The sequence below is a fragment of the Sungkyunkwania multivorans genome, assembly GCF_042675645.1.
GTDB classification, from domain to species: domain Bacteria; phylum Bacteroidota; class Bacteroidia; order Flavobacteriales; family Flavobacteriaceae; genus Sungkyunkwania; species Sungkyunkwania multivorans.
Genome location: NZ_JBHTJH010000017.1, coordinates 980503 through 1038173, shown reverse-complemented (window position 1 = coordinate 1038173; position 57671 = coordinate 980503). Strand labels below are relative to the sequence as shown.

The 57671-nt window shown below is 42.2% G+C and carries 45 protein-coding genes and 3 tRNA genes (1 of these 48 running past the window's edge); 28 read left to right on the top strand and 20 right to left on the bottom strand.

The window, feature by feature from the left end; all coding sequences use genetic code 11:
• The first annotated feature begins 51 nt into the window (after positions 1-51).
• The 3 genes from ACFQ1M_RS15980 (at position 52) to ACFQ1M_RS15970 (ending at position 3085) form a co-directional block, all read left to right on the top strand.
• Positions 52-1707, top strand: coding sequence for a S8 family serine peptidase (locus tag ACFQ1M_RS15980; RefSeq protein WP_386410000.1), 1656 nt, complete (start codon positions 52-54; stop codon positions 1705-1707).
• Between the two features lie 341 nt (positions 1708-2048).
• Entirely contained in the window at positions 2049-2246 is a 198-nt protein-coding gene (locus tag ACFQ1M_RS15975; protein ID WP_386409998.1) for a hypothetical protein, read from the top strand.
• A gap of 308 nt (positions 2247-2554) precedes the next feature.
• Complete coding sequence (locus ACFQ1M_RS15970) at positions 2555-3085, top strand: hypothetical protein (protein ID WP_386409996.1); 531 nt, start codon at positions 2555-2557, stop codon at positions 3083-3085.
• A 174-nt stretch (positions 3086-3259) separates the two neighbouring features.
• Here ACFQ1M_RS15970 and ACFQ1M_RS15965 read toward each other — a convergent pair whose 3' ends face one another.
• The 4 genes from ACFQ1M_RS15965 to ACFQ1M_RS15950 all read right to left on the bottom strand — a co-directional run bounded on the left by ACFQ1M_RS15965 (position 3260) and on the right by ACFQ1M_RS15950 (position 7946).
• Complete coding sequence (locus tag ACFQ1M_RS15965; protein WP_386409994.1) at positions 3260-3649, bottom strand: DUF2750 domain-containing protein; 390 nt, start codon at positions 3647-3649, stop codon at positions 3260-3262.
• Between the two features lie 225 nt (positions 3650-3874).
• A complete protein-coding gene (locus tag ACFQ1M_RS15960; protein WP_386409992.1) occupies positions 3875-4684 on the bottom strand; it encodes a DNA/RNA non-specific endonuclease in 810 nt (269 codons plus the stop codon).
• 6 nt (positions 4685-4690) lie between these two features.
• Complete coding sequence (locus tag ACFQ1M_RS15955; protein WP_386409990.1) at positions 4691-5800, bottom strand: ABC transporter permease; 1110 nt, start codon at positions 5798-5800, stop codon at positions 4691-4693.
• Positions 5801-5807: 7 nt separating this feature from the next.
• Positions 5808-7946 (bottom strand): carboxy terminal-processing peptidase, encoded by a 2139-nt coding sequence (locus tag ACFQ1M_RS15950; protein WP_386409988.1) that lies wholly within the window; start codon positions 7944-7946, stop codon positions 5808-5810.
• A gap of 154 nt (positions 7947-8100) precedes the next feature.
• Here ACFQ1M_RS15950 and surE point away from each other — a divergent pair, with 154 nt between their 5' ends.
• The 6 genes from surE to ACFQ1M_RS15920 all read left to right on the top strand — a co-directional run bounded on the left by surE (position 8101) and on the right by ACFQ1M_RS15920 (position 17158).
• Positions 8101-8877 (top strand): 5'/3'-nucleotidase SurE, encoded by a 777-nt coding sequence (gene surE / locus ACFQ1M_RS15945; RefSeq protein ID WP_386409986.1) that lies wholly within the window; start codon positions 8101-8103, stop codon positions 8875-8877.
• The gene (locus ACFQ1M_RS15940) at positions 8870-9169 is read left to right on the top strand and encodes a hypothetical protein (protein WP_386409984.1); all 300 of its coding nucleotides are present in this window, start codon (positions 8870-8872) and stop codon (positions 9167-9169) included. The genes surE and ACFQ1M_RS15940 overlap by 8 nt, the downstream gene beginning before the upstream one ends.
• Before the next feature lie 87 nt (positions 9170-9256).
• Entirely contained in the window at positions 9257-10372 is a 1116-nt protein-coding gene (gene lpxB, locus ACFQ1M_RS15935; RefSeq protein WP_386409982.1) for a lipid-A-disaccharide synthase, read from the top strand.
• Between the two features lie 111 nt (positions 10373-10483).
• The gene (locus tag ACFQ1M_RS15930) at positions 10484-10996 is read left to right on the top strand and encodes a C40 family peptidase (protein ID WP_386409980.1); all 513 of its coding nucleotides are present in this window, start codon (positions 10484-10486) and stop codon (positions 10994-10996) included.
• Positions 10997-11034: 38 nt separating this feature from the next.
• The gene (locus ACFQ1M_RS15925; RefSeq protein ID WP_386409978.1) at positions 11035-13068 is read left to right on the top strand and encodes a ComEC/Rec2 family competence protein; all 2034 of its coding nucleotides are present in this window, start codon (positions 11035-11037) and stop codon (positions 13066-13068) included.
• A 184-nt stretch (positions 13069-13252) separates the two neighbouring features.
• Entirely contained in the window at positions 13253-17158 is a 3906-nt protein-coding gene (locus tag ACFQ1M_RS15920; protein WP_386409976.1) for a GEVED domain-containing protein, read from the top strand.
• Positions 17159-17226: 68 nt separating this feature from the next.
• On the opposite strand, the gene ACFQ1M_RS15915 is transcribed toward ACFQ1M_RS15920, so the two are convergent.
• A complete protein-coding gene (locus ACFQ1M_RS15915) occupies positions 17227-20313 on the bottom strand; it encodes a CRTAC1 family protein (RefSeq protein ID WP_386409974.1) in 3087 nt (1028 codons plus the stop codon).
• A 210-nt stretch (positions 20314-20523) separates the two neighbouring features.
• Here ACFQ1M_RS15915 and ACFQ1M_RS15910 point away from each other — a divergent pair, with 210 nt between their 5' ends.
• On the top strand, positions 20524-22011 hold the full coding sequence (locus tag ACFQ1M_RS15910; protein ID WP_386409972.1) for a hypothetical protein: 1488 nt from the start codon (positions 20524-20526) through the stop codon (positions 22009-22011).
• Positions 22012-22092: 81 nt separating this feature from the next.
• Here ACFQ1M_RS15910 and ACFQ1M_RS15905 read toward each other — a convergent pair whose 3' ends face one another.
• The 4 genes from ACFQ1M_RS15905 to ACFQ1M_RS15890 all read right to left on the bottom strand — a co-directional run bounded on the left by ACFQ1M_RS15905 (position 22093) and on the right by ACFQ1M_RS15890 (position 28314).
• On the bottom strand, positions 22093-22638 hold the full coding sequence (locus tag ACFQ1M_RS15905; RefSeq protein WP_386409970.1) for a thioredoxin family protein: 546 nt from the start codon (positions 22636-22638) through the stop codon (positions 22093-22095).
• Between the two features lie 101 nt (positions 22639-22739).
• Positions 22740-24524 carry a peptide MFS transporter gene (locus ACFQ1M_RS15900; protein ID WP_386409968.1) on the bottom strand — a complete coding sequence of 595 codons (1785 nt, stop codon included), beginning with the start codon at positions 24522-24524 and terminating at the stop codon, positions 22740-22742.
• An 8-nt stretch (positions 24525-24532) separates the two neighbouring features.
• A complete protein-coding gene (locus tag ACFQ1M_RS15895) occupies positions 24533-26122 on the bottom strand; it encodes a peptide MFS transporter (protein ID WP_386409966.1) in 1590 nt (529 codons plus the stop codon).
• A gap of 26 nt (positions 26123-26148) precedes the next feature.
• Complete coding sequence (locus ACFQ1M_RS15890; RefSeq protein WP_386409964.1) at positions 26149-28314, bottom strand: S9 family peptidase; 2166 nt, start codon at positions 28312-28314, stop codon at positions 26149-26151.
• A 230-nt stretch (positions 28315-28544) separates the two neighbouring features.
• Between ACFQ1M_RS15890 and ACFQ1M_RS15885 the strand changes: the two genes are divergently transcribed.
• Both ACFQ1M_RS15885 and ACFQ1M_RS15880 read left to right on the top strand, forming a co-directional pair.
• Complete coding sequence (locus ACFQ1M_RS15885) at positions 28545-29861, top strand: hydroxymethylglutaryl-CoA reductase, degradative (protein WP_386409962.1); 1317 nt, start codon at positions 28545-28547, stop codon at positions 29859-29861.
• Positions 29862-29869: 8 nt separating this feature from the next.
• Complete coding sequence (locus ACFQ1M_RS15880) at positions 29870-30778, top strand: GYDIA family GHMP kinase (RefSeq protein WP_386409960.1); 909 nt, start codon at positions 29870-29872, stop codon at positions 30776-30778.
• Positions 30779-31023: 245 nt separating this feature from the next.
• Here the strand turns inward: ACFQ1M_RS15880 and ACFQ1M_RS15875 are convergent, their stop codons facing one another.
• The 7 genes from ACFQ1M_RS15875 to ACFQ1M_RS15845 all read right to left on the bottom strand — a co-directional run bounded on the left by ACFQ1M_RS15875 (position 31024) and on the right by ACFQ1M_RS15845 (position 38817).
• On the bottom strand, positions 31024-33135 hold the full coding sequence (locus ACFQ1M_RS15875; RefSeq protein ID WP_386409958.1) for a peptidylprolyl isomerase: 2112 nt from the start codon (positions 33133-33135) through the stop codon (positions 31024-31026).
• 187 nt (positions 33136-33322) lie between these two features.
• A complete protein-coding gene (locus ACFQ1M_RS15870; protein WP_386409956.1) occupies positions 33323-34621 on the bottom strand; it encodes a hemolysin family protein in 1299 nt (432 codons plus the stop codon).
• Positions 34622-34828: a hypothetical protein gene (locus ACFQ1M_RS15865; RefSeq protein WP_386409954.1), complete on the bottom strand. Its 207-nt coding sequence runs from the start codon at positions 34826-34828 to the stop codon at positions 34622-34624.
• An 18-nt stretch (positions 34829-34846) separates the two neighbouring features.
• Complete coding sequence (gene lptC, locus ACFQ1M_RS15860) at positions 34847-35404, bottom strand: LPS export ABC transporter periplasmic protein LptC (RefSeq protein ID WP_386409952.1); 558 nt, start codon at positions 35402-35404, stop codon at positions 34847-34849.
• Positions 35405-35406: 2 nt separating this feature from the next.
• Complete coding sequence (locus tag ACFQ1M_RS15855) at positions 35407-36783, bottom strand: tetratricopeptide repeat protein (RefSeq protein WP_386409950.1); 1377 nt, start codon at positions 36781-36783, stop codon at positions 35407-35409.
• A gap of 19 nt (positions 36784-36802) precedes the next feature.
• The gene (locus tag ACFQ1M_RS15850; RefSeq protein ID WP_386409948.1) at positions 36803-38092 is read right to left on the bottom strand and encodes a hypothetical protein; all 1290 of its coding nucleotides are present in this window, start codon (positions 38090-38092) and stop codon (positions 36803-36805) included.
• The gene (locus ACFQ1M_RS15845; RefSeq protein WP_386409946.1) at positions 38089-38817 is read right to left on the bottom strand and encodes a type III pantothenate kinase; all 729 of its coding nucleotides are present in this window, start codon (positions 38815-38817) and stop codon (positions 38089-38091) included. Before ACFQ1M_RS15845 ends, ACFQ1M_RS15850 begins: the two co-directional genes overlap by 4 nt.
• 152 nt (positions 38818-38969) lie before the next feature.
• Between ACFQ1M_RS15845 and ACFQ1M_RS15840 the strand changes: the two genes are divergently transcribed.
• The 4 genes from ACFQ1M_RS15840 (at position 38970) to ACFQ1M_RS15825 (ending at position 40810) form a co-directional block, all read left to right on the top strand.
• Positions 38970-39042 (top strand) — tRNA-Phe (locus tag ACFQ1M_RS15840).
• A 348-nt stretch (positions 39043-39390) separates the two neighbouring features.
• Positions 39391-39810, top strand: a complete 420-nt coding sequence (locus ACFQ1M_RS15835; protein WP_386409944.1) for a hypothetical protein — start codon at positions 39391-39393, stop codon at positions 39808-39810.
• A gap of 15 nt (positions 39811-39825) precedes the next feature.
• The gene (locus ACFQ1M_RS15830) at positions 39826-40242 is read left to right on the top strand and encodes a hypothetical protein (protein ID WP_386409942.1); all 417 of its coding nucleotides are present in this window, start codon (positions 39826-39828) and stop codon (positions 40240-40242) included.
• A 178-nt stretch (positions 40243-40420) separates the two neighbouring features.
• Entirely contained in the window at positions 40421-40810 is a 390-nt protein-coding gene (locus ACFQ1M_RS15825; RefSeq protein ID WP_386409940.1) for a hypothetical protein, read from the top strand.
• Positions 40811-41137: 327 nt separating this feature from the next.
• Here ACFQ1M_RS15825 and ACFQ1M_RS15820 read toward each other — a convergent pair.
• From ACFQ1M_RS15820 to mutS, 3 genes are all read right to left on the bottom strand, one after another.
• A tRNA-Leu gene (locus ACFQ1M_RS15820) sits at positions 41138-41223 on the bottom strand.
• Between the two features lie 39 nt (positions 41224-41262).
• Positions 41263-41334 (bottom strand) — tRNA-Gly (locus ACFQ1M_RS15815).
• Between the two features lie 306 nt (positions 41335-41640).
• Positions 41641-44211 carry a DNA mismatch repair protein MutS gene (gene mutS / locus ACFQ1M_RS15810; protein ID WP_386410906.1) on the bottom strand — a complete coding sequence of 857 codons (2571 nt, stop codon included), beginning with the start codon at positions 44209-44211 and terminating at the stop codon, positions 41641-41643.
• Between the two features lie 163 nt (positions 44212-44374).
• Here mutS and ACFQ1M_RS15805 point away from each other — a divergent pair, with 163 nt between their 5' ends.
• Entirely contained in the window at positions 44375-44905 is a 531-nt protein-coding gene (locus tag ACFQ1M_RS15805; RefSeq protein ID WP_386409938.1) for an RNA methyltransferase, read from the top strand.
• A 25-nt stretch (positions 44906-44930) separates the two neighbouring features.
• Here the strand turns inward: ACFQ1M_RS15805 and folK are convergent, their stop codons facing one another.
• Complete coding sequence (gene folK, locus ACFQ1M_RS15800) at positions 44931-46067, bottom strand: 2-amino-4-hydroxy-6-hydroxymethyldihydropteridine diphosphokinase (protein WP_386409936.1); 1137 nt, start codon at positions 46065-46067, stop codon at positions 44931-44933.
• Positions 46068-46229: 162 nt separating this feature from the next.
• On the opposite strand from folK, the gene sppA reads away from it, so the two are divergent.
• From sppA to ACFQ1M_RS15745, 11 genes are all read left to right on the top strand, one after another.
• Positions 46230-47990: a signal peptide peptidase SppA gene (sppA, locus tag ACFQ1M_RS15795; RefSeq protein WP_386409934.1), complete on the top strand. Its 1761-nt coding sequence runs from the start codon at positions 46230-46232 to the stop codon at positions 47988-47990.
• 3 nt (positions 47991-47993) lie between these two features.
• On the top strand, positions 47994-48701 hold the full coding sequence (locus ACFQ1M_RS15790) for a queuosine precursor transporter (RefSeq protein WP_386409932.1): 708 nt from the start codon (positions 47994-47996) through the stop codon (positions 48699-48701).
• A gap of 57 nt (positions 48702-48758) precedes the next feature.
• Complete coding sequence (locus ACFQ1M_RS15785) at positions 48759-51392, top strand: AsmA family protein (protein ID WP_386409930.1); 2634 nt, start codon at positions 48759-48761, stop codon at positions 51390-51392.
• 50 nt (positions 51393-51442) lie between these two features.
• Complete coding sequence (locus ACFQ1M_RS15780) at positions 51443-52069, top strand: LysE family transporter (RefSeq protein WP_386409928.1); 627 nt, start codon at positions 51443-51445, stop codon at positions 52067-52069.
• A gap of 105 nt (positions 52070-52174) precedes the next feature.
• Positions 52175-52771: an N-acetylmuramoyl-L-alanine amidase gene (locus ACFQ1M_RS15775; RefSeq protein ID WP_386409926.1), complete on the top strand. Its 597-nt coding sequence runs from the start codon at positions 52175-52177 to the stop codon at positions 52769-52771.
• A 1-nt stretch (position 52772) separates the two neighbouring features.
• Positions 52773-54509 carry a patatin-like phospholipase family protein gene (locus ACFQ1M_RS15770; protein WP_386409924.1) on the top strand — a complete coding sequence of 579 codons (1737 nt, stop codon included), beginning with the start codon at positions 52773-52775 and terminating at the stop codon, positions 54507-54509.
• A gap of 87 nt (positions 54510-54596) precedes the next feature.
• Positions 54597-55769: a molybdopterin molybdotransferase MoeA gene (locus ACFQ1M_RS15765; RefSeq protein WP_386409922.1), complete on the top strand. Its 1173-nt coding sequence runs from the start codon at positions 54597-54599 to the stop codon at positions 55767-55769.
• 73 nt (positions 55770-55842) lie between these two features.
• Positions 55843-56181 carry a winged helix-turn-helix domain-containing protein gene (locus ACFQ1M_RS15760; protein ID WP_386409920.1) on the top strand — a complete coding sequence of 113 codons (339 nt, stop codon included), beginning with the start codon at positions 55843-55845 and terminating at the stop codon, positions 56179-56181.
• Positions 56178-56921: a sulfite exporter TauE/SafE family protein gene (locus tag ACFQ1M_RS15755; protein WP_386409918.1), complete on the top strand. Its 744-nt coding sequence runs from the start codon at positions 56178-56180 to the stop codon at positions 56919-56921. The genes ACFQ1M_RS15760 and ACFQ1M_RS15755 overlap by 4 nt, the downstream gene beginning before the upstream one ends.
• Position 56922: 1 nt before the next feature.
• Positions 56923-57519: a molybdenum cofactor guanylyltransferase gene (gene mobA, locus ACFQ1M_RS15750; protein ID WP_386409916.1), complete on the top strand. Its 597-nt coding sequence runs from the start codon at positions 56923-56925 to the stop codon at positions 57517-57519.
• Positions 57510-57671, top strand: partial view of a MoaD/ThiS family protein gene (locus tag ACFQ1M_RS15745; RefSeq protein ID WP_386409914.1) — the 5' portion only. 75 nt of this gene lie beyond the right edge of the window; only the first 162 of its 237 coding nucleotides appear in the window; the start codon lies at positions 57510-57512; the stop codon falls past the right edge of the window. The genes mobA and ACFQ1M_RS15745 overlap by 10 nt, the downstream gene beginning before the upstream one ends.

The window sequence follows — 57671 nt, the reverse complement described above, 5'->3', positions numbered from 1 at the left end:
GAAAGGACGACTGAATCAAAGTAATCCTTCATTTGTAACGTGATTTATAATATGATGAGAAAAATGCATTTTTTCTTAATAATCCTATTTGGATATAGTTGCTCATCTGGCAAATATATTTCGAGAATCAGTTCGAGTTTCAAAAAAAATACTATTGACAGCATAAGTAAAAATAGTTGGTGGAAAAATGACTTGATACAAGACACAATTCCAGGCATTAGTTTGGATAAAGCCGACGCGCAAATTCTAAAGGGGAAAAAAGGAGATGATTTAATTGTTGCTGTGTTAGATACTTCAACTGACATTGAACATCCGGAGTTAAGAAGTAGAATATGGCTTAATCTGGAAGAAATAACCAATAATGGCAAAGATGATGACAAAAATGGATATATAGATGATATAAACGGCTGGAATTTTGTTGGCTTTCACAATGGAAAAAGTTCTGAATATTTAAACTATGAGTACACCCGTATTCTAAGAGAATATGACAGTGTTTTTTTAAGTCAGGATAGTCTCAAAAACAGACATATAAAGACATTACATTATCAAGAATATCTTAGAGCTCAAAATAAATATAATGACAGAAACGTCTATGCTGTGAGGCATAAAAAAGTATCTGAATTCCTTCTCAAGTATTTTGATAAAGCTCAGTTAAAACTTACTGAATTATATGCTTCTGCTTCATCAAACCCTCCATTAGTAGAATTAGAGAATCTTTACAAAAAAGAAGAACTTAATGGGGAATTAAAGAGCATTTACTATGCCATGTATCTGATTAAGCGCCACAGTTTCACCAAGGCTTCATTGCAAAACCGTTACCAAAATTCCTCAGCTCGTTTCGATATAATGCTAAACAAAGAATATAATGATAGGGCTATGATTGGTGACAAACCTAATGATATTACTGATAAAAAATATGGAAATAATATAGTCAATGCAAATCTTGGATTACTTTATCACGGCACCCGAGTTTCAGGTATCATAGCTAGAATAAGTAATAGTATTGAAATAATGCCTCTCTCCATCTCTGCCATCGGCGACGAACACGATAAGGATATTGCCTTGGCCATTCGTTATGCCGCTGACAATGGAGCAAAAATTATCAATATGAGTTCCAGCAAGGAATTTTCCTTACATCAGGATTGGGTACAAGATGCAATTAGGTATGCAGAGCAAAAGGATGTACTGTTTATTACTTCCGCAGGAAATGATGGAAATGACCTAGATCTCCCTGAAAATTTTAATTATCCGAACGATACTGATATAGAAGATGCAGAAATAGTATCAAACTTCATAAAGGTAGGAGCATCCGGTTATGAATTGAACGAAAATATCAAACGGTCCAATAGTAACTATGGAAAACGTGAAGTTGACCTATTTGCTCCCGGGACCGACATTTATACTACATCCACCAATGACGTAGGTTATGAGATGGCGAGTGGAACTTCATTTGCCACCCCAATAGTCTCTGGCATCGCCGCCCTTGTACGGTCTTACTATCCAAACCTTACTGCCCCAGAGGTAAAACAGATTCTCATGGATAGTGGTGTGGAATATGACATTATGGTAAAAGCACCCACTGAGGAAGACCCAGAACGGATGCTCCCGTTCAATCAATTGTCAAAATCCGGCAAGATCGTCAATGCCTATAATGCTCTTTTAATGGCAGAGAAGGTTTCAAAGGCAAAGAAGAGAAAAAAGAAGTAATACCTTCAATAACCTAGGGTTTCAACCCTAGGCATGATAATTAGCTCTGCGAAGTTTCAAACCTTGCACTATCCATCAGTTACTGCCTATTTTCGTGTAGCCTTCGGCAGCTGCAAACTGCCATCATCTGCTGCTTCTTTTAATTTTTTATATAGGACTGCATGAGACACTCTTCGTATCGCTGATGATATAAATTTACGGGAAACCCGTACCATCCATTGTGCAGAACTTCTTATTTTTACTTAGACCTTTGGTCGCAGTGGCGTTTATCCAACCAAATTGGTTGAATATCCTCCATAAATAAGAAATACATAATGTAAAACATTTAGAAAAAATATAATATGAAAAAAAAAGTTCTGAATTTTTTGTCGATAACAACGATGATAATTCTTGTGACAGGTTGCTCAAATGATGACGATTGTCCTGACGAATTAATAGTTGATATAAATGACCCTGAAAGTATAGAAAGAGCCGAAGAATGTGGTCTTAGTCCAGCTGGACCTCTAGGTAAATCGCTTTGGATCTATGAAATCAAATAAAAAAATAAATCGGAAATCGAATTGAGACAATTATAATGGAATTGGAACAGATAGAAATTAATCCCCTATCTCAAATCAAAAACTAAAAATTGTAAAAAGAATACTACTAAACCCGAAATTCACAAACCGAAAATAAAATCGTTTTACAACACCCTATATAATTAATTGCTTGGTCACTACCGACTTACGAAAATTCCGCTGAAATTTTCTATAGGTGATTTGTTTGCTAAGTTCGTTGCTTAACCACGCAACTAACGATACACAAGCACGTTAGCGGCAAGCTAAACAAATATTACGCTGAAAAATAAATGGATAAAGCATATTACGCTGAAAAAGGATTGTTTGTTGGAATTACTGCGATTATATGTGCTTTTTATTTTTTTGCACCAACTCTTTTTACATTTAAAAGTTCATTAATTGAACAAAACGGAACTGTTGGAAACCTTCAAATCTACTATACTCGTGTAGAGAGTTCAAGGGGTTCAAAAAGTATTAAATCTGAACTGAAATTCACTCTGAATTCGACACAGAGTGTTTATGTTCTTATGAAGAATATAGGACAAAGTCGATTTAATGAAAGATTTGAAAATTTAGAGAAAGAATTAAAAGTTTCTGGAAGAGCAACAGTCTGGATAAAGAAAAATCAAAAACATGAATATAAGCCAACTGTTTTTAAAATAGCTGACAGAAATGGAAAGGTGATATATGATTTTGAAGAATCTAAATCTCATTCGAGGTTCGGATTTTTAATTTCTTTTGCAATGGGTATTTTTGGAATTGGACTCTGGTTAAGGCATAAATACTGGAAAAAGTCAGCTCACAACATTGCATCCTATTAAAAGCTGTCAAAGGGAAAGAAGAAGGTGAAAAAGTAATCCCTTCTATAACCTAGACTTTCAACCCTAGGCACGGTAATCCTAATTTCAACTCAGTATTCTTTTTTGGCATTTCCAAAGTTCCCTAGGGTTGAAACCCCAGGCAAGAATCTCGAAACTATAGGCTAGCAAATCTCCTTACTGGTATTGTTCCAATTCGTCATTTAAGTCCCTTATAAACTCGTTTATGTCCACTACAAAACCAGCCTTGCCATTTACTGGGAAAACATTGATCAAGTATTCATTCTCAATGATCAACGGTATAAGCGAATCTTCTAAATTATCCAAACTTAATTTGAACGGAATACAATCCTTCCAGCCTTCTTCTAAGTTGCTTTTTATAAAGGCTTCTGCTGTCCAAAAAGAAATCAAAGTATGATCATCAATATCCGACAGGGCGATATCGCCATTTTTATCCACTAAAGTCCACACTTCCTCAAGATCGGCAACCTTTTTTATTAGATATTGATATCTCTTAAAAGGCTCTAAATTAGAAACGCTTTCGATCTCCTTTGCATTCAGTTTCATCTTAGCCAAATGTTATTCATCTTATTTGAGTACAAGAATCAGTTAAACATCAACCACAATCTAGTATTTAGCAATGCGGCAATTCCAACTGCTGTCTATAACGTCATTGCGATTCGCTGCAGGCGGAGAAGTAATCTGCCTATCATTTCGTGAATGTTTAACCGATTCCTTCCCCCGATATCGGGGTCGGAATGACGTTTTCTAGACAGCATCATAAAACCCGACTCACTGAAAACTCCACTCCTTATAATCACTCTTCGCCTCCAAACGTGCTTCCTTCCCATCTTCCAACTGCGGAAAGAAATCGATGCCCGTACGTTTTTCGATACTGTCTACCGAGACCACAAACTCATACAACGGCCGATCGGATGCCGCATGTGGTAGTAAAAAGGCGATCATCTTGGTCCTTCCTCCCGAATTGTCCAGCAATACCTTATAAAAATACTTGGGGATGGACACTTCTTCCTCCCCGATACTGTGCAATCGGTCTTCGAGAATCCCACCCGTAACCACATAGACGCCATCGTAGCGTTGCGCCCAATACCGCACTTTCTGCTCCAAGCGGTTCCAGATGCCCGAGTTAAAGTCGTGCATCTGTGGGGAAATGTTAGAGGTGATAAAGGTTTCCTCGAAGGCCTCGCGCGAAAAGCTTCGATCCCCGGCCGGACACAAATGTCCACGGTCGTAGCCCGAGTTCTTATAGTTGCGCCAATGCGCTGCCTTGGTCCTTACCGCTTGGTCCACCTCAAAGTAGGGCCGCTTAAAATTATTGTTAGAAAGGTGTTTCTTCTTTAGCTCATAAGCCACCCATTCGGCCTGCTCGTGCGGCTCCGAATAGGAAAGCGAAAAATAGTTGTGATGGATAACCTGTCCGGTGGTAGAACTCGGCAAGAAAAAGGAATTGGTGGTCTCCTTTGGGACCTCGCCTTCCTCTTGCGCCTCCTTCACCGCTGGCGGCTGATAGTAGGTCTCAAAGAGGTAGAATCCCACAGCACAGAGGATCACCAACAGGGTATAGACTTGCTTTCGCTTCATAGGTGGTTAACTTTTTACATCAAAGGCATCCCTGAGGGCGTTTCCAAACAGCATAAAGGCCATGACCAAACTCATGATGGCTACCCCAGGAATCACCGCCAAATAGGGTTTCCCTAGGATAATATAACTGTAATGGTCCTTGATCATTGCGCCCCAACTCGGTGTTGGTGGTTGTGCTCCAATGCCCAAAAAGCTCAATCCGCTTTCGATAAGGATGGCCGAAGCAAAATTGGCGGCAGAGATCACGATCACCGGTGCCATGATATTGGGGAGTATATGATTGCGGATGATCCTAAGATCCGAAAAGCCCAAGGCTCTGGCGGCAGTGACATATTGCACCTGCTTTACGCTGATCACCTGCCCTCTAACGATCCTCGCCACTTCCACCCACATGGTAATTCCAACGGCAATAAATACCTGCCAATAGCCTTTTCCCAATGCCAAAGTAATGGCGATGACCAAGAGTAAGGTGGGAATCGACCAGGTAACATTGATCACCCACATGATCGCCTTGTCGACCTTTCCTCCAAAATATCCGGCAGCAGCACCCATTGCGATACCGATGACCAAAGAGATGAGCACGGCGATAAACCCGATGGAAAATGATATCCTTGATCCTACCAACATTCTACTCAGCATATCGCGCCCGTATTTGTCGGTGCCTAACAAGAATTTTTTGTTGGAGATATATGTTGAAGGGACCCCTTCTATCGAAGACCGTCCAAAGCGATCGGCCTCATAGGTCTTTACCATTCCTTGTACACCATCGGAAGCATATTCTGTGATCTGCAAACTGCCGTCCACGATTTGATAGTTGGAAATGGGAACCTCGGTGGTCGTATTCTTTTTCCCAAAAAAGAAATTCTGAAGCGCTGACTGCTCCGTGGTCTCGGTGGAAGGGATCTTGAGCATCTGCACCTCAAAACCTGGTGGTCTTGAATGGATGGACAAGTGCATCTGATTGGCATTCTTAGAATCGTCTGGGGCCAAGGCATAGCAACACAAGGCCATGAGCCCGCAAAGTACGATAAACACCAAACTACAAACGCCCCAGAAGTTCTTTTTAAACTTTTGGAGCGCTTGGCTTGTTAGCGAACCTGTCTTAAATTCAGCCATACAGGTGCTATCCTTTTACGTTGGCAACTTTTTGCTCTTTTAAGAAATTGCTTTTTAGGTCTTGAAGCACGTTTACGGCTTCGTCCACATAGACATCCTTGGTAAGCGATTCGTACCAGCGTGTTCTTTTCTCTTTTAAGATCGTGTCCTTTTTAAACTGAGCGAGCTCGTATGGCAATGCCGAAAATGAGAGATCACTTTTGTAATCTTTCAAAGCGTCAAAACGCTTGCTGAATTCCTCATCTTCTTCGATATCGCGTTTAAAGGCTTCATAATTGAGCGAAAAAGTGTTCTCGTCGCGCTGTTCTTTGATCCATTTTGCCTGTTCGTCGATCAATTTGATCTGCTCGTTCACTTGCAGGCGTCTCTGGCTGTTACCAACGGTATTCTCAAGGTCGAGATAGTTGTTCCACACCTGATATTTTGCGGGTTCGATCTTATCCCAAGGAAGCGGATTGTCTTGATCTTTCTCTCCGATCTCTATATAGGCATATCTGTCCGGAACCACCACATCGCTCTTCACACCTTCGAGCTGCGTGGAGCCACCATCCACCCTATAGAATTTCTGAGTGGTCACTTTCAGAGCGCCCACATCACCGAAGGAGGTTCCTCTTGCGATCTGATTGAGGTCATATACATTTTGAACGGTTCCTTTTCCGTAGGTTTGCTTGCTACCGATGACTACCGCACGCTTATAATCTTGCATGGCAGCCGCTAGAATTTCTGACGCGGAAGCCGAAAGTTCATTGACCAAGATCACCAACGGACCATCCCAAAGGATCGATGGGTCCTTATCGCTTAGCACTTCTCTGCGCTCGCCGATGGTCTTTACTTGAACGATAGGTCCTTCTTTGATAAAGAGTCCGGCCATATCAACCACGGTTTGAAGCGATCCTCCGCCATTATCACGAAGGTCGATGACCAATCCTTCCATGCCTTGCTTTTTAAGCCTTTCGATCTCTTTCTTGACATCGGAAGCAGCATTGCGTTGTTTATAATCTTTAAAGTCTACATAGAATTGCGGAAGATTGATGAGTCCGAAGTTGCGGTCTCCCTTCTTGATCAATGCTGTTTTGGCATAGGATTCTTCGAGCTCCACCACATCGCGGATGATCGATACCACCTCGATGCTCCCATCAACGCGTTTCAATGTCAGCTTTACCTCCGAACCTTTTGGGCCTTTGATCAAGGCTACGGCATCATCCAAACGTTTTCCAACAACATCCACCGGCTCTTCCTCGCCTTGGGCCACCTTTAGGATCACATCACCAACTTCGATATCTTTTCCTCGCCAAGCGGGTCCCCCAGAAATGATCTCCATCACCTGAATATTGTTCTCTCGCTTTTGAAGTCGCGCGCCAATGCCCTCAAACTTCCCAGAGATGCGCATATCAAAACGATCTTTGTCTTGAGGTGCCATGTAGAAGGTATGTGGGTCGAACTCTTCGACGATGGTGTTCACAAACATATTGAACCAATCTTTGCGCTCTAGATCGTTGAGGATAAAATTGAAATTATCGTCCAGTGACTTTCTGGTCGACTCTCTTGCTTCCTGCTCGATCTCTGCCAAGGTCTTTTGTTCGTAATCTGGATTGTCCTTGTTCTTTTCTAGCTCTCTTATCTTCTCATAGTAGGCGCCAATGGTCGATAATTTAAGCTGCATGCGCCATTTATTGGCCAATTCACTTCTTGTTTCGGCATACGGCTGCGCCTCATAATCGACATTGATAGTTTCATCTTTGGTATAATCGAACGGGCGGTCCAAAACCATTTTGTAAACGGCATCCACCTCTTTCATGCGCTTCATTAACCTGTTATAGGTAAGGTTGAAGAAGGAGATGTCCGGGTCTTCGGCCTTGATATGGTCGTCGATGATATATTTGTAGGGTTCAAACTCCGCGATGTCCGAAGCCAGAAAATAGCGCTTCTGCGGGTCTAATGTTCTAAGATAATCGTTATAGACGTTTTCTGAAAAATTATCATCGATCTCCTTGGGGTCATAATGACCACGTTCGAGCACAAAGGTGATGATCTCTATGAGTAGTTTATCTTTTTCAGGGTTATCGAATGTTGTTTTGGGTCTAAAACTCCAAAAGGCGACCGCTGCTGCGACAACCAACAGTATATACTTATAATTCCTCTTCATAAATAACAGGATTTTCTTCATCAATTTTTCATCTAAGTTAACGAAAAAACCATGCCAGAGTTGCCCTCGCCGCCTAATTTTTTGTTAAACATAGCTTCAACTTCAATTAATATGCAAAATACGTATTTTAGCTTAAAATTAATTTTGGCAAGAAATGAGCGAAAAACCTTTAATATTAGTCACCAATGACGACGGAATCACCGCGCCTGGGTTACGAGCGTTGATCGCTGTGATGAATGAGATCGGAGATGTGATCGTGGTAGCACCAGATAGCCCCCAATCTGCGATGGGACATGCCATCACCATTAATTCCACGCTGTATTGCAGCCCCATTACCATCGATGATGGCCCCCAAATAGAGTATTCCTGTTCGGGTACCCCAGCAGATTGTGTAAAGCTGGGGGTGAATGAAATATTGAACACACGTCCTGCCATCTGTGTTTCTGGCATCAACCATGGATCGAATTCCTCGATCAATGTGATCTATTCTGGCACCATGAGTGCCGCTGTTGAAGCAGGCATCGAAGGGATCCCGGCTATCGGGTTCTCATTGCTCGACTACAATTGGGAGGCGAATTTTGAGGCGGTAAAGGATTTTGTGAAGACCATCACCCTTAACGTCCTTGAGAATGGACTCCCCGACGGTGTCGTACTGAATGTGAACTTTCCGCGATTGAAGCGAGAAGAGATCAAAGGGGTGCGTGTTTGCAGGCAAGCAAAGGCCTATTGGGTAGAGGAATTTGATAAACGCACCAATCCGCAAGGGCGGCATTATTACTGGTTGACCGGAAACTTCATCAATGAGGATCATGGAGAGGATACCGACGAATGGGCGCTCGCCAATGGATACGTATCGGTGGTTCCAGTACAATTTGACCTGACCGCGCACCATGCCATTCAAAAATTAAACACCTGGAAACTGAATGAATAAGAATAAAAACAAAGAGATCGCCATCGGCATCATCACAGGCATCATCGCCACAGGCGTTGGTGTATTGCTGTATCTCACCTATGTTTCGATCGACCAAGACCTTTCGATCGCCACCAGCTTTGATACGATCGTAGCTCAAGAAAGGGTAGGGAGTCTTTTTACGCTTGGCGCCATTCCCAATCTTTTGGCCTTTTTCGGTTTTCTGAAGATCAAAAGAGATATGAGAGCGAAAGGTGTCTTGATCATCACCATCGTTTTGGCGATATTGATGCTTGTCTATAAACTATTGTAGAACGATCCTGAGCATAAACGAAAAGACCGTTGTTTCAATCGTTTCAGTAATTTTGTCTTGTAATCGTATGTCACAAATTATCGCCGAATGAAGTATTATATCATTGCAGGAGAAGCTTCGGGCGACCTACACGCCTCTAACCTGATGAAGGCCTTGAAAAAGATCGATGTCAATGCCGAGTTTCGATTTTGGGGTGGTGATCTGATGGAAGCCGAAGGTGGAGAACAAGTGATCCATTACAAAGATCGATCGTTCATGGGCTTTTTGGAGGTGGTCACCAATCTCGGAACGGCCCTGAAGAATATCAAATTCTGCAAAAAGGATATTGAGGCCTATGCTCCCGATGCGCTGATCTTTATCGATTACTCTGGTTTTAACCTTCGTATCGCCAAATGGGCAAAACCAAAAGGCTACAAGACCCATTATTACATAAGTCCACAAGTCTGGGCTTCACGTGCCGGCCGGGTAAAGACCATCAAAGCGACCATAGATCATATGTATGTGATCCTTCCATTCGTAAAGAAGTTTTATGAAAAAGAGCATGATTATCCTGTACATTTCGTAGGACATCCGTTGATCGATGCTATCGCTGGAAGAACCCAAGTGGATGAGTTCGAATTTAGGAGCATCTATGGCTTGAACGAAAAACTACCGATCATTGCACTGCTTCCTGGAAGTAGAAAACAAGAGATCAAAAAGATGTTGAAGGTGATGCTCAGCGTTGTAGGTGATTTTAAAGGATATCAATTTGTGATCGCCGGTGCGCCGAGTCAAGAGTATAGCTTTTACCAACAGTTCATCAAAGATGCGGCCGTACATTTTATCAGCAATAAGACCTACGACCTGCTCAGTGTCTCCACGGCGGCATTGGTCACCAGCGGAACGGCAACCTTAGAAACGGCACTCTTCAAAGTGCCTCAGGTGGTTTGCTACAAAGGAAGCAATATCAGCTATCAGATCGCTAAGCGGATCATCAACCTAAAGTATATCTCTTTGGTGAATTTGATCATGGACAAGGAGGTGGTGAAGGAACTCATTCAACATGAAATGAACACCAAAAACCTGAAAGCGGAATTACATCGCATCTTGGACGAGGACCAACGCAGAAGATTGTTCTTCGAATACTATGACCTTGAGAAGAAATTAGGTGGAAAAGGTGCCAGCGAAAAGACCGCAAGGCTCATTTTTGAATCTTTGACCTGATTCTTTTTAATTCAAAAATAAGGATGCGGAACATCGTATTTTACTGGTGAAAGATGTTCCTTGAAGTAGCAATTTCAAAAAAATCTTTAAATTGCCTGAAAATAATGCCTCATGAGACAATCTTTTATCCTACTTTTTTCGATTGCTGCCTTGGCCTCGTGCAGCTCTAGCAAGAGCGTTGCTACTTCTTCCAAAACAAGCAATAAAAAGACCGTAAGGACTTCCACCGTAAAAAGCACTGGGAAAACGATCGAAAGTATCGTGATCACGGCCTTGAGCTATGAAGGTACTCCTTACAAATATGCAGGCATCAGCCATAGTGGCATGGATTGTTCTGGATTGATGTATACTTCTTTCAGAAAACATAATATTTTGCTTCCAAGAGTGTCTAGAGAGCAAGCCAAGCAAGGAAAGAAAATTACCTTGGGTACAGTGCAAAAAGGAGACCTTCTTTTCTTTAAGACCAATAAAAATCATAAGCGTATCAATCATGTTGGGCTGGTCGTAGAAACTCGAAAAGGGATAAAATTTATCCATTCTTCCAGCTCTAGAGGAGTGATCGTTTCCTCTCTGGAAGAACGCTATTGGAAAAATGCCTTTGCCGAAGCGAGAAGAGTGCTATAATCGCTTACTTATTTCGATGAAATTCAGTAATTTACAGTATGAAATTATTGAATTTCACCATCATCAAACTAACCCTTTCTCTAATTGTTGGTATCCTTTTGGGCAGCCACTTTAGTATTCCATTTGGCCGTCTCCTTCTAGGCCTTTCAATACTCTTTGCAGCATTGTTATTTCTATTTATTCGCTCACGAAATTCGTATCGGCCATTCTGGCTCTTCGACATGGTAGTGATCGGTATCACCATCATCATCGGTTCGCTCACAGTATATGTACACGAGGCAAAGAACGATCAGCATCATTATTCGCATTTGATCGATGAAAGCAATGAAGTCGTATTCACCGCAAAGGTCCGAGAAGTGTTGAAGCCAAATGCCTTTCAGCAGCGATATGTTCTGAAACTACAAAAGTTAAACGATCATAAGGTCCATGGTAAGGTCATCTTGAATGTGAGCAGGGATAGCACCTACAAACCCCTTCTTGTTGACGAGGTAATTACGACCAAGGCAACATTGGTCCCCATTGGCGGTCCCTTGAATCCACATCAGTTTGATTATAGAACATATTTAAAACGAAGGTATATCTACCATCAGGTGACCTTAGCGCCAAATCAAATCGCATCGGTTCAAAAAAAGCCTTCAACAATTTTTGGCCTATCATTCAGATTGAGGAATCGTATTATGAATTCCTTGAATGCCCACGACGTCGACCCTGATGCCTTGAGTATCATCAATGCATTACTGCTAGGACAACGTCAAGATATCTCCAAAGAGACCTATGGCAACTATGTGGATGCAGGCGCTATTCATATTTTGGCTGTTTCTGGGCTTCATGTGGCCATCGTCATAGGCATTCTCTATTTGCTTTTGACGCCCTTGACCTATTTTAAGAATGGTCGCAAAATTCAGACCTTATTCATTGTCCTTGCGGTATGGTCCTTTGCCGTTATCGCTGGCCTTTCTCCCTCGGTTGTTAGAGCGGCCACGATGTTTTCCTTGCTCACCGTAGCATTGAACTCTAACCGACTTACCAATACGACCAATGTCGTAGCCGCTTCTATGTTTGTACTATTGTTGACCAATCCTAACTACCTGTTCGAAGTTGGTTTTCAAATGAGTTATGCGGCCGTGCTCGCGATCGTCTGGTTCAATCCCGTCTTTAACAAATTGTTGGTCTTTCCAAAGGGTTTGAGATGGGTATGGAACACCTTTACCATTAGCTGCGCAGCACAACTCGGCGTATTACCGATCGGCCTTTTCTATTTTCATCAGTTTCCAGGTTTATTTTTCATCACCAACCTTGTGATCATTCCACTGTTGGGAATGATCATAGGATTGGGAATTCTAGTGATTCTGCTAGCACTCCTTAATGTGTTACCACTATTTGTGGCGAATATCTACGGACTGATCATCGGTTCGATGAATCAATTCATCGCATGGGTTGCGCAGCAGGAGGCCTTTGTGTTCAAGGATATTTCATTTTCGCTGCCAAAGCTGATCATAAGCTATTTGCTCATCTTTTCTTTTCTCGCATTGCTCAAGAGATATCATGTAAAAAGGTTCGCTTTTGTTCTGATTAGTATCTTATTGTTTCAAGGGGTGATCATCTATGAAAAGTTTGAAGTACATGGTAAGCATGAATTGATGATTCTTCATAAGAGTCGCGGAACCATTATCATTGGGCAAAAAGCCCAAAGGCTCGTGGCGTGGAGTACCTTGGACAGTTTGCAACAGGCGACGGACAAAACTATCATCGAGCATGCAGTTGCCAGCACCGCAAGTATGATTCAAACCGACACCCTTAAAAATGTGTACGTTCATAAAAACAAGACCCTTCTCATTGTTGATAGAGCGGGTGTCTATGAGATAGAAGGCCTCCATCCCGACATGGTACTCCTTATAGAATCGCCAAAGATCAACTTAGAGCGTTTGATAAAGATACTTCAGCCAAAAGTGATCATCGCTGATGGAAGTAACTATCGAAGTTTTGCTGCTCGTTGGAAAAACACATGCCGACTCCACAAAGTTCCGTTTCACTATACAGCAGAAAATGGAGGTTTTATAATAGCACCTTAAGCCTTTTTATTCTATTGGTTATAATTCTAAAACGATTCTTTTAACAAGATAAAACTTACACTTAAAGACGTTCGTAAAGAATTCGTTACGCTCACAAAAAACCAATAGGATTATATGAGCTCATTCGCTAGCTTTGCCCGACTTAGCCAATTCCCATATTTTTTTAAAAACCTTTTAAAGCGAAATGATGAAAAAAATTACGTTAGCGATTTTTTGTCTGATCTTAAATTCTGTGTCCATTGCCCAAGTCGGAGTTGGGAATGGCCTGATAAGTCGAGACGATATCCCTTTTGTTCCTAAAGAGCAGTATTCATATGGGCAGAGCATCTATTATGCCTCTGAGGTTGGCAGCTCTGGCATGATCACTGGATTAACTTGGTTTTATAGCGGTAGTAGTCAGCTATACAACAGTAACGTTGTTGACATCTATCTCGGAGAGACCGAGGTTGAGGAATTTGGCGCATGGATCCCACAATCCGAACTTACCAAAGTACTCACATCGGGAACGCTCGTTATTAATGGCGGTTTGATCACAGTTCAATTAGACACCCCTTTCTACTATAATGGTGGTGGTAATTTGGTTGTGGCAGTAGAAGAAACATCGTTTGGAAATGGTGATGTGTTTGATACTTTTTTTACATTCGATGACTATCGATATAGAAGCAGGAGTATTTCTGATGCTTCCTCTCCAATCGATGTCCCTAATTTGACCGCAGGAGGTAATGTAACAGTATATACTCCCAATATTGTTTTTGATGGAATCTCGCCTTGCACAACTCCTAATTTTGAGGTCGACTTCATCTCTCCTTATGCCGCAGAGCTATCATTGGATACATCAACGGCCAGCTCTTGGGAAGTCGTCGTTCAGGAAAGTGGTGGCCCAACCCCGACTTCAGGAACCATCGTCACCAGTTTTCCCTATGTCGCCGACAATCTTATTCCTGGCATTAGCTATGATTTCTATGTTCGTTCTGTATGTGACAATGGCGGTAAAGGAATCTGGAGCTATAATGGCTCCTATGATTTAGAATATTGTGCCACTGGAGCCACCGAAATAATTGGTAATGGCGTATCAAATGTGACGATTGGAGAAGCTAGTTATCCTCATTCCGCTTCCACCTACGGAGACTATACGGGAAATCAAGCATCCATCTATGCAGATGGCCAAACTACCGTAAGTATTACTCATGAAGCAGGTCCGGGATGGGTCATTGAGAATCATATTTGGGTGGACCTGAACCATAATTTTCAATTCGAGAACGACGAGAAGTTATTCTTCGGGTCAACCTCTGGAAGTGTCGCAAGTTCCCAAGAAATATATGACGCCGTTTTTTCTCTTCCCGCAAATACTCCCGCTGGGCTCTACAGGATGCGTATTGTGACCTCTCCGGAAAATGTAGGCTTCGATTCTTGCTTTAGTGGTGATTACGGAGTTAGCTTTGATTTTGACTTGAATGTACTTTCAGGAGCCTGTGACCCACCAGTGCTAACGCAATCCATTCAACCAGATTGCAATAACAATGCATACTATATCGATTTAAATCTAAGTGATCTCGGAAATGGGACGCCAACGGCCTTTGACGGAATCAATTCCTATCCGCTATCATTAGGAAGCAATCTTATTGGGCCTTACGTAAATGGTTCATCACACTCAGTTATAGTGAATCATGGCATTAGCGTGTCCTGTGCCATTGATTTGGGTACAATTGGTTTTATATGTCCTCCTGAAAACGATGAGTTGGCGGGCGCCATCAATTTAACTCCTACTGGAGATCAGCTTTGCCAAGAACAGTCGGTCAGCTTTACGACCAATGGGGCTACAGATAGTGGGCTTAATAGTAGTTGTAATAGCACTATTGGAAGAGATGTTTACTATAAATGGTTTGCCACTTCACCAGAGTTGCTCTGGGTAAGTACAGATTCTAATATAGTGATTCGTGATTGGCAGGGAACTGAGATCGCCTGTTCAGATACAACAAGCACCGACTCCATCTTGAACGGTTGGAACGTCGGCGATGAGCTTATTTTTCAGATCTATATTGATGAAGGGCAAAACCAAGATGCACACTTTTGCTTGGAAAGATATCATTCCTCTTTTGATAATTGCTACGATCCGGGACGTTTAGAAATAAGCAATATCTCCTCAGATGCTGCCAAGTTCAGCTGGTTGGCACCAGACCTGGCTGAGTCTTACAATATCGAATATGGCGTGAGTGGTTTTATCCAAGGAACTGGTACGCTTGTATCAGATCATCCTGACAATATCCTTTACGCATCCAATCTTTTAGCATCCACCAGTTACGATGTATATGTTCAAACAAATTGTGAAGCAAGTTTGGAAAGCAATTGGATTGGTCCGGTGTCCTTTACGACCATTGCTTTACTCCCTGGAGACTTTCTTTGCAACGCAATCCCTCTTGATGTATCGCCTCCAGGAGTTTCTTCTTCTCCCATTCCCGGGGAATATTCCAATGTAGGATATAGCGTACAGAATGATGAACCCGACACCCTCTGTTTTGAAGGTGGCCCTAGCTCAACGGTCTGGTTTTCCTTTGTGGCGCCTGTTAGTGGGCAAGTGTCCATCTCTACAGACGTAGGAGGTACGCTAACTGACTCTGAAATTGCTATTTATGAGGCCCCCAGCAATTGTATAGAACTGAGCACCCTTTTGCCTGCTGTAGCATGTAATCAGGATGGGGGAATCACAAATGAAAGAATGGCTGTATTACAAAATGTTGCCGTGACTCCAGATGCCACCTATTACATCCAGGTAAGTAAATGGTTGGATACTCCCGAAGGCACCTTTGGAATCTCGGTATTCGATACTGGAGACTCCATAATCAGTGTGGTTGGAACCGCACTAAACGGTTGGCCCTCTCCCTCAAATGAACGCCCTGACATTGAAATGTCTTTGATCGGCGAAGGCCAATTTGGATTGTTTGGACAGTATTTCTCTGATGGAGAAGTAAAATTTAGGACCAATTATGATTGGTCACAGCCCAACTGGGGAGGAACTACCTTTCCATCAGGAACCTTCTCCAATGAGAACATCCCAGTATCTGAAGGTTTCTATGATGTGATCATTGACCTTTATAATAACACCTATAGTTTCACACCAGCTTCCGAGACCCCTACGATTGGACTTATCGGATCCGCAGCTAACGGTTGGGTACATCCGGTAGACCCCAATATTCCTACAGACATCATCATGAATACGAATGATGGAGTTCACTATGAATTACGTAATCAAACACTCACCAATGGCTTGGTAAAGTTCCGTGAAAATTATGATTGGCTTGTAAACTGGGGAAGTGCAGATTTTCCAACTGGAACGGGAGTCCAAAATGGAATGGATATTCCGGTCGTTGCCGATACGTATGACATCTTTTTCAACAGGATCACTGGTCAGTATAGTTTCGAAATCAATACCGTGTCAATAGCCCCCAAGATATTTCTCCAAGGGGCGATGTTCACTCCAAATACGGGAGAAGAGCACCTGATGAGAGATGATCTTAGAACAGCAGGAATCATTCCCACATTGAGTCCCTATTCAGATGCCCTGAGCTGCAACGCCTCCGTGTTTACCATGAATGGCGATGATGCCATTGTTGATTGGGTGTGGATAGAACTTAGGGATGGCGCAGACCACAGCATTTTAATCGATGGAAAATCGGCCCTTTTACAACGCGATGGCGATGTTGTCGCCGAAGATGGTGTTTCGCCAGTCCAATTCAATGTTGCTGACGGTTATTACAAGATCATGCTGGCGCATCGCCTACACCTTTCTGTGACCTCAGTTAACAGCTATGAGCTTTCTGACATTGCAGCTATAACGGATCTGTCCTCGTCAACCAATGATATTTTGGGCGGATCCAATGCAGTACAACTGCTTGATAATGGAGCCTATGGCATGATTGTCGGAGATTCGGACGATAATGGGCAAATACAGAACACCGATATTGCTGCACTAAGACCCTTACTGGGAACGGCTGGTTATAATAGCTCTGACCTCGATATGAATGGTCAAACACAACTTTCTGACATCAATAACGGTTTAAGACCTAATCTTGGGAAAGGTGAGCAGAACTAGTAAGGAAATCTTGCTTTATTAAATAAAGGCATGACATTTATTAACTCCCAAGCGAATGCTTGGGAGTTTTACTTTTTTATCAGGAAATTGGGGTATTCAACTATATAGGCGGTATTCGCCTTTAACCCTTTTAGCTTGTGGACTTCGCCGTTGCTCCATCGAATCTCTACATTTGCTTTGGTGTCTTTGCCCAATCCAAAATGCTGCTCCTTCGGATGTACCGAAAGATATCCAGTGGTACTGTGAATCTCTCGCCAAATATTCTTATGGTGTTTGCTTTGAAGCACTAAAGAGGATCCGATAGCATCTTTGTTTATCCTAACTTCTGGATCTCCGATCAACTTTATTTTGATCCAATTGTTCCCTGCTTCACTTTTATTCTCCAATAAGTTAGCACGGTCATGATAGTTGTTGATCACGATATCCAGATCACCATCGTTGTCATAATCAAAATAACTCGCGCTTCGAGCATTGCTATGAATATCCACACCTAAGGCTGATGCCTTGTTAATAAGTTGGCCACCGTCATTCACGAAAAAGACATTTTTCTCTCGGTTGCTCTCTGCATAGCTTATCGACCTTGATTGTTCTTCACGCTCAAAATAGAATGGATTTTCGGAAGAATACACACTAAAGTCGTTCATTCCATTGAGCACATAGAGATCCTCGTCGCCATCGTTGTCATAGTCAAAAAAGTCGGCGTCCCATGACCATCCTGTGGCCGAGTAGCCTCTTCCGACATCGGTAGACAAGGAATATCCTTTTAATGACTTGCCATCCACTTTCGACAGGAAGAGATCATTGGCCTCCACGGTTCGGATAGTCGCCATTTTTTCCGGATCGAATTTCATCTTGGTGTCGGCATTCGGGTTCACATACTTCTCGTCCTTTTGCATCACGACGATGTTGGAGATATAAAAATCTGGAAATAGGTCGCGATTTAAATCCGTAATGCCCACATTCATGGTATAAGATGGCTTATCTGCTCCCAGCTCCTTGCTGACCTCTCTGAAAATACCCTCCTTTGAGTTCAGATAATATTTATTCACCCCGAAGTCATTGCCAACAATGATATCTTGCAACCCGTCTTGATCGATATCGGCATGTCCAACAGCTTGTGTCCATCCAGTATTGGAACCTTCATCATCGGTAAAGAAGACCTCCTCAAATACGAAGTTTCCCTTGTTCTTAAAAAGCTTATTGGGCATACCATTTTGATTGTCTCTTCTGATGGTTGGCAGGGTGCCGTCGATATAGTTTCCGAAGTAACCGATAAAGATATCCAGCAAGCCATCATTATCATGATCGAAGGCGGTCGCAGGACCCGCTACCATATTTTCCCCACCCAAATTGGCTTGGTCACTAACATCCTGAAACTTCATATCACCTAAATTCTTATACAATCTATGTTGATCATTCACATAGGAAATGAAGATGTCTTGAAGACCATCATTATTGAAATCCACGATAATCGGTTGACGTACTTCACCAAACGACTTACGTTGATCGTCCCAATGATTGATTCCGGCTTGTTCAGTAATGTCGGTGAATGTGCCTTCTTTAGAATTTAGGTATAACTTATTGCCAAAGCCTCCCAATAACAACAGATCGACGAATCCATCGCCATTTAGATCTTCACACGCCACACCAGACCCACCAAAAGCGGGGGGAATAGCGAGTTTTATCTTCTTTTCACTATAGGAGGTCGTATAGCTTCGAATATGGCGACTGAGCCAGTCGGACGACCGATGTTCAAAGTCGATTCCTAGCGTTTCGCCAACTTCCTCAAAACCTCCTTTAGCCTCTTCCTTGGAAGTCGAAGAGCTTATTTTGGCGGTATCATTCTCAGATTTGAGTTGATGGTAACCGTCGATCAACTTTTGAATTTTCGCAAAGGCCATATTGACATCTTCAATATCTAAAGTCGCTTTGTCTTTCTCGTGAGAAAACACTCCTGCATAGCGAAGGACCAACACGCCCATTTGCGCAATGCCCTCGACGACCAATTCGGCGGCATTCGGGTCTAAACTTAGCAGACCCTCATTTTGCATATCATCGATGGAATAGTCGAGTATTTGCCAATGAATGCCACTATCCCTAAAAGCATCAAGATCATACGACTCTACGGTCATCTTCTCTGCTTTGTTCTTTGGAAAGAAGGTGACGTCCTCGAACTGATTTGTTTCCTCGGGCAAAAACAATGGAAGTGCTTGCTGCACATGCTCCACCCGAATCAATACCTCTTTATTAGCTCGGGCCTTTTTATCTGATACGTATATCAACTCATTGGAGAATCGTATCAAAGATTCAAGATAATAATTTTTTAAGTCTTTGGAAGCCTCGGCAGCTGTCGGCCACTTTTGACGTGCCAAATAGACCTGAACGTTTCTCAAAAAGACGCTCGATGCTACCTGATTGTATGCCTCATAAGACGCGAGCTTTTGTTTGATCACTTGTTTGATAACCGTATGATCGGTTTTTATTGGAGCATCGCGATCTTTCTTCTTAGGCGTCTTTAAAACCAGCCCTGAATCTTTCTTCGGCGTGGACGAAAGCAACGCGACCCAACTCTTGGAGATCAGTGGTTTGGTGATGGATGGATGATTGTTTTTTCTAGCCGCGCCGTCCGCTAATTTCAAGGTAACGAGCGTAACAAGGTTTACATAATCGTTTACGATCTCAAGGGTTTCTGAATCGAATGGTAAGAGATTCGGGTCAGAGAAAAGCAATAGCTCTTGCTCTACAGACAATAGGGAACGATAGGCATAGGATACGGAAGAATACTGATCGAAATCCAATTTGCGTATACGGATGAGGTCATCACCGAATCGATACAGAAAATCGCCATTCTTGTCTTTCGCAAAGGTCGAAATTTCGTCGATTACAGGTGCGAGGCTACTGAGTGTTATATTTGTTTCGCCACGTTTATTAGCAAGTTGAGAACCTCTTTCTTTAAGATAGGATATCAAGGCCTTCTGAATCTCTAACTTTAAATTTCTGGCTTCCTCATTCAAGGGTGTTCCGTACATAAAATCCTCTAATCTATTTGCCGTAGCATAGCATTTAGGGTCTTTCTTATTTTCTAGCTGGTGTATCCTATTGATGATGCCGGTTATGTTAGATTCTTTTTGGGATCTAGCGATTACAGATGACAAAAAAAAGGTGATAAAAATGATATAGCAATGCTGAAGCTTCATGGTCGTTGTACGAGTAAATCCTTTGATTTACAAAGATACTGTAGAATACCATCGCGAAGTACGGCGGTTCATAGAATTATTGCGGCTTTGAACGAAAACTGGAAAAAAGTACTCCTTCAGGAGATTTTATGGTTACTTTTACAGTGACTAAACAACCTAACCCCTTCAATGAAAAATACAATCCTACCCCTTCTAGTAGGCTTTTCGTCATTTGTAATGGCACAAGAAGATGCAGATGTTCCTTCTCGTCAATTCTTTGGTGAAGACGTATTTGTACAAGGATCTTTGATGGTCGGAAGCGACACGCAGAACAATGCAGCATTTGGTTTTGACACTGTCATTTTGCGCGAAAACAATCTTCGAATGTTATTTGATGACACCTCGGCGAGTGGAAGCTTTCCATCAAACGATTGGCGTTTCACCTTCAACAGTTCAGACAATGGTGGTGATAACTACTTCTCCATCGACGACGCTACTGCCAACGCGGTTCCCTTCAGAATAGATGCAGGAGCAGGCAACAATGCATTTAGAATTAACAATGCCGGAAATGTGGGTATTGGTACTGCGAGTCCCGTAGTAGAATTACACGTAGCCGATGGCGATTCTCCTGCATTAAGACTAGAGCAAAATAATACTAGCGGTTTTACACCACAGATATGGGACCTTGCTGGGAACGAGACCAACTTCTTTGTTAGAGATGTCACCAATGGCAGCGCCTTACCATTTAGGATACAGCCTGGAAACGCTACCGATGATGCCTTGATGATAAAGAACAATGGGTCGGTAGGAATACAAGCGGGTGGTAACTTTAACGCGATCAATGCCAACGCCTCTCTGCATTTGGGCTCCAATAGCAAAGGATTATTGTTGAATAGACTCACCACGGCGCAGCGCACAACACTGGGAGGAAATCTGGGCGCCAATCAAAGCGGAATGATCGTGTATGATCTTGAGGAAACCCAACTTTATATTTGGGATGGTACCCAATGGGTAGTTTCAGATTCGGACGATCAGCAATTGACTTTTGCGAGTCCTTTTTTGAGTATTTCAGAAGGCAATTCTGTAGATCTAACCCCATTGCTCGCCGATCTCGAGTCACGGGTCACGGCCTTGGAAACAGCTACCAGCCCAGGGACCGATCTCACTCCCGAAAAATTCAATTATCAACTCGCAGTACGAGACAACAGCGGTGCAGTACTCGCCGGCCAAAATGTAAGTTTCAGAATAAGCATTCTAGATGATCCTGACTTTCCAACCTTTGCCTACGTAGAAACGCATGCGGTAACCACAAACACCCAAGGTGTTGCAACGATGATGGTTGGAGATGGCGTCGTATTGGCAGGGGTCTTTGCAGATATAGATTGGGCGGCGAGTGCCCACTATCTTATCGTCGAAGTAGATGCCTCTGGAGGATCTAACTATGTGAACGTTGGTAGCACTCAATTGGTAAGTGTACCCTATGCGCTACATGCAAAATCTGCTGAGTCTGTAAGTGGGGTGACAAGAGAGGCTGTACAACGATTGATAGACAGGGAAAGTCAATTGGGCGAAGCCCTAAACAAAATCAGGTCGTTGGAAGCCGAAAACATATCCCTTAGAGATCAGCTTAAGTTGTTATCACAAAAAGTGGATGCTATCCTAAAGCAAGGAAACTAAAAAATAAGACACATATTATAAAAAAGACCGCAAGATAGTTGCGGTCTTTTTTTATTTCTTTTAAGGTGTTTCAACAATAGCTTATTCGCTCTTAAACTCTGACACAAAGCTTTTCTGATATTCTTCGAAAGCCTCTCTTGTCTTGAGTTCCTTATGTTTATCGTCCTTAAATAGTTTCAAGTATAATTCCAATTGATTCGGCTGCAAATAGCCCGTGAGCGGCGCTATCAAATCGGCATTCTCGTCAAAGAACACTAAAGTAGGATATCCTCTCACCTGCAAATAGCTAGTAAATTGATGTGCAGAATTGCGTCTATTGCTTCTTTCGGGATCATAATCTGGATTGGTAAACTCATTCCCTTTGTATGTAACGGCATCCTTTCCTTCACCATTGAATTTTACGGCATAATAATGCTCGCTGATATAGGCGGCAACATCTTTGTTCTGAAGTGTTTTCTTATCGAGCATCTTACAAGGCCCGCACCAATTGGTGTAGACATCCATGATGATCTTTTTGGGTTCTTTTTCCTGCGCGGCAACTGCCTCCTCGAAGCTCATCCACTGCACTTTCTGTGCTTGCATCGCAATCCCTGAGAACAATGCAACTATAAATAGTATTTTCTTCATCATATCAATTTTAGACCAATAGTCGTACCAAAGTGTTTCAAGTTACAAAAAACGCTCCAATTGCCAGCGACAAGGAGTGTTCTTTGATGTGTTCAACTATTTTAGCGCACGCCGTGCATTAGCTTTTTAAGGACGGGATTCAATAAGATCGAGATGGTTCCAACAGCTATGGGCACCAGCGTAAAGATGAGAAAGAAGGTACTCAATGAATACTGTTCTGATATTTTGTCGATCATCCCTCCTGTAGTTCCAGCAGCCTTTTGACCAATAGCAATGGCCAGATACCAAATACCAAACATAAAGCCAATCATTCGGGCGGGTACTAACTTACTCAAATAAGATAATCCTACAGGTGACAGACATAGTTCTCCCATGGTATGTAGCAAGTAAGCGAGGATCAGAAAGATCATGCTTACCGAGGCTGTTTTTGCTCCTTGAGGGATATCAGCAGTTCCAAAGGCCAATACTGCAAATCCTAGACCTAACAAAATGAGGCCTAGACCATACTTCATGGCCGCACTTGGATTGTATTTACTTTCCCACCATTTTGAAAATAAGGGAGCTAGGGTTATAATGAAAAACGAATTAAGGATACCGAACCAGGATGCATCGATCTGTGCGGCGTCTCCGGAAAGTTTGTCGTACAATCTATACATGACCAGTCCCCAAACACCGATGAACGCAATGGCCAGAACAATGTTGGAAATCCCAATTCTTGAATATGTCTTTTTGAATAACAGATATAAGACCCAAGTAATGATAATCAATGGAACTGTTGTGAGTAGCGCATCGACAATTTTAAAGATCACAGCAGAATTCCCTAGCAACTCTCTGTTGGTATAATCTCTAGCAAAAAGAGTCATTGACCCTAGTGATTGTTCAAAGGCTGCAAAGAAAAATACGGTAAATAAACCAAAGATGGCAACTGCTATGATCCGATCTCTGACCACCGGAATGTATCTCGAAACTCTGGTTATCAATAAGATCAAAAATAAAACCAAAGCCCCTAGGACAACAATATTGGATCCACTTAGACTGCCAACTTCAAAAGGAAGCAAATTGATATTCTCAATTTTTTCTAATGGATCATTGAAAAGGTACAATAGCCCCCCTACCGAGGATAAGACGATCAGTATCTTATCGAACATGGTGAAAGGATTCAATTTTTCAGCAGCTTCTTTCTCTTCGACCAATGACGGACTTTCCTCATTGATATTCTGCGGCAATTCTACCTCATATGTCTTTGTAGGCTTTGCGCCAATCGACCCAAACAATGGTCCGGCCAACCAGAATTGAAGCATTCCAAACATCATAAAGATTCCAGCGAGACCAAATCCCCATGACCACCCAAAGTTCTCTGCCAGATAACCACAAAGCATCATTCCAAAGAATGCCCCTGCATTTACGCCCATATAAAAAATAGTATAGGCACCATCCTTCTTGGATTCCTTCCCTTTATACATCTCAGAGATAATAGAAGTAATGTTGGGCTTAAAGAATCCCGTACCGATGATCAAAAGTGCAAGACCTAAGTAAAAGGAAGCAGTGGTCTCTAGCGCCATCGATGCATGACCTAGGGTCATTATAAGACATCCTATGACGACTGCCCAACGATATCCCGTGAATTTATCTGCGATATATCCTCCGATGATCGGTGTTAAATATAGAAGTGATGCATATGTTCCAATCAATGAAAGCGCATGCTCTCTTGGCCAATCCCAACCCGGGTTATCACTTACCAAGGGCGCTGTTAAAAAAAGGACCAGCAAGATGCGCATTCCATAAAATGAAAAACGTTCCCACATTTCGGTAAAGAATAGGACGAACAGTCCAGCGGGGTGTCCCAATACCCGATCTTTGAATAAATTTTCTATATCCGTATTCATAGTTTCTACTAATGCTTTTCTTCCATTACGATATCATCTTCACCTGTATCACTATCAACTCCATGCATCATCTTTTTTAATATTGGAGACAACGCCAAAAGGATCACACCGAAAATAAGTCCTGTATAGAACATCTTACTGAAAAGGTTTCGATAACTAGCTTTGGCGAGCTCAAGATCTTCAACTTTTCCGGCTGAAGTATCTATACTGGCAATATTAGATAATAGCGCCGCTATGTACTCCGACCCTGCCGTTGCCAAGAACCAAACTCCCATCATGAATCCAACAATTTTAGCAGGAGATAACTTTGTTACATATGACAATCCTACGGGCGATAAGCAAAGTTCTCCACAAGTGTGAAGGAAATAAGTAAGCACTAACCACATCATTCCAACTTTCGCCGAGCCCGATGCGTCTAAGCCCAGCACCAAAGCACCAAAACCAAAACCTGCCAAAACTATTCCCAGTCCAAACTTTACCGCTGCATTAGGATTCAGGTTATACTTTGAGAGTTTTATCCATAGCCATGCAAAAACGGGAGCCAGAAGAATGATGAAGATTGCATTGAGAGATAGGAAAGCTCCTGCAGATATTTCACCAAAACTAGACGTATTTCGTTCCATCGCTCTATCTGCAAACAAATTCATCGAAGTATACGCCTGTTCAAATAAGGACCAAAAGATAACTGAGAACAAGATGAGTACTGTTAAAGCTATCAAACGATCTCTTTCTTTCTTAGAGCACTTGGTAGCTGCATACCAAATGATGTAAATCAAGGATATCAAGCCTGCGGCCATTAATAAGATCTCAACCACAGTATGACTCTGCACCATTTGCCAAACCACCAGGGTACCTATAACCGCCAACACATAAATAGTTTTTTCTGTTGACAAACCCATAAAAGATTTCTTTGAAAGAGCTTCAGGATTCTTTGATTCTCCTCGCCCATAAAAGTATTTCTTACCACCGATAAATGTTGCTAATCCAAGAAGCATACCGATACCTGCAGCTCCAAAACCATAGCTCCATCCATAAGTTTCTCCCAACCAACTGCAAATAATGGTTGCCATTGCAGAACCAAGGTTAATACCCATGTAAAAAATAGTAAATCCACTATCCCTTCGCTCGTCACCTTTTCTGTAAAGTTCTCCAACGATAGATGATATGTTTGCTTTCAAAAATCCGACACCCATTATTATCAAAGACAGTGAATAAAAGAAAACTTGAAGAGCTTTCTCATCACGAACTATTTCTCCACTAGCCATTTGTGTAGCTGCATTACCCTCAAAAGCCATTCCTAAATGACCCAAAACCAAAAGAATCCCACCAAAAGTGACAGCCTTTCTAAATCCGAGAAATTTATCTGCTAGGTATCCACCCAGAACGGGCATTGCATAAACGAGAGCCGCATAGCTTCCAACTACCAAATTTCCTGAAGTATCAGAAAACAAATGATACTTGACCAAATAGAAGATCAAAAGGGCCTTCATCCCATAAAATGAGAAACGTTCCCACATTTCTGTAAGAAATAGAATGTACAATCCTACGGGATGTCCAAAAAGCTCTTTCTGTTTTGAAACCTCAACAGTATTTGCCATATAATTATGTATTTATGTTAGTTAGTCTATAGGTTGTCTTTGATGAAATTGGTCATCTTGGTGTACAGTTGCAATCGGGTGTTTCCACCATAGATACCGTGATTTTTATCTGGATAAAGCGCCCAATCAAATTGCTTGTTTGCCTGTACCAAAGCCTCTACCATACGCATCGTATTTTGCACATGCACGTTGTCGTCTCCCGTTCCATGGATTAATAGGTAAGCTCCTTTTAACTTTTCAACGTGGTTAATGGGTGAGTTTTCGTCATAACCACTTGGATTTTCTTGAGGAGTTTGCATATATCTTTCGGTATAGATGGTATCGTAGAATCTCCAGCTTGTGACAGGCGCCACAGCGATGGCCATCTTAAAGACGTCATTTCCTTTCAGCAAACAGTTGCTAGACATGAAACCACCATAACTCCATCCCCAAATTCCAATACGATCGGCATCGATATAATCGCGCTTACCCAATTCCTTGGCCGCATCGATCTGGTCCTCCACTTCGTACTTGCCCAATTCCTTATAGGTCACCTTTTTAAAATCAGCTCCTTTAAATCCTGTTCCTCGACCATCTACACAAGCAACGATATATCCTTGTTCTGCTAGCATATAATACCAATAATCATTGGCCCCATTCCAGCGATTGGAGACTTGCTGCGATCCAGGGCCGCTGTACTGATACATAAATAATGGATATTTCTTTGAAGCGTCAAAGTTGGTAGGCTTTATCATCCAGGCGTTCAGCTTATGGCCTTTCTCAGTGGTCAACTCAAAGAACTCCTTCTGTGGAAGTTTGTAATCTTCAAGTTTTGATGCCAAGTCCTTATTATCTTTAAGCACTTTATAAGTACCATCTTTTATATTGTAAAGCGTGTATTTTGGCGGTGTCGTAGTGTTCGAAAAGTTATTGATAAAGTAGGAGTAATCGGAACTGAATGTCGCATTGTTCGTCCCCACCTCTTGAGTCAATTTTCTGCTATCCTTTACATCCAATCCAATGGAGTAGACCGATCGATTCGTAGACCCTTCTTGGGTAGACTGATAAAATATACGATTCGTTGTTTTATCATAGCCGTAATAATTGGTCACCTCCCAAGGACCACGTGTCACTTGGTCTTTTAGGCTCCCATCGCTGTTATACCAATAAATATGGTTGTAGCCATCCTTCTCGCTGGTCCAAATAAAACTGTTGTCTGCCAAAAAAGTGAGGTTATCTGTGACATCTATATAGGTATCGCTCTTTTCATTGAGCACAACGGTACGCTCGCTGGTCTTGGCGTTATAGAATACCAGATTGAGATCGTTCTGATGGCGATTCATCACCTGAACACTTAGGATGTTAGGGTCATTTGTCCACTTGATACGAGGTACATAAATATCGCTATTGTTGCTCAAATATACGCTGCTGCCTTTCTTGCTTGGTAGATCGAAAACAAAGACTGTGACCTTCGCATTGGCCTCTCCGGCTTTCGGGTATTTAAATACCTGCTGTGTCGGATATAATGCCTTTCCGTAGATATCCATGGAGAATTCTGGCACATTTGTCTCATCAAAACGTAAATAAGCGATCTTGTCGCTAGAAGCGTTCCATTCGAAAGCGCGAACAAAACCAAATTCTTCTTCATAGACCCAATCGGTGATACCATTGATGATCTTATTTTTAGCACCATCTCTGGTTATTTGGATGGTCAGCTCTGTAAACAGGTCCTTTACATATAAATCGTTTCTATAACCAAACGCCACCTTAGTACCATCGGGCGAAAAGGTAGGTTCTTGTATCTTTTCTGGGTGAATGGCCGTCAACGACTTGGTCTTGGTGTCATATACGTAGTATTTTCCTAGTCTTGATCGGCGATATACGGGTTCCACATCTGTTGCAAGGATCAATTTGCTTTCATCGTCACTAAAGGTATAGGAGGAAAATGAATCGATATCTTCGAGCTCATTGGATGAAACGACCGTTTGTACTTTCTGCTGTGAAGCATAATTGTAGATATCGACACTTACTGAATCACCTGTGGTATTCAGAACGGAATATTGTCTCCCGTTGTTCATTGAGTGAAGATCTTGGAGCCCTTCTGTCCTGAAAGCGCCTCCCCATATTTCTTCTAACGTAATTTGTTGATTTTGTGCAGTAACTGCTGAGATCGCAGTTACGAAAAATAGCAGTAACGTGTATTTGCTTTGCATAGTATGTGTGAAAATTCAATAAATCCATCAAGTTTACTAATATTTTATCAAAAAAGACACAGATTTATTGTTAAAGCTAGCAATATACTAAAATTAGCGAAGTTCCTTCTGCCCATGGCCTAAACATGAATCGCTGTCATTTTTCTTTGTCTACAGTGAAAATACCATACGATAAAAATAAGTAGTGGCAACTGAGCATCGAAAAAACTATCTTTGTCTAAAATTACCGCATGCACCAACCTGTAGAGGGGTTTTCAAAACTCAGTAAGGAAGAAAAGATACAGTGGATCGCAGATGCCTACTTCAAAGAGCAACAGGCAGCCGTTGAGATCCTAAAGACCTATTGGAATTCGGATGAGGCCTTGCAGAAGCTTCATGATGAATTTATTGAGAACACCATCACCAACTATTATCTGCCATTGGGTGTGGCTCCCAACTTTAAGATCAATGGTCGTTTGTACACCATCCCCATGGCGATCGAGGAAAGCTCTGTAGTTGCCGCTGCCAGCAAAGCTGCGAAATTTTGGTTGGATAGAGGTGGTTTTAAGGCGGAGGTGATCGATACTCAAAAAGTTGGGCAAGTACATTTTATCTATAACGGTGACCATGATAAACTAAGCGATTTCTTCAGCAGTGTAAAACCAAGATTATACGAAGAGACCAATAGTATCACCAAGAACATGCAAAAGCGTGGTGGTGGCATCTTAGACATCGAACTGAGAGACAGGACAGGTGAGATCGAAGGATACTTTCAATTGCACGCAACCTTTGAAACGGTGGATTCCATGGGCGCCAATTTTATCAATTCTTGCTTAGAGCAATTTGCAAAGACCTTGGAAGAGGAAGCGCAGTACTACGCCCCTTTCACCGAACAAGAAAAGGAGCTTCAGATCGTAATGAGCATCCTTAGCAATTATGTCCCTAATTGTTTGGTCAGAGCTGAGGTACGCTGTGAAGTCTCAGCACTTAGCGAAGATAGCCGCATTTCAGGTGAAGATTTTGCTGAAAAATTTGTTAGAGCGGTCAATATTGCAGAGATAGAACCTTTTAGGGCAGTTACCCATAACAAAGGCATTATGAATGGGATCGACGCCGTGATCCTCGCTACAGGGAATGACTTTAGAGCGGTGGAGGCGGCAGCACATGCCTTCGCGGCCAAAAGCGGGCAGTATAAGAGTTTAACGCACGCCAGTATCGAAAATGGCATCTTTAGGTTTTGGATAGAGATCCCTTTGGCGCTCGGCACGGTAGGCGGACTCACCTCGCTACATCCATTGGTAAAATTAGCCTTGGAAATGCTGGGCAAACCCAGCGCAAAGGAATTGATGCAGATCGTTGCGGTTGCTGGATTGGCTCAGAACTTCGCCGCGTTACGTTCCTTGACGACCACGGGAATTCAGCAAGGACATATGAAAATGCATCTAAAGAACATTCTCAATCAGCTAAATGCTACCGATGAAGAAAGAAACATCATCAGGGCAAAGTTTGAAAAAGAGACCGTTACTCATAGCGCGGTGATCAAAGCGATTGACGAACTTAGAAGCTAATTCACATCTTGAAGAAATTCTATAGCAACGGAAAATTATTACTCACAGGAGAATATGTGGTCCTTGATGGCGCCAAGGCCTTGGCAATTCCCACCAAATATGGGCAATCACTAAGCATTGCCGAAACCGATACCAACCACATCAAATGGCAGAGTTTGGATCACAAAGGAAACGTCTGGTTTAAAAGTGACCTTCTACTTAATACTGACAGATTCCTCGCTACCTCTCAAAAGGACGAAACGACGCAGACCTTGGTCAAACTTTTGTCTGAGGCCAATAAACTGAATCCTTCTTTCTTAGCTGGAACAAAGGGTTTAAAAGTAACCTCTAAACTCGATTTTCCAAGGAACTGGGGACTGGGATCTTCGTCGACCCTTATCAATAACATCGCACAATGGGCAGGGGTTGATGCATATCAATTGTTGTGGAACGCCTTTAGTGGTAGTGGTTATGACATTGCTTGCGCTCAGCACGATCACCCGATCATCTATCAGCTTAAAGACAAAATGCCCCACGTGGAGAAGACCCTTTTTGATCCTACATTTAAAGACCGCCTTTATTTTGTACACCTTAATGAAAAGCAGAACAGCAGAGAAGGTATCGCCCATTATCGCAAAGCTAAAGCACTTCTTGCACCATTCATCCAACAGATAGACGAGGTCACGGAACAGTTCATCAAGAGTCGTTCATTAAATGACTTGAAAATGGCGATCGAGCTTCACGAGCGCCTTATCGCCGATCTCGTGAAACTTCCCACGGTAAAGGAGCGGCTGTTTCCAGATTATTTTGGAAGTATCAAGAGCTTGGGAGCATGGGGCGGCGATTTTGTCTTGGCAACTGGTGATGAGACCACTACTAACTATTTTAAGGAAAAAGGTTTTCACACGGTGATCCCTTATAAGGACATGGTCCTTTGACGGAATTTGCCATCGGTTATATCGGCCTCTAACTTTGGGATTGCCCATCCGTACCCTTCCGACGGGTATCGAGCTCTTTTGTAATCGAAACAATAGAAAGAAATTCCTCTTGACACAAACTCTTGCAGTTGCAAAAGTTCGCTCGAAGCGACATCGGCGTTTTAAAGGAAGCACTATTTATAAAGCAAAAAGGCCTTCCCTAAAAGAGAAGGCCTTTGTTTGTTATAGGATTGCGTTATTCTTTGTTAATAGAACTCCGCTCTGTTATCTTCGATATCCGCTTTTTTCTTTAGCGCATTGAATACCTCACTGTTTACTTTTCCTTCCAGCTCTCCTTTTAGGGTGTTGGCATAGGTTAGGTAGCTATCAAGGTCCACTGCTTTGGTCACATTGGTCACCTCTACCATATAGACCCCATTCTGACCTTCGATCAATCCGGAAGTTTCCCCTTGCTCCAATGCGAAAGCTGCTCCTACCACTTTAGGTTCTCTACCAGCACCTCCGATCGTTGGATTCTTCATGGTCAAGGCCGATGCTGTCTTCACGGAAGTAGCATTTGCCGAAGCTAGTTCGGCTAGCGTCTTGGCGTTGTTCTTCTCCTTGATCATTTTTGCCTTCTTTTGCTTTCTAAGAATCGGCAATACTCTAGACGAGGCATCTTCGACGCTCATCAATCCTTTTTCGGTCTGGCCTGTCAGTTGTACTACGGCATATCCACCGGCATAATTGAACTTTCGCACATTTCCGATCTCAGTTTCTGGATTGAATGCCCAACGGATGATACTTCTTTGATTGGTCAATCCTGGAAGGCCGTCAGCCATATCATCTAACTTATCACCTCTACGCACCGTATAGTTGTTCTCTTGCGCTACGTCGGAAAAAGCTTTCTCACCACCAGTTGCTATTTCGAACTTAGTAGCTTCGTTGAATAGCAAGTTGCTCGTAGTCTCTGAAACCTCAACTTTCTGGGCGATGGTTGCTAACTTTACTGCAACTCTTTTTTCTTCAACTAGAATAACATGAAATCCGAAATCGGTCTCCACGACCCCTAAACTACCTGCATCATTACCAAAGACAAAGTCATTGAAGGCCGGCACCATGGCCCCCGGCGTAAACCATCCAAGATCACCGCCTTTACTTGCTGATGGCCCATCAGATTCCGTTTTTGCCAGTTCGGCAAAGTTACCTTTATCAGCTTTCGCTTTGGCCAGCAGTTCTTGGGCCTTTACTTCTGCTTCTTCCTTCGTTCTTTTGATATCAGGATTGGCTCTCAATGCACCTTCATAGGCGATTAGGATATGGCTCGCTTTCGCCGAACCATTCTCATCTTTTTCTACCATTTTGGTCAACTTGTAGAATTCACCGTCTTTGTAAGGACCATAAATTTGACCAACACTTAGTGCGAAGAGTGTATCAGCAAAGGATGTGGTCATCTCTTCTCTAGCAACAAACTTGTCTTCATAACCAACGTCCGAAAATGAATTCACATATTCTGCCACATCATTGGCGTTGGCAAAACTTGGAACGGTATCGGTTAATTTTGACACATCATTGTAGCTTATCTGTTGTGATAAACGCTCGGTGATCGCCTTTTTGGCTGCCTCCTCATCCTCTTTTGAAGGCTTCTCCTCAAACAAAACAAATTGTACGTCTCTCGAGGCTTCTACCTTGAATTCACTTTCGTGTGCCTCGATATACTTTTTTATTTCACCTTTGGTCACTTCCACCAAGCTGTCGGCTATCGAAGTATATGGTATTTGTACAAAGTTGATATTCACCTTGTCATTCTCTAAGCGGTAATTGAGCTCACCTTCTTTCAAGGTAGCTCCCATGCCAGCCTTGATAAGATTGAAATAGGTCTGCTCCTTAGCATTGTCTCTAATCCCTTGTTCTTGACGCGTCCAAAAGGCGTATTGCTCTGGATCATTCTCTTTTTGCTCGTTCACCCATTCGGCAAACTTTGCCTTATCAAAAAGTCCGGCGGCATTTTGAAATCTAGGGTCCGAAGCATAGCCTTGGTTCTGCGCAAGGATCTCTGCCACTTTATCCGCCCCTACATCAATACCTGCAGCCTCGATCTCCTGTCCTAATATTTCGGAGCGAAGCTTCTGATTCCAGACCATATTCACGACCTGCGTGGTACTTACGTTTCCTCCATATTGTCTTTCGATCGCATCTACTTGTGCTCTAAAATCGCCAGCAGCGATATCCTCTCCATTTACGGTAGCTATACTATCAGAGACACCGTTTTGTCCTTGTGCATCAAAAACACCAGAAATCACAAATGCAAACAATGCCATCCCGATCACCAAGATCAAGAAAATAGAGCGTTGTCTTATTTTTCCCAGAATTGCCATCTATTCTTCTATTTAAATAAATTAATGTGGGCGAAAATACAATTTACATGGCAATAATGAAAGTAGAAAAAGGGAATTTTAGCGTTTTAAAAGTTTCCGTTTATAACAGTCTTAAAACCATGTGCATCTAGGTAGAAAATGACGCGTTACGTGTTGGTAAATGGAGGCTTCGAGTTAAGAAAGATCATCATTCATCTGGGATGATCTGAAGCAGCACTGTGTTGATCTTCGTGTTGGAAACATCTTGCATAACAAAGCGAAACTGATCGATGATCACTTTTTCGCCTTGCTCCGGAATACCTTCGGTATGGTTGACGATGAATCCCCCAAGTGTTTCATAGTTCTCACTCTCTGGAAGTGCCAGCTCATAGGTCTCATTGAGGTAATCCACTTCCAATCGTGCCGAAAAGAGAAATTTATTCTCAGCCAGCTGCTCTTCGAGTAGCGCGATAGAATCGTGCTCGTCCTCGATCTCTCCAAACAGCTCTTCTACAATATCTTCGACCGTCATCATCCCGGAGGTACCACCGTACTCATCCAAAACGATCGCAATGCTCTTCCGGCGTTTGGTCAATACGTTTAAGATATCACTTACTGGCATCGTTTCTGGCACAAATTCTACGGGCATGAGGATGCTTCGCAATGACTTTGGTTTTTTGAACAATTCAAAAGAATGGACATAGCCGATAATATCATCGATGGTCTCTCGGTAGATCAAGATCTTGGAATATCCTGTTTCGGTGAAAAGCTTCCGGAGGTTTTGCGGTGTCTCGTGCAGTTCGACGGCCAAGATCTCTGTTCTTGGGATCATCACCTCCCTTGCCTTCACCGCTGAAAATTCAAGGGCATTTTGAAAGATCTGAATTTCCGAATCTACCTTCTCCTTGTCTTCGACAGATTCCATCTGTTCGGAAATATAGTCTCCCAACTCTAGCTTGCTAAAGGATAATTGCACTTCGTCACCATCTGTCTTGAAGAACTTTCTCAGGACATTGTCTGAGACCCAGATGACGAACCACGATATCGGCCAGAAGAGCAGATAGAAGATATAGGCAGGAAGCGCAAATATCTTCAAAAAATTATTTGCATACACCTGAAAAAACACTTTAGGAAGAAACTCGGCGGTCAACAAAATGATCAAGGTAGAGATCCCCGTCTTTATCAAAAGATTGAAATCGGTGATCACTATGCGAAGCATGTTTCCGAAGAAAGACGCAGATGGGTTCAAAGTGGCAAACCAATCTACCAAGAGGTCGCCCATAAAAAAACCATAGACCACCAATGCGATATTATTGCCTACCAACATGGTGGCGATAAACTTAGAAGGTTTCTTGGTAAGGATCTTCAGCAATGCGGAGAGGAGACCTTCTTGCTTCTTTTCAATCTCGATATGCACCTTATTCGCAGAGACGAAAGCGATCTCCATTCCAGAAAAGAAAGCGGAAAGCACTAATGAAATAACAATGATGGACAGTGCCCAAGCCATTTACTTACCTTCTTCGTTTTTACGATTCTCAAATTTCTTACGAAATCGGCGTCTGAACAATGCCATAAATACCGAAACCACAGCAAAGCCCACGAAAATATAGGCCATGCTCCTATCGGAATTCCAGTCTTTGAAAGCCTTGAAGGTTGATAGCACGGCTATCACCCAATACACTATCTCGGATATTCTGTAAAGTTTTGTATTCAATATACTACGATTAAAAAATTATTGGTCAATGTTCACCTCCCCATCGGTAAGCGGGCCTGTGCTAATGATGCTAAAATCGCGATTCACATCGAGACGGAATGCATTCATTTGCTGCTCGGGTCCATTAAAGGTAAACTTTTTTTCAGTAAATATCCACTCATCGCCTTGGTCCCAGAATAGCTGTTGGGTCTTTAGCACATTCCCGTCGTGGGTATTCAACACCACGTTGCCTTGCAAATCTACGAGATTGGTTTGCGTGTACAGTATCCCATAATCGGCAGTGACCACACTTTTATTGTTGTTTTCATCAAAGAACTCGACCTTGACGCCCTCTGGAAATTCCGAATACCGAAATGGCTGGTTGGAAAAGTCTTTATTCAAAGGACTTGTGAGTATCGCCTTGACCTTGGCGCTATCGGTATAGACCAATTTGACATCTTCTGCAATACCCGCAGGCGCTAGCGAAGTCACATTGATCTTTTGTACTTCTTTAAAATCACTACCACATGAAAAAAGCATTGTCGCAGAAACCACTGCGACAATGCTAAAAGATATATATTTAAAGAGATATTGCATTCTTATAAACTCGGCACCTTGACCGTTCCTCCTATCCAACAGTTGATATTGATGGTCTTGCCTTGCATACCTTGCTGAAAGATATCCGTTTTGCTAGGAGCTCTTTGCATATAGGAATCAACCAGCTTATCGGTCGTGCTTCTAAGTGAAGCGTCTACTCTACCTGCTTTTCTAAACATATCGACCGCTCTCCAGTAGATAGCTCTCTTTTCAAATTGGCTACCCCCGCAATCATTGGCACTACTCGCATACAAATATCCTATTTGCATATAGGCTTTCCCCATCGAAGGCTGAATAGCTACCGCTTGGTTGAAATAACTTCTCGCACCTGCTTTTCTTCCCTTCTTCTTACTGATGAGACCAGCTCTGTAGAGCTTTCTAGCTTTCTTATACGGATCACTTTCTAGATCGATCGACTGCTTCAAATAATCTTCTGATTTAGAGTAGTCTCCTCTGTTGGCATACAAATTTGCCAGATAAAGCTTTGAATCTGACGATGGATTTATTCCGTCCAAACCTTCAACGATCTTTATGAATAGAGGGTCGGTATCACATTCTTTGCTTAACATTCTACTCGCAGCTCTATTTAACCAAATGGCATTCGTCTTATTTTCCTCAAAATTCTTCTCATACAATGGGATCAAGTTCTCACAACTAGCTTCACCAGAGATCAGTGCGTCCATATTTCCTTGAAACAATCCTATGGCCTTAGAATTTGTTTCGTACACTTTCATATTTCGCTGATCTTTCTTCGTCAATGTTCCAGCCTCTTCCTTCTTGAGCATTTTATCGAGTTTCTTCGATAGATTTTCTATCTCATCCTCAAACTTTTCGGTAAGCTCTTCATATCTCTCAAACAGCGACTCCAAGGTCACACTTCCACCTTTGTACTGATCGTAATAAAGTTTAAAGTAGTAGTATAATGCCTTTGGGTCTGAGAAGCTGGCCTTATCCTCGGTATATCCTTTGTTCAATACGGCATAGGCATCGGCATCCGTACCAACATTGTTGTCGATCATCTGTAAAGCCTTCTTTGCATATATCTTTCCAAGCTGGCTCACCCCTTTTTTAGTTGGGAAATACTGCGCCCACTCGTCGTACATCTTGATAAGATCGTTGACCTCTGCTTTTTTATCGGCACCATTCTTAATTCTATCCTTTAGAATTCTTTCGCCATACACAAAGGTAGCCGAACTCTGCTGAGGACAGTTCTTCCGAACCAACATCCAAGGCTCGTAAGCTGCGTCGTAGTTTTTTACTTTTGCGTGTTCAACAAAGATCGATAAGTTAGCCACACAATCCTGTGCATCATACTGGGCTGTAGCAATGCTTGTGGCACCGACCAAAGCCATCATCAATATGGTAAACTTCTGTTTCATCTCTCTAAGGTTTTATTAGTTAATTATATTTTCGCTTTTGGAACCATTTATCATTCAAAGATAAACTTAATCTAAAGTTAACGTAATTTTCCTTTACCAGCCCAGAATTTGTGGTTCCTCGTTTGCCAAATTCAAAGCCAAGATTGACATTTGAAAAATTACGCATCGGTAATCCTACTCCAAAAGACATGCCAAAGTCGTTGACGGCTTCTCCCCTAACGTTGATGCCAGTACCTTCAAAGCGAAGACCAGCGCGGTAAACAACACGTTGCCAATAGCTTGAAAAAGAATTGTATTTTGGAATGTAAAAACCACCTAGGGACAATCTACTGGCGTCTTCATATATGACATTGTTGGAAGGAACAAAGAATCGGTCTTGGAAGTCTCCGGTCTTGATCGATGTGAATTCCGCTCCAACGAACCATTTGTATTGTTTCCCGAAACCAGCACCCAAGGAAAAATTGGCTGGCAGGGTAAGGTCGGTCTCCTTGTTGGCCCCTAATTCTACCACTTGAACATCAACCGTACCAAAAGTACCCAGAGCTGGCCCTGTAGTTAATGTCCTAGAGTTTTTAGAGGTCAAATCGGCACTCGGAGTATACCCCAAGTTAGACACGATAAAGAAGTTGTTCTTCAGGGTTTTCTGATAATTAGCGGAAAATCTAAAATCAAAACCTGAGAGGTCCGAATTATATGCGTCTTGCGTAAACCTATCTAAATTACGTATAGAGCGAACATTAGAATTATCAATGGCGCCAAAGTTGTAATTCATCGAAAAGCCCAAACTCAATTCTTCGGTAATGGCATATCCTGCCGATAAAAAGACTTTGTTTACACCGCCGCTCCCTTCAAAGGTATCTCGTTGCAGTATCACCTCTTCTGGCTCGCCATCATCATTGATCTCTGTACCGATCGTATCGTTTCTAAGTCGATAACCGACCGAAGTGAAGGGCAATAGACCAAAACTAACACCTAGTTTTTTGGTTACTGGAAAACCGAGGGCTAGATAATCTACCGAGGCTGTTTCTGCATTTTCACTTGCAGATGCATTTTCCAGTTTAACGCTATTATAGTTAAGGCCTATAGTATATGTGGTAAGCTGGAGCTTTCCTAAAGAAGCCGGATTGTTTATATTTAGATGAATACTATCGGCATAAATGCCGAGCCCCCCCATCATTCTATTCTCCTCTGTTCCTTTGAACTTTAATTCTCCTATACCATTGAAAGAATAAGGTGAAGCTGTACCTTCTTGCGAAAAGGCATTGGTCGTAATACAAATCGCAATTACAAGAAAAAATCTTTTGATCATCTATTTTTATTGAATTCTAAAATGCTGTATAATCCCTGAAGTAGGAAATTAGAATGCGCAAATATGGTATTTTTTAGTGTTTTTGACAAAAATACTGCGTCACCTCCTGTTAAAATAACTGTTAAATCCTCAAATTTTTGCAAATATTGGGAAATGACCCCATCGATTTCTAAAGATATCCCATTGACGACTCCCGATTGCATCGCTTCGGACGTTGATGCCCCAATTAAAGGAACCGCTTCTTTTGGATAAAGTAAGGGTAGCTTCGCCGTTTGTTGATGCATAGCATTGAATCGCATTTGAAGTCCGGGCGCTATGGAGCCACCAATATAAACTTCATTTTCATCCTTAAAATCGAAAGTAACACAGGTACCAGCGTCAATTACCAGTACATTTTTTTTAGGATATACCACGGTTGCCGCAGCCATCAGTGCTATTCGGTCGACGCCAAGGGTGTAAGGTGTGGTATAGCTATTGATAAAGGGCAATGGGGTTTTATGACTTAACCAAATGATATTATCACTACTTATTGGCAATGTGAACATGTCTTTTGTTAGACGCCCTACCGAAGATATTATGGCATGCCTGATATCATAGTTTTCCATCAATGAGTTCACAAGCACACTGAAGTCTTCATAGGTAGTTCGTTCCAAACGAAACAACGTATTTTCTTTGAAAACAGCTACTTTGACGGTAGTATTTCCTGCATCGATGATCAAATTCATAATCTGACTTAAAAGTTGTAAATTTACGAAAGCGATTTTTTTAAAAATTGCTTTGGTAGTTTTAATTTAGCTACTATATTTGCACCCGCCTACGCACCGCTAGCTGCGGTGAGCAGGTCCGCAAAGTCAGTGTTTATGCTGCAATTGCAATTGGTGCCTTAGCTCAGTTGGTAGAGCAAAGGACTGAAAATCCTTGTGTCCCTGGTTCGATTCCTGGAGGCACCACTTTAAAACCCGATCCAGATAGATCGGGTTTTTTAGTTTCTGGTTTCTCGTTTAAAGCTCTTAGTGCTGTCTCTAGTGGCCTCCAAGAAAACAGGAGTGGCGAGCCGTTTCGTCATCTCACTCTAGACGTAGGATCGATTTCTTCGCGTTTTCCGATTTTGGGCAATAGCTTACAACAACTGTTTCTAAAGTTCCTTATGATATTCAATATGCCATTTGATCGGAAAAGGTGTCCGCACATGTATTTCACCACTGAATACTGGGAGACGATTTCTACGATTTTAAGGGATGTTACTCACATATAATTAGCCCAACTTTGATCCCTACAAACCATTAAAAATTTTAATTATGATTTATGGAATCACATTGATCGTGCTAAGCATCGTCGCTGTACCTTCATTACTTCTTTCTAAAAAACCCAATGCCAAAGAGCTCTTGGACAAGATCACCCCTTACCAAGGGTGGATCGGACTCATTTTTTGCCTGTGGGGGGTTTGGGGAATCATCTCTTCTGTGCTCAACCTAGACTGGTTAACATCCTATCCTATCTGGTGGATTTCACTTCTTGCAGGTAGCTTGGTGCAAGCGACCCTTGGATTTATGCTAGGCTATGGAATGATCAACAAGTTGATCTTGTCTAAAAATGAATCCGCTAAAGAAAAGGGCGAGATCCTATTAGCAAAAATGGCTCCAAAACAAGGCAAATTCGGTATGTTCGGAATTGTCGTGGGAGTTTGGATGATTGTCGCAAATATTTTATTCTTTTAATCAATATTATCGCAAATGAAAAATTTACTTTTAAAAGCATCTATAGCGACCATCTTGGCGCTAACTGTTTCAACGGCTTGCAAGAATGAAACAATGTCAACAGAAAACACCCAAAAAACCTCTCAGGTAAAAACGGAGACCTCGGTAAAAGCCAAAACGGACAAATCCTCCGAGGGGATACCATCTTTCAATGACAAAACTGTCCAAAAATATGTAGAGACCTATGAAGCCTATATTGAAGATTATAAAAAGGCAGCTGAAAGCAAAGACATGAGCGCTTTTGCCGAGCTTGGTCAGAAAGGTCAAAAATTAGCTTCTATGGGACAAGAGGCTCTTAGCAATGTGTCTGGCGAAGACGCCCAAAAATTGGGAGAATACATGACCAAAAAAGCCAAAGAAATACAAGAACTTTCGATGAAAATGACGCAATAGTAAGACCCAATGCTTGCGTGCTCTTCGAAACATTTATATTCAGGAGTATGCAAGCTCTTTTCTTAGACATTTGGATCAAACTTGAGCGGTAAGCGTAGTAAAGCGGGAAATTTCTTCGATAAAAATCTCCACCTAATTTTATACCTTTAACGAACTAACGACCTAAAACCCGCAACTCATGAAAAAAGTTCTATTCGTCATCACCCTTATTTTGACCACAAACTTGCTGGCTCAGAATAACAATGAAATAAGAACCTTAGAGGCCACCTTTATCGGACAATCTGACAAAGCCTATTATTTCTCAAATAAAGAAAGTGGCAATCTGATAGAGTTCACCTTTATAAGCAAAAAGGCGTCGTCAAAATATGACCTGAATTCTAAAGAGCACATAAGTAAGTCTTTTACGGTCACTTACGAAATAGACCCGATCGCGGTAGGAACGAAGAACGCCGATGCCCAATCAACTATAAGACAATATGAGCAGCGGCTTATCCTCATTGACATTGACCTCAAGGAAAGTGTTACCCGAGAGGACGAAAAGAGTGATGAAGATGGTGAAAAAAATTAGTCGATGCCTGAAAACAGCTTACAAGGGCCTCTGCATCGACATGTGGAGGCTTTTTTGGTTATAAAATGCCTGGCGGCGAGTCCCGCCAAGTCATCCTGAAAAAAACAAATTCACCAAACGAATCCCTCCTTTGTCTCGGAAATCGGCCCAGAACAGTTCCACAACCCGCGGGAATTGCCTGGCGGCGAGTCCCGCCAAGTCATCCCGAGAGAAAAAGCCGATCCGCCAAGCGGATGCTTTTTTGTTTTGAAGAAGGCCCTGAAACGAGTTTCGACCCTTCTTCAAAACAAAAAAGCCAGATCTTTCGACCTGGCTTCTTTTCATCTGTACTCGAGGCGGGACTTGAACCCGCACGGGCATTACTGCCCATTGGATTTTAAGTCCAACGTGTCTACCAATTCCACCACTCGAGCCTCGGACTTATAAAAAAACGCTGCGAACAGCGTTTCTAGAGCGAAAGACGGGATTTGAACCCGCGACCCTCACCTTGGCAAGGTGATGCTCTACCCCTGAGCTACTTTCGCATATTTTACCTCCGTAAAATTAAGAGGCAAGGTGATGCTCTATGCATTCCTCTCCCCGAGAACTCGTGGTCGTCGGTTGCCAGGAGCTACTTTCGCATATTTTGCTTCTATAAAACTAGGAAGCACCTTCGTAAGTTTCTAAAGAACGTGCCACCCGTGCTGGTCAGCAATAATCATGTCCAACCTTCTTTACAAAAGTAAAAAACTTTTATCATTCAGGCGGGTGCAAATTTAACACAAAATCAGAAATTCCAAAGTATTTTAAAGAAAAAGAAAGAATATTTTTTGGCGCGTTAGCCCATATCGCTATTTCTTTTTAGTCAGCATTCGTTTTATCTCATTCAGCTTCATCAGCGCTTCTACAGGAGTCAACGTATCAATGTCTGTATGAAGGATCTCATCTTTGATTTCTTCGAGCAATGGGTCGTCTAGATTGAAGAAACTCAACTGCATATCATTTTGCATCCCCCTTAAGGTATCTGTCAACTCTTCGCTACTATGATCCTTTTCAAGTTTTTTCAGGATCTTGTTGGCCCTATGAATGACCTGCTGAGGCATTCCGGCCATCTTCGCCACATGGATCCCAAAGCTATGGTGGCTGCCCCCGGCAACCAGTTTTCGCAGAAATAGCACCTGATCTTTCAACTCTTTTACCGAAACATTGTAATTTCGAATCCTAGAAAAGGTTTCTGTCATTTCATTCAACTCATGATAATGCGTGGCAAACAGGGTTTTGGCCTTGCTGGGATGCTCATGCAAATATTCTGAGATCGCCCAGGCGATGGAAATCCCATCATAGGTGCTGGTTCCACGACCGATCTCGTCCAAAAGTACAAGACTTCTCTCAGAGATATTATTAAGAATGGAGGCCGTCTCATTCATCTCTACCATAAAGGTAGACTCGCCCATCGAAATGTTATCGCTAGCCCCAACTCTAGTAAATATCTTATCGATCAATCCGATTCGGGCCTCTTTTGCTGGTACAAAGCTTCCCATCTGAGCCAAAAGCACTATCAATGCTGTTTGTCTTAAGATGGCAGACTTTCCAGACATATTTGGCCCTGTAATCATAATGATCTGTTGCTGCTCGCGGTCCAAATATACATCGTTGGCAATGTACTCTTGCCCAATAGGTAGTTGTTTTTCTATAACAGGATGACGGCCATCCTTGATATCTAAGTCGAACGATTCGTCCAATTCTGGAAGCATATAATTATTATCTTGAGCCAACTGAGCAAAGCCACACAAGCAATCTAACTGGGCGATCAAAGCCGCGTTTAACTGAACTGGTTTGATGTATCCCCCCAACCAAGTCACCAACTGAGAAAAGATCTGTTGCTCCAACACCAAGATCTTCTCCTCAGCTCCAAGGATCTTAGCTTCGTATTCCTTTAATTCCTCAGTGATGTAACGCTCGGCATTGACCAAGGTCTGTTTTCTTATCCACTCCTCTGGCACTTTATCCTTGTGTGTGTTTCGGACCTCGATGTAATATCCAAAGACATTGTTACTCGCAATTTTAAGTGAGGGGATGCCGGTACGCTCAGTTTCGCGCTGTAACATTTGATCCAAATAATCCTTTCCTGAAAATGCGATATCTCGGAGCTCATCCAAGTCTCGTGAAAATCCCTCAGCCACCGTATTGCCCTTCAACACATTCACAGGTGCCTCCTCATTTATCGTCTCCTTGATCTTCGCCCGAAGCAGTTCGCAGTCGTGCAACTGGTCACCGATAGAACGCAAGGCCTCATTAGACGATTGTTTCGCCCAACTTTTGATAGGCACTATGGCCTCTAATGAATTCTTTAGATGAATAACTTCTCGTGGACTCACCTTCGCCGTAGCCACTTTAGAGATCAAACGCTCTATATCGCTTATCTGTTTTATCTGGTGCTGAATCTTTTCTTTGGCAACCCTTTCTTTCGTTAAGAAATCTACGACTTGATGTCGCTGTCTGATCTTATCCAGATTTTTCAATGGCAGTGCCAGCCATCGTTTTAGCAATCGCCCTCCCATAGGAGAGATGGTCTTGTCGATCACATCCAAGAGCGTTACTGCATTGACCGATGTACTGTTGTAGAGCTCCAAATTCCGGATAGTGAAACGATCCATCCATACATAATCATCTTCAGCGATTCGATTGATCGCTGTAATATGCTCCAACTTGTGATGCTGTGCTTCGGAAAGGTAATAAAGTACTGCCCCTGAGGCAATGATCCCCTCTTGCAAATGGTCGATGCCAAAGCCTTTTAAGGAGTTGGTCTTAAAGTGTCCCATCAATTTTTCGTTGGCGAAATCCTCCTGAAAGACCCAATCTTCCATAAAGAAAGTATGGTGGGCATCACCAAATGCTGCACTAAAATCCTTTTTCTTCTGCTTTGCAATCAATACCTCGCTAGGACCAAAGTTTTGCAATAGCTTATCGATATACTCTGCATTCCCCTGCGCAGTTAAAAACTCGCCAGTGGAAACATCTAAAAAAGAAACTCCGAGAATTCGCTTGCCAAAATAAACGGCACATAGAAAATTATTGGTCTTAGCATGCAACACCTCATCATTGAGAGCCACACCGGGTGTCACCAGCTCAGTCACCCCTCTCTTTACGATGGTCTTGGTCTGCTTTGGGTCTTCTAACTGGTCGCAGATAGCCACACGCTCCCCTGCCTTAACCAGTTTTGGCAGATATGTATTAAGTGAATGGTGAGGAAAACCTGCCAACTCGGTTCGATCACCGCCGTTGTTTCGATGTGTTTGTACAATTCCTAAGATCCTCGCTGCCTTTACGGCATCCTCTCCAAAAGTCTCATAAAAATCGCCCACTCTAAACAACAGCATGGCATCAGGGTATTTGGCCTTGATCTGATTGTATTGCTGCATTAAAGGAGTGACCTTTTTTGACTTTGTTTTCGACAAGATCTTAATTTTAGGTTGAACTGCGAATGTAGCTATATTTCCATGTTTTCTAAAATGAAGCGAGCATGATTTATTCAGAAGTAGTACACAATAAATATTTCAATACTTTTGCCCAAATTCCAGAAGGATGCGAAAACTAAAGAACAGCGAACTCGATCGCCTTGATGTAACAACATTTAAGAACTCGGCCAAGACGCCGATCATCGTGATCTTGGACAATATTAGAAGCTTGAACAACATAGGTTCGGTGTTTCGCACCGCAGATGCCTTTTTGATCGAGAAGATCTATTTATGCGGCATTACGGCCACCCCTCCTCATAAAGACATTCAAAAAACAGCACTAGGCGCCACAGAATCGGTAGCTTGGGAGTATAAAAAAAATACGTTGGAAGTCATAGAAAAGCTTCAAGGGGAAGGAGTATCCATCCTTTCTATAGAACAAGCTGAGAATGCTACTATGCTTCATGATTTTCAACCAGTTGCCAACCAAAAATATGTGGTTGTCTTTGGCAACGAGGTGAAAGGCGTACAACAGGAAGTCGTATCTGCCAGTGATGAAGTTATCGAAATTCCGCAGTTTGGCACCAAACACTCTTTAAATATTTCAGTAAGTGCGGGGGTAGTTCTATGGGACCTTTTCAAAAAAATGAAATTGTAATTTGTTTCCGCGAACTATTTTCTCGTTAGCTTTCGGTATAATCATGGATCTCATCTAAGATCTTGATGTAGTCTTCGCTGTTGTTTACAAAATCCTTGTCGGAAACATCCAAGATAAGGACTCGCTGTCCCGATTGCGTCTTGATAAAGTCCAAATATCCTTTGTGAATGTCCTCGAGATATTCAGCCGGTATCTGCTGTTCGTAATCCCGACCTCTTTTTTTGATATTGGCTAGCAGCCTCTCCGTGTTTTGATACAGATATACATACAGGTCTGGCTTCGTGGCTTCCTTATACATAATGTTGAAAAGCCGCCTATACAGCTTGAACTCCTCCTCCTGCAAAGTGACCTTGGCAAATATTAGTGATTTATAAATATCGTAATCACTCACCATAAAATTCTTGAAGAGGTCCAATTGCGTCGTGTCCTCGGTAAATTGTTGATAACGGTCAGCCAAAAAAGACATTTCCAACGGGAAGGCATAGCGTCCGCGATCTTCATAGAACTTTGGCAGAAAGGGATTGTCGGCAAAGCGCTCTAGTATTAATTTACCATTAAAACTCTCGGCCATCATCGTTGCCAAAGAAGTTTTTCCAGCACCGATATTCCCTTCGATCGCTATATAGTTGAATTTTGAGAAATCTCGCAAAGAAGGGTTCTTCAAAGGCCTAGGTAGCCGTTTCAATTCGCTCTCGTCCTCGCATTCAACGAGTAATTCTTCAACAGTTTTCTTAAATACAGGATGAATTTTTCCTGGAGCTATCTCCACCAGTGGCTTTAATACGAAACGTCGCTTTTCCAACTGAGGGTGTGGAATTATCAGATCACTTGCATTGAAAACCTCATCTTCATAGAATAAGAGGTCGATATCAATGGTTCTAGCGAGGTAGCCTGAGCCCGCATATCGTTTTCTCCCTAGGCCCTCCTCGATATTCAATATCTCATCAAGTACTTCCTGAGGAGCCAACTCTGTATCCAATCCTACACAAATATTATAGAAATCATCCCCATCAAAACCCCAAGCGGGCGTGAGATAGACCGAAGAGATAGCGGCCACTTTTCCCAATCGCTCTTTTAACAAGTTCACCGCCTTTTGAAGGTATCCTTGCCGATCCCCAATATTGCTACCTAATGAAAAATATGCCCGTCTTAAATTCTTCATAATTCATGGGCAAAGTAAACAAAACAAATTCACAAAAGTTTATATTTGCTGGCATTGTTAATAAAATTAATCATGCGATAGAGCATGGCTTTTTGTCAGCGTTTGGAAAATGTTTGTAACAAACGTTAAGAGGAGCCTACTTATAGAAAAAATTGTGATCAAATGAAATTTTTAAGAAATGTATTGTCAACTGTTGTTGGTGTCTTTTTATCAATAATCCTATTGTTCATTTTCTTCTTCGCATTCATGGCGATCGTTTCAGCCATTGGAGGAGACGGAACCGTCAAAGTGAAGGAAAAGTCCATCCTAAAACTCGATTTGGACCGCCTTATCAAGGATCACGCATATGCTGTTAGTCCTTTCGAAGAATCCTTTGGTTTTGCTGACCCAACGATGGGATTGGACGACATTGTTCAGGCGATCGAATATGCAGAAACGGATGAAAGAATAAAAGGAATCTCCATTCAAGATGGTTTTGTTATTGCTGGAATAGCCCAAACAAAAGCGATCAGAGATGCTCTTTTAAAGTTTAAAGAATCGGGCAAATTTATCTACGCCTACGGAGACTTCTATTCTCAAAAAGATTATTATCTCGGTTCCGCCGCGGATTCTATTTTTATAAACCCACAGGGAGAAATGGACTTTCGAGGACTGTCATCCGAGGTTATCTACTTGAAAGACCTTCAAGAAAAGTCTGGAATTAAGATGGAGGTCATTCGTCACGGAAAGTATAAAAGTGCTGTAGAGCCCTTCTTGGAAAATGAAATGAGCGAGGCCAATCGCGAACAAATTTCGGTCTTCCTTCAATCAATTTGGAATGAAATGCTTGCAGAGATTGGTGACAGCCGATCACTTTCTACACAGCAATTGAACGAAATTGCCGACGAATTAGGAGCCAGAAGCCCAGAATTGGCCATAGAAAATCGTATCATAGATGGCGTATCCTACATGGATGAATACGAGGCACTTCTTCGAAAGGCTTCCGATATTGAAGAGGACGATGATCTTCGAATGGTCTCGATCAAGGACTATATCAAAAAAGCCAAACCGGATACTGACCTAGATGCCTCTAAGATAGCTATTTTGTATGCTCAAGGAGAGATCATGTATGCCAAAGGCGATGAGGATATCATCGGTCAGGTTACCATGACAAAAGCGATCAGAAAGATAAAAGAAGACGAGGATATAAAGGCGGTGGTACTAAGGGTGAACTCTCCTGGTGGCAGTGCACTGGCATCGGAGTTGATCTGGAGAGAGATCGAATTGCTTAAAGAAGAAAAACCGGTCATTGTCTCTATGGGTAACGTTGCTGCTTCTGGCGGCTATTATATTGCATGTAACGCTGATAAGATCGTTGCGGAGCCAACTACCATCACTGGATCCATAGGGGTGTTTGGAACACTTCCAAATCTTAAAGGACTTGCCGATAAGATCGGAATGAACGCCGAACAAGTTGGTACCAACGAACGAGCTAGTGGCTATTCGCTCTTTGAACCTTTATCTGATGATTTCAGATCCTATGTTAAGGAAGGCATCGAAGATATATACAGCACCTTCCTAAAGCGCGTTGCCGACGGTAGAGGAATGACGGTCGCCGAAGTGGACAGTATAGCACAAGGGCGTGTATGGGCTGGGACAGATGCCATCAAAAATGGGCTTGTTGATGAACTTGGGGGCTTAGATGTTGCCCTTAAGCTGGCTGCAGAAGCGGCAGATCTGGAGGAATACAGGACTGTTGATTACCCAAAGTTTAAGAAGGACTTTTTCCAAGAGCTGTCTGCATCTCCTTTAGCTAAGGCTAAAGAAAAGATGATCAAAGAAGAGATCGGCGATGAGGCCTATGAAGTGCTTCACCGCTTGAAAGCGATTTCCAGACAAAAAGGTATTCAGGCGCGTCTCCCTTTTGAAATTAACATCAAATAATTGATGACTACAAATAAGAAAACATTAGCTGGCAAGATATACCTATATCTTGCCGCTTTGTTTATCACTTCCTTGGTTGTTTGCAATCTTATTTTTCAAAAATTCATTACTTGGCAACCTTTTGGAGACCTTACGATATTTGGCGAAAAGATCTTTGAGATCTCGGTCGGAGTGCTTCCCTACCCCATCACTTTTTTGATCACCGATCTTATTTCGGAGATCTATGGTCAGAAAAAGGCCAATAGGGTCGTCACGGCGGGTATCTTTGCCTCGGTTTTTTCATTGCTCATCGTCTATACCTCCAATGCTATTCCGGCAACCCCTTGGTCTCCGGTACAAGACCCAGTCTTTACACAAGTGTTTGGCGCAACCGCCATCGCTGTATTTGCTTCCATGTTAGCATATTTATTGGCGCAATATATCGACGTACACATCTTTCATTTCTGGAAAAGACTCACCAAAGGAAAACATTTATGGCTGCGTAACAATTTCTCAACATTTACCTCGCAATTTGTAGATACCTTTACGGTATTGTTTTTGCTGTGTACTTTTGAGAAAATTGGGTGGGAACGATTCTACGGCCTATTATTGAGTGGTTTCCTTTTTAAGGTCTTGGTTGCGGTAACCGACACCCCATTACTATATTTTTTCGTATATATCTTTAGAAAAAAGTTTAACTTAAAGGTCGGTGAAGAAATTGAACTCGATTAGATCTGAAAGTCAGATCGTCAAAAGGATTTCTTTTCCTATAAACCAAAAACCATCGCTGTGAAAAAAGCATTGAAAATTATTGGAATATTCATCCTTGTTTGTCTTATCGGGTTATTTGCATTAGTGAGTATTTTTGAAGATGACATCGTTGCATTGGCAAAGAATACGGCGAACAGACAATTGGATGCCGAACTTGCATATAGCGATGCCGACCTTAGCCTTTTCCGCAGCTTTCCAAAGACATCTTTACAAATCGAGAACCTTTCCTTAGTGAATAAGAAAGCCGTTTTTGACGGAGATACGGTCATATTCGCAAAGAAATTAGAGCTCATCATGCCATTGAGCGCCTTATTTAGTTCCGGTCAGATCGCGATCAATAAGGTTGCGATCTCTGAAGCAACTGTTCATATAACCATCGATTCCTTAGGTAATGCCAATTATGATATCGCCAAAGAAAATACGAGCGAAAATGATGATTCGGCTGAGCCTTCCTCAGGCTTCACTTTTTCTCTTGAGGGTTATAGTATTGAAAATAGCACGGTCATTTACCAAGACGAAGCTTCGAAAACCGATCTTTTACTAGAAAACGTTAATCATACTGGGAAAGGAGACCTGTCTGCTATTGAAGGTTCGTTGGATACACACACCGATGCGCTTGTCTCATTTGAGTTTGATGAGGTGAATTATTTAGATAAAAATAGTGTAAAGTTAGACGCTATCATCGGTCTAGACCTTACGAATAATAAGTATACCTTTTTAGAGAACGAAGCGCTTGTCAATCAGCTGCCACTTGTATTTAACGGTTTTGTTCAAGTCAATGAAAATGACCAGGAAGTCGACATCAGCTTTAAGACACCGAGTTCGGATTTCAAGAATTTCTTGGCCGTGATTCCAGCCGAATATTCAAAAAATCTAAATGGAGTACAAACCTCAGGAGATTTCACCGTCGATGGAAGCATCAAGGGCAAGATCGATGAGACCTATATCCCAAAACTAGACATCAATGTAGCCTCTAAGAATGCTTCGTTCAAGTATCCAGACCTTCCCAAGAGTGTTCAAAACATCAATATCAATGCACAATTAAAGAATGAGACAGGAATAAGCGAAGATACCTATCTAAATATCGAACAACTTGATTTCAGTATCGACCAAGATCGTTTTACATCTAGCGGAAAGGTTTCGAAACTAATGGAAAATCCTACGGTAGATGCAAATCTAAACGGAAAGATCAATCTCGCAAATTTCTGCAAGGCATACCCTGCAGCATCAGAGAAAGACCTGAAAGGAATCATTACAACAAATCTAAGCACCCATTTTGATATGGACGCCATCGAGCGTGAAAGATACGAGCGTATTAAGACCACTGGAGAAGCGGAAGTTAATGACTTTGTCTATAGCTCTAAGGATATCGTTAATCCGATCACCATCTCCAAGGCCCAAATAACTTTTAATCCTCAAAAAGTTACCCTCAACAAATTTGATGCGCTTTCTGGCAAGAGCGATATCAAAGCCACGGGCACTCTAAACAATCTTTTTGGGTTTCTTTTTAGCGATAAAGACCTCAGAGGAAATTTTGATGTTTCCTCTAATACCTTCGCTGTAAGTGACTTTATGCAACAAGGAGATGACGCATTTAGTGAAACGGAGGAAAATGGGGGGAAAAGTAAAAAAACGGAAAGCCTTAAGATACCCGGTTTTTTGGATTGCACCATAAATGCCAATGCCAACACAGTGCTATATGATAATCTAACCCTTAAAGACGTAAAAGGCACCCTTCGATTAAAAGATCAAAAGGCGATGCTGAGCAATGTCACCTCAAATCTCTTTGACGGGCAGTTAGCACTCAGTGGTGAAGTAAATACCCAGAAAGACACGCCTTCCTTCAATATGAGTCTGGATGTCAATTCTTTTGACATCGCACAATCCTTTAATGGGATGGAATTGTTTCAAACCTTGTCTCCAATTGCAAAGGCGATGCAGGGCAAGCTCAATACGACCTTGAAACTTTCAGGGAATTTGGATGATTCTTTTGGCCCAGTTCTCAATTCCATTTCCGGAGATGCATTTGCCGAGGTCTTAACAAGTAACATAAATGCCGCCAATGCACCAACACTTCAAGCCTTGAATAGTAAGCTCAATTTCATAGACTTTAGCAAATTGGATCTTAAAGGCCTTAAGACGACCCTTTCGTTCGCTGATGGAAAGGTCAATGTAAAGCCATTCGACCTGAAATATAAAGATATCGCCATAAAGGTCGGTGGTTCCCATGGTTTTGACAAAAGCATGGACTACCGAGCAACCTTCAAGGTACCTGCGAAATATCTTGGGAAAGAAGCTGCGAATCTGATCGCGCAATTGAATGAAGAAGAAAAGGAACAGATAAGCGTACCTCTAACTGCCAATATTGGCGGAAGTTTTGGCGATCCAATAATAACGACCGACCTTACTTCAGCAGTGACCGATCTCACCAACCAGATCATCGAATATAAGAAGCAAAAAGCCATTGACAAGGGAAAAGATAAATTGACCGATGTCTTGGGGAATTTATTAGGTGGAAACGACAAAACTAAAGATTCTATCACCACAAAAGAAGAAGATAAGAAGGATCCCGTAAAAGATGCTGCCGGTAATCTCTTGAATAACCTATTCAAAAAGAAAAAGAAAAAAACAGATTCTGTCCCAAAAAATTAGTTGTCAGCAGATGCGTGTAATGTTTTCTTATCTATTACAACTAAGCTTGCATGAGTTTGATAGGTTATTTTTTTATAGGAATCGTTGCCACTTTCTTTGGCGCGATCCCATTAGGCACGGTAAACTTATCCGTCATAAGCACTACCCTAAAACAAGATGTACGTAGCGCGATGAAAATCGCCCTCGCCGCTGGTTTTGCAGAGATCATACTGTCTTTTTTTGCATTGCACTGTAGTCTTGGATTCACAAATTTTATAGAGACCCACCAGTGGATTCAGGTTTCCATCGTCCTTTTGCTATTGGCCATCGGTCTTTTACTGTTCTTCAAAAAGCAGAAAACAGCAAACGACACTATCCAAAAAAGATTTTCCTCCAAATACGGCATAGGTTTCTTCCTAGGATTGCTCAACCCACCCGTGGTGGTCTATTGGATACTAGCGATCAGCTATATCGACATGAAGGCAGTACCGTTATCTGTTCATACCCCGATCATCATTCTTATCATTTTTTTTCTAGGTGTCTATATAGGAAAAGTTTTAACCTTATTTCTTTACAGCAAGATCAGTGCAGCCATTAAGAATAAGTTACACACTGTGGCGCAACGCATGAATAAAGTAATGGGAGCGTTGCTAGTATTGATAAGTATCATTCAATCGGTTAAACTTTTCATCCCCTGAGGCATACCCGTAAAAACCCCCTTGATTGATTTACTGAAGATTCGCACATTTGCGCCGTAAATTCCCTTTAAAGTACTTATCTTAAGTAGATCAAAACCAATCATTATGATAGTACTACTCGACAACGGACACGGCGGAATCATCAATGGAATGTACCAAACTCCAGGCAAACGCTCTCCCATTTGGGCAGATGGCTCTCAACTCTTTGAGGGGGAATTCAATAGAGCGATCGTCAACGGTATTATCCAAGAATTGACCTTACTGAAGATCCCCTATGTAAACCTAGCGCCGGAATATAGAGATGTAACGCTCCAGACCAGAGTGAATAGGGCCCATAGATATCCGGTGAGCGTTAGCTTTTACCTAAGCATTCACGCAAATGCTGGTGGTGGTCACGGTTCGGAGATATATACCTCACCAGGAAACACCAAGAGCGATAGCATTGCCACCATCTTTGGCGAGGAATTCAAAAAAACTTTTCCAAACAGACGACTAAGAACCGATTTTAGTGACGGTGACCTTGACAAAGAAGCGAAATTCTTTGTATTGACAAAGACGCGCATGCCAGCCATCCTTACCGAAAATTTCTTTATGGACAATGAGGCCGAGTGCAAGGATCTGCTGATGACCAAAGAAGGTCGGGAAAAGATCATCGATTATCACATAAATGCGATCATTCGAGCGAAAAACGAAATATTTTGATATGTCTACCAAAAAATTCAAACTGTGTATTACCATGGCGGGTGCTGTCTCAGCTGGTGCCTATACCGCCGGGGTTTTAGACTATATGCTCGAAACCTTAGACCTGTGGGAAAAGGCAAAATCCGAAAACAGGGATATCGGCATAGGCAATCCTGGCTATGACCCTTCAATTCCAATGCACGACGTAGAAATAGATGTGATCAGTGGTGCTTCCGCTGGTGGTATTACAGGTACACTGACGTTATTGAACCTATTGGACGAAAACTACGAACCCGTTAACCAGCACAATCCAGAAGGCAACAATAATAGATTTTATAAAAGCTGGGTAGAAATGGCCGACGATAAGGACGGGATGACGCTAAAAAAAATGTTGCAGTTGGACGACATTAAAAAAAGAGAAAAACCAGAGTCCCTACTTAATACCAAGGCGATAGAGGCTATTGCCAATAGTTCTTTGGATGTCAATGAAAATGCTACCTATCCGCCCTATGTATCGAAAAGCCTTGACCTGATCCTCACTATAAGCAATCTTCGCGGCATCAATTTTATGATCGATTTTGATGGTTCGGATGAGAAAGGAGATTCTGGGACGGTAATTACAAGTCATGGTGGGTTTTTTAGATATAAGATCGCCAATGAGAAGTTCAAACGGGGAATGCCTGAAGAAGAGGACGCATTATACCATGTAATGGACCTAAAGAATCTTGAAGATGTGGTAGCCTTGAGAGACGCCACATTAAGTACCGCTGCATTTCCGATTGGCCTAAAATCCAGAGAGTTAAAAATCTTTCGGACCTATCTAGAACGCTATCCAAAGTATCTCTTTGGAGAAGAACGGTTAAATGCCATCTCTCCCATCCTTAGCGAGGATGACATCTATCACTTCAATTCGATCGACGGCGGCCTTATCAACAATGAGCCCTATGGCATTGCACTCAAGGTTTTGAAGGAGAAGAACCCAGAGATCGAAGAAGAAAATTCGGAAAGTCATGCCATTGTCATGGTGGATCCTTTTCCCAATCAGGACCATTCTGCTGGCCCTTATGAAGCCAAAAGGGATATGATCTCTATCGCCAAGGGAATGTTCAAAGCATTGCGAAATCAAGTGATGTTCAACCAAGATGGTATTCTCGATGCCTTGTCCCTTAGCGACCGAACAAAATTTTTAATAGCTCCTACACGAAAGGAAAAGGTCGATGGGAAGTGGCAACGCGCCAAAAACGACCTCGCCTCGGCACCTTTAAGTGGCTTTGCAGGGTTCTTGGACCGATCTTTTAGAGAGCATGACTTTCATTTAGGCCGACAAAATTGTCAAAGCTTTCTTAGATATTATTTTGCAGTTAAGAATGAGAATATCGCTTCTAGGCTAGGTGTTGAGGCATCGGAAGAGGCCAAAGCGCGTTTTTGTTTTGCCGTTCCTCCTAAAAAAGAAGATGGTGAGCGCTTCTTTCCTATCATCCCAGACATGCGTGTTATCGAAGCTTTTCATGGAACCTATGATACGACAACCTACGGGCCAGATGCCGCGCTAGATTATCCCAAATATCCTAGCTTTGCTTCGGAAAACTTCGAGAAGGCGTATAAAAAACTGATCAAAAAAAGGGTCAGTTCGATCGTTAAAGGATTAAGTGGAAGTGGCATGCTTACCTTTGGCTTCAATCTGTTATTTAAGAACAAAAGCTATAAGGCCATAAAAAAGGCGATCGACGGGGAAATGAAAGATGCAGGCTTGTCTTAAGCCTAAGATATTTATTAATATTCTTTCGATATCATCCGTCATTTTTTGAGTTCTACGTAACTTGGGACATCACTCACAATGTCCAAAATGATAACAGTAGAAAAGGCCCTGACACTTTTAGAGCAAAATATATTCAGAACCGAAAGAACGGTAATCATTCCCTTAGAAAAGGCTCTTGGCCATACCTTGGCCACAGCTATCGTCTCTCCTATAAATATGCCACCTTTTAGACAATCGGCTATGGACGGTTATGCCATAGCATCGCTTCAAAAAGAATTTTCGGTGATAGGGGAGATCAAGGCTGGAGATATCGATATGCCCAGCATCAAAGCAAACGAGGCGGTACGGATCTTCACAGGCGCCCCCGTTCCTGATGACGCAAGGGCCGTAGTGATGCAAGAAAAGACCGATGTGAGCGATGGACTTATCACGTTAAGCGAAATTCCAGTCGCACATGCAAATATTCGCACCGTTGGCGAGCAGATCGAACAAGGCGAAATAGCGCTCGAAAAAGGCACCTATTTGAATGCCGCCGGCATCGGTTTTCTTGCAACTTTGGGAATTACTGAAGTTGAAGTCTATCAAAAACCGTCCATTTCTATCATTGCCACAGGCAACGAACTTATTCCGCCAGGAAACGTGCTAAAATTTGGACAGATATATGAAAGTAATTCAAAAGCCCTGATCGCTGCACTTCAGAACTTTGGTTTTTATGATATAGAGAAAACAACCGTCGACGATAACTTCAATACAACAATTAAAGTGCTAGAAACTGCTATCATTCAAAATGATATAGTGATCATTTCTGGAGGAATTTCGGTAGGTGATTATGATTTTGTAGGAAAAGCACTAAATGAATTGAAGGTAGCGGAGATCTTTTATAAGGTAAAGCAGAAACCAGGAAAACCCTTGTTTTTCGGAAAGAAAGAGAACACACTCATCTTTGCGCTCCCTGGAAATCCAGCGGCCTCATTAAGTTGTTTCTATATCTATGTACTACCTGCATTATTAAAGTTTTCAGGGCATCCCGCCCACCATTTACCTCGGACCAAGGCTAGAATCTCTTCGGCCTATACAAAGAAAGGAGATCGCGGGCAGTTTCTGAAGGCAAAGGTGAGCAATGGTACTGTTACGATTCTAGATGGACAAGCTTCCTCTATGTTGAGATCTTTTGCGCTGGCCAATGCACTGGCATACATTCCGGAAGACCGCTTTGAAATTGCGAAAAATCAAGAAATAGAAATTATACAAATCCCATAATTCCGTATAAAACAGCTTCTATTTTTTCATATTTTGAAACTACCGTTGTATCTTTAAAGTTATAACGAGTGGCATGAGCTATAAGATCAAAAGTAGAATTTGGATTGAGACCGCTGATGGTGTCTTTTTAGGCGAAGGCCGAATAGACCTATTAAAAGCCATCCAGCGAGAAGGTTCACTTAGCAAAGCCGCTGCCCAATTAGGCATGTCATACAAGAAAGCATGGAATCTTTTGGATAGCATCAATCGTTCGGCAAAAAAACCAGTAGCAGTAACAACGACCGGTGGTAAAGGTGGTGGGGGCGCCACAATTACATCATATGGAATAAAAATGATCACAGCCTTTGAAACTATCAACAAAGGATGTTGGGATTTTCTGGATGCTGAAATGAAAAAAATCGATTGGTCATGATAGATGGTATTGAGCTTTGGTGGCTCTTTCTCCTTCTGTTGCCGATCGTATCTTTTCTGTATGCAAGTGTTGGGCATGGCGGTGCCAGTGGTTATTTGGCGCTGATGGCTTTGTTTTCAATTGCGCCAGAAAATATGAAACCAACCGCATTGTTGCTCAACTTGTTCGTGGCGGCAGCTTCCTTCTATTATTATTATAAAGGAGGGCACTTTAACAAGCGGTTATTCCTTTTGTTTGGAATCACATCGATACCCGCAGCTTTCGTGGGAGGGATGATGACCGTTGAAGCGAGTGTTTATAAACAGGTTTTAGGTGTCTTATTAATATTTGCCATTTTAAAAATGCTCAATGTCTTTGGAAAAGAACGCGAATCCGTTGTAAAGGCTAACATCTGGCAAGGAATTTTAGTAGGCGCTTTGATCGGGTTCTTTTCGGGTCTCATCGGAATCGGTGGCGGTATCATTCTTACTCCCATCATCATTCTGTTACATTGGGGTAAGATGAAAGAGGCAGCCGCAGTGTCGGCACTATTTATTTGGGTGAACAGCGCAGCTGGTATGGCCGGACAACTGATTAGCGGAGTTACCATCGATGCACAAGCTTTCATCCTTGTTGGAATAGCACTCATAGGTGGTGTCTTGGGAGGCTATTTGGGAAGTAAAAGAATAAATCAAAAAGTATTGAGATATATGTTGGCTGGAGTTTTGGTCATTGCGGTCGTCAAACTTTTTACAATTTAAAATGAGGAGCAACGATATTACAGGAATCATCCTCGTAGGAGGAAAAAGCACACGAATGGGCAGCGAAAAAGGACTCGTTTTACTCAACCGGAAACCTTTCGTTCAGCATGTACTAGAGGCTATGAAACCACTTGTCTCAAAGATCATCATTGTAGGTAATGATGAGGTTTATGACCAATTTGGTGTTGAAAGGATCGATGATGTCCTCCTAGATGCTGGGCCGTTGGCCGGACTTTATTCTGGACTGCTTCATTCGAAAACTGAAAACAATTTGGTGTTGAGCTGTGATGTCCCAATAATAACAACATCGTTACTTCAAAAGTTATTGTCATATAGAAACGGACAAAAGGACATCGTACAGTTTGTATCCAATGGCAAAACGATGCCGTTGATCGCCACTTATAAAAAGCGATGTGCTAGTAAATGTCTGGAATTGTTAAATGAAGGCGAACGAAGACTTTTGGCACTCACCAACGTTTTAAAAACCGAAGATATCGTATTACCTGAAGAAGATCATTGGGCAACATTCAATATTAATACGCCTACGGAACTGGAGCTGGCGAAACAACATATTAAAGAAAAAAGCACATGCAACTGACTATTAAATATTTTGGGATGGTTGCCGAAGCAACCAATACTGACGAGGACATCATTGAGGTGGCACCATGCCAAGTCTCGCAATTGATCGATGACCTAAAGAAAAGATATGTGGCGCTAGAAAACATCGAATTTAAAGTTGCCGTTGCGCAA

Coding starts and splice junctions, on each gene's coding strand:
- ACFQ1M_RS15980 (WP_386410000.1), top strand. CDS start 52: ATGATGAGAAAAATGCATTTTTTCTTAATAATCCTATTTGGATATAGT.
- ACFQ1M_RS15975 (WP_386409998.1), top strand. CDS start 2,049: ATGAAAAAAAAAGTTCTGAATTTTTTGTCGATAACAACGATGATAATT.
- ACFQ1M_RS15970 (WP_386409996.1), top strand. CDS start 2,555: ATGGATAAAGCATATTACGCTGAAAAAGGATTGTTTGTTGGAATTACT.
- ACFQ1M_RS15965 (WP_386409994.1), bottom strand. CDS start 3,649: ATGAAACTGAATGCAAAGGAGATCGAAAGCGTTTCTAATTTAGAGCCT.
- ACFQ1M_RS15960 (WP_386409992.1), bottom strand. CDS start 4,684: ATGAAGCGAAAGCAAGTCTATACCCTGTTGGTGATCCTCTGTGCTGTG.
- ACFQ1M_RS15955 (WP_386409990.1), bottom strand. CDS start 5,800: ATGGCTGAATTTAAGACAGGTTCGCTAACAAGCCAAGCGCTCCAAAAG.
- ACFQ1M_RS15950 (WP_386409988.1), bottom strand. CDS start 7,946: ATGAAGAGGAATTATAAGTATATACTGTTGGTTGTCGCAGCAGCGGTC.
- surE (WP_386409986.1), top strand. CDS start 8,101: ATGAGCGAAAAACCTTTAATATTAGTCACCAATGACGACGGAATCACC.
- ACFQ1M_RS15940 (WP_386409984.1), top strand. CDS start 8,870: ATGAATAAGAATAAAAACAAAGAGATCGCCATCGGCATCATCACAGGC.
- lpxB (WP_386409982.1), top strand. CDS start 9,257: ATGAAGTATTATATCATTGCAGGAGAAGCTTCGGGCGACCTACACGCC.
- ACFQ1M_RS15930 (WP_386409980.1), top strand. CDS start 10,484: ATGAGACAATCTTTTATCCTACTTTTTTCGATTGCTGCCTTGGCCTCG.
- ACFQ1M_RS15925 (WP_386409978.1), top strand. CDS start 11,035: ATGAAATTATTGAATTTCACCATCATCAAACTAACCCTTTCTCTAATT.
- ACFQ1M_RS15920 (WP_386409976.1), top strand. CDS start 13,253: ATGATGAAAAAAATTACGTTAGCGATTTTTTGTCTGATCTTAAATTCT.
- ACFQ1M_RS15910 (WP_386409972.1), top strand. CDS start 20,524: ATGAAAAATACAATCCTACCCCTTCTAGTAGGCTTTTCGTCATTTGTA.
- ACFQ1M_RS15905 (WP_386409970.1), bottom strand. CDS start 22,638: ATGAAGAAAATACTATTTATAGTTGCATTGTTCTCAGGGATTGCGATG.
- ACFQ1M_RS15900 (WP_386409968.1), bottom strand. CDS start 24,524: ATGAATACGGATATAGAAAATTTATTCAAAGATCGGGTATTGGGACAC.
- ACFQ1M_RS15895 (WP_386409966.1), bottom strand. CDS start 26,122: ATGGCAAATACTGTTGAGGTTTCAAAACAGAAAGAGCTTTTTGGACAT.
- ACFQ1M_RS15890 (WP_386409964.1), bottom strand. CDS start 28,314: ATGCAAAGCAAATACACGTTACTGCTATTTTTCGTAACTGCGATCTCA.
- ACFQ1M_RS15885 (WP_386409962.1), top strand. CDS start 28,545: ATGCACCAACCTGTAGAGGGGTTTTCAAAACTCAGTAAGGAAGAAAAG.
- ACFQ1M_RS15875 (WP_386409958.1), bottom strand. CDS start 33,135: ATGGCAATTCTGGGAAAAATAAGACAACGCTCTATTTTCTTGATCTTG.
- ACFQ1M_RS15870 (WP_386409956.1), bottom strand. CDS start 34,621: ATGGCTTGGGCACTGTCCATCATTGTTATTTCATTAGTGCTTTCCGCT.
- lptC (WP_386409952.1), bottom strand. CDS start 35,404: ATGCAATATCTCTTTAAATATATATCTTTTAGCATTGTCGCAGTGGTT.
- ACFQ1M_RS15855 (WP_386409950.1), bottom strand. CDS start 36,783: ATGAAACAGAAGTTTACCATATTGATGATGGCTTTGGTCGGTGCCACA.
- ACFQ1M_RS15850 (WP_386409948.1), bottom strand. CDS start 38,092: ATGATCAAAAGATTTTTTCTTGTAATTGCGATTTGTATTACGACCAAT.
- ACFQ1M_RS15845 (WP_386409946.1), bottom strand. CDS start 38,817: ATGAATTTGATCATCGATGCAGGAAATACTACCGTCAAAGTAGCTGTT.
- ACFQ1M_RS15835 (WP_386409944.1), top strand. CDS start 39,391: ATGATTTATGGAATCACATTGATCGTGCTAAGCATCGTCGCTGTACCT.
- ACFQ1M_RS15830 (WP_386409942.1), top strand. CDS start 39,826: ATGAAAAATTTACTTTTAAAAGCATCTATAGCGACCATCTTGGCGCTA.
- ACFQ1M_RS15825 (WP_386409940.1), top strand. CDS start 40,421: ATGAAAAAAGTTCTATTCGTCATCACCCTTATTTTGACCACAAACTTG.
- mutS (WP_386410906.1), bottom strand. CDS start 44,211: ATGCAGCAATACAATCAGATCAAGGCCAAATACCCTGATGCCATGCTG.
- ACFQ1M_RS15805 (WP_386409938.1), top strand. CDS start 44,375: ATGCGAAAACTAAAGAACAGCGAACTCGATCGCCTTGATGTAACAACA.
- folK (WP_386409936.1), bottom strand. CDS start 46,067: ATGAAGAATTTAAGACGGGCATATTTTTCATTAGGTAGCAATATTGGG.
- sppA (WP_386409934.1), top strand. CDS start 46,230: ATGAAATTTTTAAGAAATGTATTGTCAACTGTTGTTGGTGTCTTTTTA.
- ACFQ1M_RS15790 (WP_386409932.1), top strand. CDS start 47,994: ATGACTACAAATAAGAAAACATTAGCTGGCAAGATATACCTATATCTT.
- ACFQ1M_RS15780 (WP_386409928.1), top strand. CDS start 51,443: ATGAGTTTGATAGGTTATTTTTTTATAGGAATCGTTGCCACTTTCTTT.
- ACFQ1M_RS15775 (WP_386409926.1), top strand. CDS start 52,175: ATGATAGTACTACTCGACAACGGACACGGCGGAATCATCAATGGAATG.
- ACFQ1M_RS15770 (WP_386409924.1), top strand. CDS start 52,773: ATGTCTACCAAAAAATTCAAACTGTGTATTACCATGGCGGGTGCTGTC.
- ACFQ1M_RS15765 (WP_386409922.1), top strand. CDS start 54,597: ATGATAACAGTAGAAAAGGCCCTGACACTTTTAGAGCAAAATATATTC.
- ACFQ1M_RS15760 (WP_386409920.1), top strand. CDS start 55,843: ATGAGCTATAAGATCAAAAGTAGAATTTGGATTGAGACCGCTGATGGT.
- ACFQ1M_RS15755 (WP_386409918.1), top strand. CDS start 56,178: ATGATAGATGGTATTGAGCTTTGGTGGCTCTTTCTCCTTCTGTTGCCG.
- mobA (WP_386409916.1), top strand. CDS start 56,923: ATGAGGAGCAACGATATTACAGGAATCATCCTCGTAGGAGGAAAAAGC.